Here is a 56,219-nt window from a genome sequence, read left to right as displayed (position 1 = left end):
AACGAGGTGCCGTTGACGACCACTTCTCCACTGTCAGGACGTTCGAGCCCCGCCATTACCATCAGCAAGGTCGACTTGCCCGAGCCCGACGGGCCGATCAGGCCGATGGCCTCACCCGCTGCCACACGAAGGCTGATATCTTTGAGGATATGGACCCGTGCCGCGCCGGTGCCGAGCGAGAGATTGACGTTCCTGACGGCAATGGTGTCCGGCTCGACGTCGGTCAGTGAAGAGGATTCGATGAGACTGTCCATGGTTCGGTCATATGGCACTTCCGCGTCTGCGGTCGAGGGCCGGTTGAGAATCTTCGTGCACATACTCGTGTTGCTTATGGGCTTGATGACGGCGGCCAGCGCGCAGACGCCAAGGCTGGAGAATGGCCCGGAGAAGGGCCCGGCGAAGCCGATCAAGATGGTGGTTCTGGGCGATTCCCTGAGCGCCGGGTACGGCCTCCCAGGCCCGGCGGCATTCCCGATCCGGCTGCAAAAGGCGTTGGAAGCCAAGGGGATAAAGGTCGAGATGAGCAATGCCGGGGTGTCCGGCGACACCGCCTCGGGCGGCCGCGAGCGACTCGACTGGTCGGTGCCTGATGGAACCGATGCCGTGATTGTCGAGCTTGGCGCCAACGATGCCTTGCGCGGCATCGATCCCGCCGTCACGCGTGCCGCGCTCTCCGACATCATCACAAAGTTGCAGGCGCGCAAGATCGCCGTGCTCTTGTGCGGCATGCTCGCGCCACCGAACTATGGCAGTGAGTATGCAGCGAAGTTCAACGCGATCTATCCGGATCTCTCGAAGACCCTTGGCGTGCCGCTCTATCCGTTCTTCCTCGATGGGGTTGCCGCCGACGCGAAACTCAACCAGGCCGACGGCATGCATCCGACGGCAGCAGGTGTGGACATCGTTGTGAAAAATATCCTGCCCACAGTGGAGGCATTTCTCGGCGCAATATCAGGGCAACGCAGTTGAAGCGCAGGCAGTGAGCCGTGCCGTGTCCGTAGGTTTACGAGCTGTTAACGGGTCATGCTTCGCAGAGTCACATATCTCGGGTACAAATAGGCATCGGTGATTCGTCGCCGGGCCGTTACAGGGTGCGGGCTCCCAAAACCCGCGCCAAGCATCGAGGATTATTGCGATGCCGCGTCTGTTCACTGGACTGGAAATTCCGGCCGATATCGGCCAAACCCTCTCCAGCTTGCGTGGCGGCCTTCCCGGCGCACGCTGGATCGATCCCGAAAATTATCATGTCACTCTGCGCTTCATCGGCGATATCGATGGCATGTGGGCCAACGAGATCGCGACGATGTTGTTTCGGGTAAACCGCAAGCCGTTCGAGGTCAAATTGCAGGGCCTGTCGAGCTTCGGCGGACGCAAGCCGCGCGCGGTGGTTGCCGCCGTCGAGCCGAGCCGGCCGCTGATCGAACTGCAGGCCGAGCTCGAGCGGATGATGCAGCGGATGGGGCTCGATCCCGAGGGCAGGAAATTCACGCCACATGTCACGCTCGCTCGTCTGCATGACGCTTCGAGCCAGGACGTCGCGGATTATCTGTCCGTGCGCGGCTACTTCCCGAGCCGCAGCTTCCTGGCGGACCGCTTCGTGCTGTTCTCGTCGCGCGCGTCGACAGGCGGCGGCCCCTATGTGGTCGAGGATTCCTACGCGCTCTGCGCGTGAGCCTCTTCACCTCGCCCCGCTTGCGGGGAAAGGTCGGATCGCATCGAAGATGCGATCCGGGTGAGGGGGTACGGGTCCGTCGATAGAGCGCGTCGGGTGGTGAGAGCCCCTCACCCCAGCCCTCTCCCCGCAAGAGCGGGGCGAGGGAGAGGAAAGTGCATACCCCACTGGCACAATTCACGGCTTGCAATTTGCCGCACACTAGGGCCGTAAGGTGGGCTCATGCTGTCCACCTCGCCCAGTTCCTTTCTCGAGCTCTACAAATCCCTGGTCGCCTCCGGCGCGATCGAGGCCGATCCCGCCCAGGCCCGCGCCGCCGAGGCATTCGGCGCGCTGGATGAGCGGCTCGCGAGCTACAAGCCGCAGCGCAAGCAAGGCCTGTTCGGGCGGCTGTTCGGCGGCGACAAGGACGACAAGCCGCCGCGCGGGCTCTACGTCCACGGCGAGGTCGGTCGCGGCAAGACCATGCTGATGGATCTGTTCTTCCAGCAGAGCCCGGTCGAACACAAGCGCCGCGCGCACTTCCACGAATTCATGGCCGAGGCGCATGAGCGCATCTACGGCTACCGTCAGCAGATCGCGCGCGGCGAGATCGCGGACGGCGACGTGATCGCGCTCACAGCGCAGGCGATCTTCGACGAAGCCTGGCTGCTCTGCTTCGACGAATTTCACGTCACCGACATCGCCGATGCGATGATCCTCGGCCGGCTGTTCGCCAAGCTGTTCGATCTCGGCACCGTGGTGGTCGCGACCTCGAACGTTGCGCCTGACGATCTCTACAAGGGCGGGCTCAATCGCGCGCTGTTCCTGCCGTTCATCGCGCAGATCTCCGACCACATGGACGTGCTGCGGCTCGATGCGCGCACCGACTTCCGGCTGGAGAAACTCGTCGGCGTCAAGATGTGGCTGGTGCCCGCGGATGACGCGGCCGATGCCGCGCTCAACGCGGCCTGGCGGAAGATGACCGGCAATGCCCCGTGCAAGGCACGCCTCATTCCGATCAAGGGACGCATCCTGAACGTGCCCTGCTCGGCGCACGGCGTCGCGCGCTTCAGCTTCATGGACATCTGCGAGAAGCCGCTTGCCGCGTCCGATTATCTCAGGCTCGCGCACGACTACCACACGATCCTGATCGACCACATTCCGGTGATGGATTACGCCGAGCGCAATGCCGCCAAGCGCTTCATTTCGCTGATCGACACGCTCTATGACAATGCCGTGAAGCTGATGGCCTCGGCCGAGGCCGATCCGGTGTCGCTGTACCTCGCGACCGACGGTGTCGAGGCGATGGAGTTCAAGCGCACGTCCTCGCGCCTGATCGAAATGAGCTCGGAATCCTACCTGGCGCTGCCGCACGGCCGGAAGGACTCCTCGGCGAGCGGCGCGTCGACTGGCCTTGTCGAGACCTGAATTCAGTCTCGATATTTCGTCTTGCGCGCGGTCCGGTTCGGCGCAACTTTTCGTGTCTCCGGGGCGGATGTTGCTGGCATGCCTGTTCGAATTCCAGGCAGGGCCCGCAATCGGGCAGGCCGCGACTTGAATGGATCATTCGAAAGGGATAACCACCCTTGCAACCGACTTCCCTCCCTCCCGTACACAGTTCAAAGGACTGATTTCCCATGGCACGCGACAAGATTGCTCTGATTGGCTCCGGACAGATCGGCGGAACGCTGGCGCACCTCGTCGGCCTCAAGGAACTCGGAGACGTCGTGCTGTTCGATATTGCCGAGGGCGTGCCGCAGGGCAAAGCGCTCGACATTGCGCAGTCGTCGCCGGTCGACGGTTTCGATTCCAATCTGGTCGGCGCCAATTCCTATGAAGCGCTCGACGGCGCCAAGGTCTGCATCGTCACCGCCGGCGTGCCGCGCAAGCCCGGGATGAGCCGCGACGATCTCCTCTCCATCAACCTCAAGGTCATGGAGCAGGTCGGCGCCGGCATCAAGAAGTACGCGCCCGACGCCTTCGTCATCTGCATCACCAACCCGCTCGACGCCATGGTGTGGGCGCTGCAGAAGGCCTCGGGCCTGCCGCACAAGAAGGTGGTCGGCATGGCCGGCGTGCTCGACTCCGCGCGTTTCCGCTATTTCCTGGCCGACGAATTCCACGTCTCGGTCGAGGACGTCACCGCCTTCGTGCTCGGCGGCCACGGCGACACCATGGTGCCGCTGACCCGCTACTCGACTGTCGCCGGCATTCCGCTGCCCGACCTCGTCAAGATGGGCTGGACCTCGCAGGCGCGCATCGATGAGATCGTCGATCGCACACGCAACGGCGGCGCCGAGATCGTCAACCTGCTCAAGACTGGCTCCGCCTTCTACGCGCCGGCTGCGTCCGCGATCGCGATGGCCGAGAGCTACCTGAAGGACAAGAAGCGCGTGCTGCCCTGCGCCGCCTATCTCAACGGCGAGTACGGCGTGAAGGACATGTATGTCGGCGTGCCGGTCGTGGTCGGCGCCAAGGGTGTCGAGCGCATCGTCGAGATCGAACTGGCGGGCAAGGACCGCGAGGCTTTCGACAAGTCGGTCGGTGCGGTGCAGGGCCTGGTCGACGCCTGCAAGAAGATCGCGCCCGATCTGCTCGGCAAGTAATCTCGATTGGCAATGGCCCGATAGGCGGTTTCAATCGCCTGTCGGGTGCAAGGCGATGAAATTCCGGCGGATTTTTTAGTTGCGCGAGCTTTGGTATATGGTATGCCAGTCTCAAGGCTGACGTAAAAGGTCGCCGCACGAGGGTTTGGGAGCGTCTTTCCATGAATATCCATGAATACCAGGCCAAGGCTTTGCTGCATGAATTCGGCGTGCCGATCTCGCGCGGCGTGCCGGTGCTGAAGCCGGAAGAGGCCGACGCGGCGGCCAAGCAGCTGCCCGGCCCGATCTGGGTGGTGAAGAGCCAGATCCATGCCGGCGGCCGCGGCAAGGGCAAGTTCAAGGAAGCATCGGCCGGCGACAAGGGCGGCGTCCGCATCGCCAAATCGGCCGCCGAGGTCGCCGAATTCGCCAAGCAGATGCTCGGCGCGACGCTGGTCACGGTGCAGACCGGTCCGCACGGCAAGCAGGTCAATCGCCTCTACATCGAGGAAGGCTCCGACATCGACAAGGAGTTCTACCTCTCGATCCTGGTCAATCGCGAGACCTCCGAAATTTCCTTTGTGGTGTCGACCGAAGGCGGCGTGAATATCGAAGAGGTCGCGCATTCGACCCCGGAAAAGATCGTCTCGTTCTCGGTCGATCCCGCGACCGGCATCATGCCGCATCACGGCCGCACGGTTGCCAAGGCGCTGAAGCTGACCGGCGATCTCGCCAAGCAGGCCGAGAAGCTGACCGGCCAGCTCTATGCCGCCTTCGCCGCCAAGGACATGGCGATGCTCGAGATCAATCCGCTCGTCGTCACCAAGCAGGGCCAGCTTCGCGTGCTCGACGCCAAGGTGTCGTTCGACAGCAACGCACTCTATCGTCATCCGGACGTGGTCGCGCTGCGCGACGAGACCGAGGAAGACGCCAAGGAGATCGAGGCGTCGAAATACGACCTCAACTACGTCGCGCTCGATGGCACGATCGGCTGCATGGTCAACGGCGCCGGCCTTGCCATGGCGACCATGGACATCATCAAGCTGTACGGCATGGAGCCGGCGAACTTCCTCGACGTCGGCGGCGGCGCCAGCGTGGAGAAGGTCGCGGCCGCGTTCAAGATCATCACCGCCGATCCGAACGTGAAGGGCATCCTGGTCAACATTTTCGGCGGCATCATGAAGTGCGACGTGATCGCCGAGGGCGTGGTCGCCGCGGTGAAGCAGGTCGGCCTCAAGGTTCCGCTGGTGGTGCGCCTCGAAGGCACCAATGTCGAGCAGGGCAAGAAGATCATCCGCGAGAGCGGCCTCAACGTCCTGCCCGCCGACAACCTCGATGACGCTGCACAGAAGATCGTGAAAGCCGTCAAGGGAGGCTAACGATGGCCGATCATCTCGACGCTCCGACACCGCTGGACGAACACCGCAAGCTCGCGGCGTTTGCGGGCGAGTGGAGCGGCGAAGAGATGGTCTATCCGTCGCGCTGGACCGCGGGCGGTCCGGCCACCTCGCAGGTCGTTGCGCGCATCGCGCTCAACGGCTTCTACCTGATCCAGGACAGCGTGCAGACCCGCGACGGCAAGGAGAGCTTCGCCACCCACGGCGTGTTCACCTACGACCGCGACGATCGGGCCTACAAATTGTTCTGGCACGACTCGCTCGGCTACTACCCGCCGTCACCGGCGTCCGGTAGATGGGCGGGCAAGTCGCTGATCCTGGTGCGCGGCTCGCTGCGCGGCAATGCCCGTCACGTCTACGAGGTCGTCGACGACAACACCTACAACATGAAAATCCAGTTCTCGCCTGACGCGGAAGGGTGGGCCGACGTGCTCACCGGCGTGTACCGGCGTATTCACTGAGCATGATCCTGAAAAGTGGTCTCCGGTTTTCCGACAAGATCATGCTCAAACCATAGAGTCCCATCACCGATCGTCTCGCGAAAGCATCTCGAACCATGTCCATTCTGATCGACAAGAACACCAAGGTCATCTGCCAGGGCTTCACCGGCAAGAACGGCACGTTCCATTCGGAAGCGGCGATCGCTTACGGCACTAAGATGGTCGGCGGCGTGGCGCCGGGCAAAGGCGGCTCGACCCATCTCAACCTGCCGGTGTTCGACACCGTCGCCGAAGCGCGCGAGAAGACCGGCGCCGACGCCAGCGTGGTCTATGTCCCGCCGCCGGGCGCAGCCGACGCGATCTGCGAGGCGATCGACGCGGAAATCCCGCTGATCGTCTGCATCACCGAGGGCATCCCGGTGCTCGACATGGTGCGTGTGAAGCGCTCGCTGTCGGGCTCGAAGTCGCGGCTGATCGGGCCGAACTGCCCCGGCGTGATGACCGCCGGCGAATGCAAGATCGGCATCATGCCGGCCAACATCTTCAAGCCCGGCTCGGTCGGCATCGTCTCCCGCTCCGGCACCCTGACCTATGAGGCGGTGTTCCAGACCACCCAGGAGGGTCTCGGCCAGACCACCGCGGTCGGCATCGGCGGCGACCCTGTCAAGGGCACCGAGTTCATCGACATGCTGGAGATGTTCCTGGCCGACGAGAAGACCAAGTCGATCGTGATGATCGGCGAAATCGGCGGCTCCGCCGAGGAAGACGCCGCCCAGTTCCTCAAGGATGAGGCCAAGCGCGGCCGCAAGAAGCCGATGGTCGGCTTCATTGCCGGTGTCACCGCACCTCCCGGCCGCCGCATGGGCCATGCCGGCGCGATCATCTCGGGCGGCAAGGGCGACGCCGGTTCCAAGACCGCGGCGATGGAAGCCGCCGGCATCAGGGTCTCGCCGTCGCCGGCGCGCCTCGGGCATACGCTCGCGGAAATGCTGAAGTAACCGCCGTCCGGCGAGTTCCCTTCGAGGTTTGGCGTGATTTGGGGCGGGTTCTCCTTGGGGAACCCGCTCTTTTATTGCGTTTTGGTGCCGGAATGCCGATCAATAAAAAATGAAAATAAATTCATTTCTTAGTTCTTTTAGGCAGGAATATCTGTCCTAGATAGGGTAAAGGGTATCAATCCAGCCGGCGCACTTCCAGACCGGCATCAGCGCCGTCTCCTACGCGCGAACCGAAAAAATCACCAGGACTGCCCATGTCTCGCCAAGACGCGAACGCCGCTTTTGCACTCTCATCATTCCTGCAGGGGACCAACGCCGCCTACATCGACGACCTCTACGCCCGCTACGAGCAGGACCCGTCGTCGGTCGACGCCGAGTGGCAGGATTTCTTCAAAAGCCTGAAGGACGCCCCGGCCGATGTCCAGAAGAACGCCGAGGGCGCCTCGTGGGGCCGCGACAACTGGCCGGTGACGCCGCGCGACGAGCTGACCTCGGCGCTCGACGGCAACTGGGCCCAGGTCGAGAAGGCGGTCGGCACCAAGCTCGCGGCCAAGGCGCAGGCCAAGGGCGCCGAACTGTCCGATGCCGACGTCCATCAGGCCACCCGCGATTCGGTTCGCGCACTGATGCTGATCCGCGCCTACCGCATGCGCGGCCATTTCCACGCCAAGCTCGATCCGCTCGGCATCGAGGCGCCGCGCGACCGCGAGGAGCTCGATCCGCGCTCCTACGGCTTCACCGAGGCGGACTTCGATCGCAAGATCTTCCTCGACCACGTGCTCGGCCTCGAATACGGCACGCTGCGCGAGATCGTGCAGATCTGCGAACGCACCTACTGCCAGACGCTCGGCGTCGAATTCATGCACATCTCGAACGCCGCGCAGAAGGCGTGGATCCAGGAGCGCATCGAGGGGCCGGACAAGGAGATCTCGTTCACGCCCGAGGGGCGCCGCGCGATCCTCAACAAGCTGATCGAGGCGGACGGCTTCGAGAAGTTCTGCGACACCAAGTTCACCGGCACCAAGCGCTTCGGCCTCGATGGCGGTGAATCGCTGATCCCGGCGCTCGAGCAGATCATTAAGCGCGGCGGCAATCTCGGCGTGAAGGAGATCGTGGTCGGCATGCCGCATCGCGGCCGCCTCAACGTGCTGACCCAGGTGATGGGCAAGCCGCACCGCGCGCTGTTCCATGAGTTCAAGGGTGGTTCGGCCAACCCCGACTCGGTCGAAGGCTCGGGCGACGTCAAGTATCACCTCGGCGCCTCCTCGGACCGCGAGTTCGACGGCAACAACATCCATCTGTCGCTGACCGCAAACCCGTCGCATCTCGAGATCGTCGATCCGGTCGTGATGGGCAAGGTGCGCGCCAAGCAGGACCAGCACGGCGATCCGCCGGATATGCGTATCTCCGTGCTGCCGCTGCTGATGCACGGCGACGCGGCATTCGCAGGCCAGGGCGTGGTGGCTGAATGCTTCAGCCTGTCCGACCTGAAGGGCTATCGCACCGGTGGCTCGCTGCATTTCATCGTCAACAACCAGATCGGCTTCACCACCTACCCGCGCTACTCGCGCTCGTCGCCCTATCCGTCCGACGTAGCGAAGATGATCGATGCGCCGATCTTCCACGTGAATGGCGACGATCCGGAGGCCGTGGTGTTCGCGGCCAAGGTCGCGATCGAGTTCCGGCAGAAATTCCACAAGCCGGTCGTCATCGACATGTTCTGCTACCGGCGCCACGGCCACAACGAGGGCGACGAGCCGGCCTTCACCCAGCCGGTGATGTACAAGAAGATCGCTTCTCACCCGTCAACGCTCGAGATCTACGCCAAGCGGCTGGTCGCTGACGGCGTGTTGACCGAGGGCGAGGTCGAGAAGGCCAAGGCCGACTGGCGCGCGCGGCTCGACGCCGAGCTTGAAGCCGGCGCCGGCTACAAGCCGAACAAGGCCGACTGGCTCGACGGCAAGTGGGCAGGCTTCAAGATCGCCGACCAGGAAGAGGACGCCCGCCGCGGAGTCACCGGCGTCGATGTCGCCGTTCTCAAGGATATCGGCCGCAAGATCACCAAGGTGCCGGACGGCTTCCGCGTCCACCGCACCATCCAGCGTTTCCTCGACAATCGCGCCAAGGCGATCGATAGCGGTGTCGGGATCGACTGGGCCACCGGCGAGGCCCTGGCATTCTGCACGCTGCTGCAGGAAGGTCATCATGTGCGACTGTCCGGCCAGGATTCCGAGCGCGGGACCTTCTCGCAGCGCCATTCAGTGCTGATCGACCAGGAGGACGAGAGCCGCTACACGCCGTTCAACCATCTCGGCGGCGAAGACACCGGCCACTACGAGGTCATCAACTCGCTGCTGTCGGAAGAGGCGGTGCTCGGCTTCGAATACGGCTACTCGCTGGCCGAGCCGAATGCGCTGGCGCTCTGGGAAGCGCAGTTCGGCGACTTCGCCAACGGCGCGCAGGTGGTGTTCGACCAGTTCATCTCCTCGGGCGAACGCAAGTGGCTGCGCATGTCGGGCCTCGTCTGCCTGCTGCCGCACGGCTACGAAGGGCAGGGACCGGAGCATTCCTCCGCGCGCCTCGAGCGTTACCTGCAGATGTGCGCCGAAGACAACATGCAGGTGGTCAATCCGACCACGCCGGCGAACTACTTCCACGTGCTGCGGCGCCAGCTGCATCGCGAGATCCGCAAGCCGCTGATCCTGATGACGCCGAAGTCGCTGCTGCGCCACAAGCGCGCGGTGTCGCAGCTCGAGGAGCTCGGCAAGAACGCCACGTTCCACCGCATTCTGTACGATGACGCGCAGATGCTGCCGGACGAGAAGATCAAGCTGGTGCCGGACGACAAGATTCGCCGCGTCGTGCTGTGCTCCGGCAAGGTCTACTACGATCTCTACGAGGAGCGTGAGAAGCGCGACATCGATGACATCTATCTGATGCGCGTCGAGCAGCTCTATCCGGTGCCGCTGAAGGCGCTGGTGCAGGAGCTCGGCCGCTTCAAGAACGCCGAAGTGGTCTGGTGCCAGGAAGAGCCGCGCAATATGGGCTCCTGGCACTTCATCGAGCCCTATCTGGAATGGGTGCTCAACCAGATCCACGCACCCAACAGGCGTCCGCGCTATGCCGGCCGTCCGGCATCGGCGGCAACCGCGACCGGCTTGATGTCGAAACATCTGGCGCAGCTCAAGGCGCTGCTCGACGACGCACTGAACTAACGACTTTCATTGAAGCCATGCCCCGCGAATGCGGGGCATCCGGTATCCCGCGTCATCCAGCAGAAGTGCTGTCGTCACGGAGTACCGGATCGCTCGCTTTGCGGGCGGTGGCGGACAAGTTTCACGACCGCAAATTTTGCGACCGCAGGGTTATCGAGGAAAAGACCATGACTGAAATTCGCGTTCCAACGCTCGGCGAATCCGTGACCGAGGCCACGATCGGCCGCTGGTTCAAGAAGGCCGGTGAAGCTGTCGCGGTGGACGAGCCGTTGGTGGAGCTGGAGACCGACAAGGTCACCATCGAGGTGCCCGCGCCGGTGGCCGGTACGCTCGGCGAGATCATCGCCAAGGACGGCGAGACGGTCGCCGTCGGCGCGCTGCTCGGACAGATCAATGACGGCGCCGCTCCGGCCGCCAAGCCGGCTGCTGCGGCTCCCGCCAAGGCCGCCGCACCGGCTGCCGCTGCTGCGCCGGCTGCTGCCGCTGCGCCGAAGGCGCCGCCGGCGGATGCGCCGCTGGCACCCTCGGTCCGCAAGCTGTCCGCTGAAAGCGGCATCGATGCGTCCACCGTTCCCGGCTCGGGCAAGGACGGCCGCGTGACCAAGGGCGACATGCTGGCCGCGATCGAGAAGGCCGCCTCGGCGCCGACCCCGGTCAACCAGCCGGCCGCCGCCGTGCAGGTTCGTGCGCCGTCGCCGGCGGACGACGCCGCGCGCGAGGAGCGCGTGAAGATGACCCGGCTGCGCCAGACCATCGCGCGCCGCCTCAAGGACGTGCAGAACACCGCCGCGATGCTGACGACCTTCAACGAGGTCGACATGACCGAGGTGATGAAGCTGCGGGCCCTCTACAAGGACACGTTCGAGAAGAAACACGGCTCGAAGCTCGGCTTCATGGGCTTCTTCACCAAGGCGGTCGTGCAGGGGCTAAAGGACATTCCGGCGGTCAACGCCGAAATCGACGGCTCTGACCTGATCTACAAGAACTACTATCACATCGGCGTTGCGGTCGGCACCGACCGCGGCCTCGTGGTGCCTGTGGTGCGCGACTGCGACCACAAGTCGATCGCCGACATCGAGAAGTCGATCGCCGACTACGGCCGCCGCGCCCGCGACGGCCAACTCAAGATCGACGAGATGCAGGGCGGCACCTTCACCATCACCAATGGCGGCATCTACGGTTCGCTGATGTCGACGCCGATCCTGAATGCGCCGCAGTCCGGCATCCTCGGCATGCACAAGATCCAGGAGCGGCCGATGGTGGTCGGCGGCAAGATCGAGGTGCGCCCGATGATGTATCTGGCGCTGTCCTATGATCACCGCGTCATCGACGGCAAGGAAGCGGTTACCTTCCTGGTGCGCGTCAAGGAGAGCCTGGAGGATCCGGCCCGCCTGGTGCTGGACCTCTAAGGTCGTATCGCGCGCGGCGTCCGATCGGCTCGGGCGCCGCGATCTGTTGGTTGCTCACATTTGGGGATCAAAGTGACGGATAAGGTCGTTGTCATCACCGGCGGCAGCCGCGGCATCGGCCGCGCCGCCGCGCTCGCTGCCGCCGCGCGCGGCTATCGCATCGTGGTCGGCTATGCATCCAACAAGACCGCGGCGGACGAGGTCGTCGCCGCGATCGAAGCCAGCAACGGCAAGGCGATCGCGGTGAAATGCGATGTCGGCAGCGAGCAGGACATCCTGGCGCTGTTCAAGGCGGCCGACGGCTTCGGCACGCTCGGCGCGCTCGTCAACAATGCCGGCATCGTCGGCAAGAGCGGCGTGCGTGTCGACGAGATGTCGGCCGAGCGTATCCAGCAGATGATGGCAGTGAATGTCACCGGCAGCATCCTGTGTGCGCGCGAGGCGGTGAAGCGCATGTCGACCAAGCACGGCGGCAAGGGCGGCGTCATCGTCAACCTGTCCTCGGTGGCGGCGAAGCTCGGTGCGCCCAACACCTATGTCGACTATGCCGCTTCCAAGGGCGCGATCGATTCCTTCACGATTGGCCTCGGCTACGAAGTCGCGAATGAGGGCATCCGCGTCGCCGGCATCCGGCCCGGACTGATCGACACCGACATCCACGCCGCGGGGGGCGAGCCCGATCGCGCGCACCGGCTTGCCCATATGGTGCCGATGAAGCGTGTCGGCACCGCCGATGAAATCGCCAACGCCATCGTCTGGCTGATCTCGGACGAGGCTTCCTATGTCACCAGCGCGATCCTCGACGTGTCGGGCGGTCGCTAGCACACGATCAAGAGCGGGCGGCGGTCTGCCGTCACGATCGCGCCCCGCGCAATTGTCACAGAGCTTAGCTACAGGACCTTCCATCATGGCTTCTTACGATCTCGTCGTCATCGGCACCGGCCCGGGCGGATATGTCTGCGCGATCCGCGCGGCGCAACTCGGCATGAAGGTCGCCGTCGTCGAGAAGGACGCGACGCTGGGCGGCACTTGCCTCAACGTCGGCTGCATGCCGTCGAAAGCGCTGTTGCACGCCTCCGAGATGTTCGAGGAAGCCGGGCACTCCTTCGCCAAGATGGGCGTCAGCGTCCCGGCGCCGAAGCTCGATCTGCCTGCGATGATGAACTTCAAGCAGCAGGGCATCGACGGCAACGTCAAGGGCGTCGAGTTCTTGATGAAGAAGAACAAGATCGACGTGCTCAAGGGGACCGGCAAGATCCTCGGTGCCGGCAAGGTCGAGGTCTCCGGCGACGGCAAGTCCGAGACCGTCGAGACCAGGAACATCGTGATCGCCACCGGCTCCGATATCGCCCGCCTGAAGGGTATCGACATCGACGAGAAGCGCATCGTGTCCTCGACTGGCGCGCTGTCGCTGGAGAAGGTGCCGGAGAAATTGCTGATCATCGGCGCGGGGGTGATCGGGCTCGAGCTTGGCTCGGTCTGGCGGCGTCTCGGTGCGGACGTCATGGTCGTGGAATTCCTCGACCGCATCCTGCCCGGCATGGACGGCGAGGTGGCAAAGCAATTTCAGCGCATGCTCGAGAAGCAGGGCTTCGTCTTCAAGCTCGGCGCCAAGGTCACCGCGGTCGATAGCTCCGGCAAGACGCTGCAGGCCAAGGTCGAGCCCGCCGCGGGTGGCGCTGCGGAAACCATCGAAGCCGACGTCGTGCTCGTCTGCATCGGCCGGGTGCCCTACACCGAGGGCCTCGGGCTGAAGGAAGCCGGCGTCGCGCTCGACAATCGCGGCCGCGTCGAGATCGACGCGCACTTCTCGACCAACGTGAAGGGTATTTATGCGATCGGCGACGTCGTGGCCGGGCCGATGCTCGCGCACAAGGCGGAAGACGAAGGCGTTGCCTGTGCGGAGATCATCGCGGGCCAGGCCGGCCACGTGAACTACGACGTCATTCCAGGTGTTGTGTATACCACGCCGGAAGTGTCGTCGGTCGGCAAGACCGAGGAAGAACTCAAGCAGGCCGGCGTCGCCTACACCGTCGGCAAATTCCCGTTCACGGCAAACGGCCGGTCCAAGGTCAATCAGACCACCGACGGCTTCGTGAAAATTCTCGCAGATGCGAAGACGGATCGGGTGCTTGGCGTCCACATTGTCGGCCGCGAAGCCGGCGAAATGATCCATGAAGCCTGCGTTCTGATGGAATTCGGCGGATCGGCCGAAGATCTGGCTCGCACCTGCCACGCGCACCCGACCCGTTCGGAGGCGATCAAGGAAGCCGCGCTTGCGGTGGGCAAGCGCGCCATCCATATGTGATGATCGAAAGTCCGGCGTCAGCCGGGTTGAGATCATAGCGATGCTGCGCCGCCTGCTTCAGCCGTTCTGGGTCCTGCTTGCGATCATCTTCCTGGTCGAGGCTTGGCTATGGGACCATCTCGAGCCGATCGTGGCGCGGGCGGTGGCGTGGATTCCGCTCCGCGCGCTCAAGCAATGGCTTGCCGACCGGGTCGATTCGCTGTCGCCGGCGATGACGCTGATCGTCTTCGTCGTGCCGGTCATCCCGCTGTTTCCGCTCAAGCTGATCGGGCTCTGGCTACTGGCGAACCAATATTGGTTCAGTGCGGTCTCGCTGATCCTGTTCGCCAAGTTCGTCGGCGTCGGCGTGACGGCCTTCCTGTTCGACGTGACGCGGCCGAAGCTGCTGGAGATGCCCTGGTTCGAGGCACTCTATAATTTCGTGATGGCGCTGCGGGCCAAGGCCACCGCGCTGGTCGACCCGATCAAGCGGCGCATTCGCGAGATGATCAGTGGCGACGGCGAGGGCTGGGCGGCGCGCACGCTGCGTGTGATCGCGCGCTTCCGCAAAAGCGTGCATCAGACCAGCAAGCCTCTCTAAGCAGGACTCTTCGGTCCGTCATCCTGAGGAGCCGCGCTCTGCGTGTCGTCTCGAAGGATCCCTATTCTCGTCATTGCGAGCGAAGCGAAGCAATCCATAAGTCGGCAGAACGGAAGGATGGATTGCTTCGTCGCTATCGCTCCTCGCAATGACGGCCATGAAAGCCTCACAGCCTCTCAGGATGACGGTTCGAAAGCGGCGCGCTGCGCTCAATGCAGATGCAGCAAGTGCGGCTGGAACAGGCCGAGCGCCGTCATCACGATGCCGGCAAGCGTCACCAGGCCGGAGACCCAGGCCAACGCGATGATGCCCGTGATGATGGTCGCCGATGCCAGCACGATGGCGATCTGGAAGGCGGCGGAGGCAAGCTCGAAATGATGATATTTCGCGGTGGCCTCGTCGCGCTCATGCTCGGCGTGCTTGGCGCGTTCGGAGAGCTGCTCCGAACCCTCGCCGGTTTCCGGCTCCGAGCGATAGCGCGCCGCGGTCTTCTGCCAATCGTCGATCTGCTTCTGCAGCGCGGCCCTGGCCGCCTCGTCGGTGGTGGTCGCGAGGTTCAGCTTGCCCTGTTCGGCCGCGGTCTGCACCGCGGTCCGGCGGATGCTCTTGGCCTGGAAGAAGGCCCACAGGTTGGAGGCCTCGACATTCTTGCTGATCGATTCGGTCTGGGCGCCCTTGCCGAGCGTTTCCGACAGCGCCAGGCACAGGGCGATCACGGCGATCAGGAGCGCGATCTTCTTGTTCTCGCCCGAGGCATGCTCGGCATGCTCCGCGTGCTCCATACTTTCATGTGCGCTCATGATTCCCCTCCGGATGAGACCGCGCCACGATTGCCGAATGCGGCGCACAAGGCAAGGGCCGAACGGTTTTGGGTAGCCGTATCAAGATGAACGGCGCATGACGGCGGGCCAAAGCCCGCGCTTTATTTTTTCAGAACCGAACGTTCAACCTCGGGGATGCGCGGAGCGATAGACTTCGAGCAGGCGGTCGCTGTCGATGCCGGTGTAGATTTGCGTGGTCGACAGCGATGCGTGGCCGAGCAATTCCTGGATCGCGCGCAGATCGCCGCCGCGGCTCAGCAGATGCGTGGCGAAGGAATGCCGCAGCGCATGCGGCGTTGCGCTGTCGGGGAGGCCGAGCGCGCCGCGCAGCCGCTCCATGGTGAGCTGGATGATGCGCGGGCTCAAGGGACCGCCGCGCGCGCCGACGAACATCGGCCCGGTCGGGCTGAGCTGATGCGGGCAGATCGCCGCATAGTCCGCGATCAATTGCAGCACGTTCTGCAGCACCGGCACCATGCGGGTCTTGTTGCCCTTGCCGGTCACCACGAGCACGTCGCCTTCGCCAGGTTTCGGCACGTCGCGGCGCTTCAGCCCCAGCGCCTCGGAGATGCGCAGGCCCGAACCATAGAGCAGCGCCATGACGGCGGCGTCACGCACCAGGATCCAGGTCTCGCGGGTTTCGTCCGCGCGCTCGTCGGCGTCGGCGAAGCGTTTCGCCGCTTCCATGTGAATCGGCTTCGGCAGGCTCTTCGCCACCTTGGGCGCGCGGATCGCCGAGAGCGCGCCGACCTTGCCCTTGCCCTCGCGTTCCAGGAATCGTCCGAACGAGCGCAGGCCCGCCAGCGCCCGCATCAGCGATCGCCCACCGATCTCCTCGGTTCGGCGCATCGCCATGAAGGCGCGCACGTCGCTCGCCTCGAGCGCGGCAAATGCCTTAAGCGTCACCCGCGCGCCCCAGTGCCCGGCCAGGAAGGCGAGGCATTGGCGCACGTCCCGGGCATAGGCCTCGAGCGTCTTCGGCGACAGCCGCCGCTCCGCACGCAGATGCGACAGCCAGCGCGTCATCTCCTGCGTGACCGATGCGTCGGCGCAATCGAGCTCGAGCGGCTGGATAGGCTGATCGGTCCGGGCCATGTCTGGGTTTTAAGTCCGTGTCTTAAGGGCTATTGGCGCTGCTCATCTCCTGATTATATCGCACTGCCTTCGTTTACCGTTCGCTAAGGCGCGAAGCGGTGGTAGAGCGTTTTCGAGCGAAGTGGACGCCTGTTCGCGTGAAGAAAACGCGTCAAAACAAGAAGCTGGAGATTTGGTTCTGATTCAATCAGAAACCAAATCTCTAGCCCGCTCGGGTTCAAGGTTTCTGATTCAATGGACCATACCACGCGCCCCGGCCCAGCCTCTGCATCGACGATACGTGTCGTCGACGTGCTGGTGCCTGTCGCGCTGAACCAGACCTATTCCTACCGCGTTCCGCGCGGCATGGAGCTTGCGCCGGGCGACGTGATCGGCGTTCCGCTCGGGCCGCGCGAGGTGGTTGCGGTGGTGTGGGCGGAAAATGCCAATCCGGATCCGCGGCTGCACAACCGGCTCAAGGACGTCAGCGAGAAGCTCGATGTTCCGCCGCTGAAGCCGGAGCTGCGCCAGCTGGTCGACTGGGTCTCCAATTACACTTTGTCGGCACGCGGCACAGTGCTGCGGATGACGCTGCGGATGGGCGAAAATCTCGGGCCGGAGCGGATGCGGCTCGGCGTGCGGCTGGTCGGCGAGCCGCCGCGGCGCCTGACGCCGGCGCGCCGGCGGGTGATCGAGGTGCTGTCGGACCGCTTGCTGCACGGCAAGTCGGAGGCGGCGCGGGAGGCCGGCGTCAGTTCCGGCGTGATCGACGGCCTGGTCGACGAAGGCACCCTGACGGTTGAGGCGATGCCGCCGCCGGCACCGCCGCCCGTTCCGGATCCCTCCTACGCGCAGCCGGATTTTTCGCGCGAGCAGCGCAGCGCCGTCGACGTGATGCGGACGCTGGCCGCGAGCGGCAGCTTTCACGTCGCGCTGCTCGACGGCGTCACCGGTTCCGGCAAGACCGAAGTCTATTTCGAGGCGATCGCCGAGAATATCCGCCGCGGCAAGCAGACGCTGATCCTGATGCCGGAGATCGCGCTGACCGGCCAGTTCCTCGACCGTTTCGCGCAGCGCTTCGGCGTGCGGCCGCTGGAGTGGCATTCGGAGCTGACGCCGCGCACGCGCGCGCGCAACTGGGCCGCGATCTCCGAGGGCAAGGCGCCGGTCGTGGTCGGCGCCCGCTCCGCGCTGTTCCTGCCCTATGCCGATCTCGGTCTCATCATCGTCGATGAGGAGCACGACCAGGCCTACAAACAGGACGACGGCGCGCATTATCACGCGCGCGACATGGCGGTGGTCCGCGCCCATATCGCAAAGATTCCGATCGTGCTGGCGTCGGCGACCCCGTCGGTCGAGAGCGAGGTCAATGCGCGCAAGGGGCGCTACCAGCGCGTGGCGCTGCCGTCGCGGTTCGGCGGCCAGCACATGCCGCATATCGAGGCGATCGACATGCGCCGCGCGCCGCCGCCGCGCGGCCGCTTCATTTCGCCGGTGCTGGCCGAGCAGATCGGCCATGCCATCGAGCGCCGCGAGCAGGCGCTGCTGTTCCTCAACCGCCGCGGCTATGCACCGCTGACGCTGTGCCGGGCCTGCGGCCACCGCTTCGCCTGCACCATCTGCGATGCATGGCTGGTCGATCACCGGTTCCGACAGCGGCTGGTCTGTCATCATTGCGGCTTCTCGATGCCGCGCCCGAATATCTGCCCGCATTGCGCGGCCGAGGAATCGCTGGTCGCGGTCGGGCCCGGCGTCGAGCGCCTGCAGGAGGAGGCCGCCCACATCTTCCCCGAGGCACGGACGATGGTGCTGTCGAGCGATCTCATCACCTCGATCGAGACCATGCGCAGCGAGCTCAACGAGATCGCCGAGGGCCGCGTCGACATCATCATCGGCACCCAGCTGGTGGCGAAGGGCCACAACTTCCCGCGGCTCAATCTGGTCGGCGTCATCGACGCCGATCTCGGCCTGAGCAATGGCGATCCGCGCGCCGCCGAGCGGACGTTCCAGCTGCTGAACCAGGTGGTCGGCCGCGCCGGCCGCGAGCAGGGCCGCGGCGTCGGCTTTCTGCAGACCCATCAGCCGGAGCATCCGGTGATCAAGGCCCTGATCGCCAATGACCGCGAGGCGTTCTATGCCAGCGAGATCGAGATTCGCGAGCGCACCGGCTACCCGCCGTTCGGTCGGCTGGCGAGCCTGATCGTCTCCGCCGGCGACCGTCCGACCGCGGAAGGCTTCGCCCGCAAGCTCGCCGCGGTGGCGCCGCTCGATGAGCGGATCCAGGTGCTCGGCCCCGCCGAGGCGCCGCTCGCCGTCATCAAGGGCCGCTATCGCTTCCGCCTGCTGGTGAAGTCGCTGCGCAATGTCGACCTGTCGCAATATCTGCGCGAATGGCTGGAATCCGGTCCCAAGACCAAGGGCAATCTGAAGCTCGAGGTCGACGTCGATCCGCAGAGCTTTTTGTAAGCAGCTTCAATCTTGACCGTCATTTGCGAGGAGCGAAAGCGACGAAGCAATCCATGTGTCCGCAAACGCGGTGAAATGGATTGCTTCGCTCCGCTCGCAATGACGGCGGCTGGCAGCACGTCCCGCAAAAGAAAAAGCCTGCCGTCATTTGCGACGGCAGGCCATTTTTTGGCGCGAAGCAGGCCTCGCGGCCGTTACGCAACGCAACGCTTACTGAAGGCGCTTACGAGACGACCTCAGCGGTGATGCGGCCGACGCCGGCACCGGTCAGGCCGATGGCGCGTGCTGCGCCGGTGGAGAGGTCGAGCACGCGGCCGCGGATGAACGGGCCACGATCGTTGATGGTGACGACGACGCTGCGGCCGCCATGGGTGACGCGGAGCCTGGTGCCGAACGGCAGCGAGCGGTGGGCCGCGGTCATGGCGTTCTGGTTGAAGCGCTGGCCGGAAGCGGTGCGGCTGCCCGACTCATTGCCGTAGAAGGAGGCCATCCCCGAGAACGAGTGGCCGCCGGACGGCTGGATCGATGCATTGGCGTCGCGCCAGGACGAGCCTTCGGCGCGGGCGTGGTGATGATGGTGGTGGCGATGATGGTGGTGCCGGGACTTCGCGGACGCCTCGGTCACGCTGCCCCCGACCAGAATAGTTGCGGCTACAAACGCAAGCGCCGTACGCGAGCGGGTTACGTTGCCCGCCGCCTTCTTGATATTCAGCATTGATAAGACCCTCAGACAGTATTGCCGCTAACGCGGCAAGTGGAACCCCCGTCCCTTCGTTGACCAAGGCCGTTTGGTTTCCCAATGAGGCACGAATTGGGCAGTAAATCCGGATTATCTCGTGCTGAAATATCTTGTTACCGCCTTGGGGTAGTCAATCGAGGTCCCGTAATCTTGCTGTTTAACCAATTTTTAACGATCAATATACTTGCCAATACTGATTATCGAGGCGACGGTAAGTTTTCGGTAAGTAATCGCTAAATGAAACCGCAGCCGGCCCGGAGTTCCCTGCGCGCTCGGCCATAGGCCTATGCAAATTTCGATGGAACAAAATCGCGGCGGCGCGAATCGGAGCCGACGCGCCGAATTTCCGCGCGCCAAATTTTCCGGCTCGGCCACCGGCTGCGGTCGGCAAAAAGCGCATGCGACAAGGCGGCACTCACGATGCCGTCATGTTGCACCTGCGCGATTGCTATGTTAGCAAAGCCGCGATTTTAACGGTCCCGGCACGTCCTGTGCCGGTCGAAAATCGAAGTCCCGCTTGAATTCCAAGGGCTTGGATCGCTAGGCGCTGCTTTGGTGGCGACGGTTTTTCCCTTGCGAATTTGACAGCAAAAAAGAGCGAGCTCGTGGCTGCTGAAGATCCGTCCGTTTCGGGAGTGTCCGGTCGTTACGCAACGGCCCTGTTCGAGTTGGCGCGCGACGAGCAATCCGTCGATCAAGTCCGGGCCGACCTCGACAAGTTCGAGGCCCTGCTCAACGAGAGCGCCGATCTCAAGCGCCTCGTCCGCAGTCCGGTGTTCGCGGCGGACGCCCAGCTGAAGGCGCTGACCGCGGTGCTCGACAAGGCCGGCATCGCCGGCACGTCGGCCAAGTTCCTCAAGGTGCTCACCGCCAATCGCCGGCTGTTCGCCGTTGCCGATGTGATCCGCGCCTATCGCGCGCTGGTGGCGAAGTTCAAGGGCGAGGCGACTGCGGAAGTCACCGTCGCCGAGCAGCTCAGTGACAAGAATCTCGACGCGCTGAAGGCCGCACTGAAATCAGTGACGGGCAAGGACGTCGCGCTCAACGTGAAGGTCGATCCCTCCATTATTGGTGGCCTGGTGGTCAAGCTCGGCAGCCGCATGGTGGATAGTTCGCTTCGCACCAAACTCAATTCGATCAAGAACGCGATGAAAGAGGCAGGCTGATGGACATCCGCGCCGCAGAAATTTCTGCGATCCTCAAGGACCAGATCAAGAATTTCGGCCAGGAAGCCGAGGTCACCGAAGTTGGCCAGGTGCTGTCGGTCGGTGACGGTATCGCCCGCGTCTACGGTCTCGACAACGTTCAGGCCGGTGAAATGGTCGAGTTCGAGAACGGCACGCGCGGCATGGCGCTCAACCTCGAAACCGACAACGTCGGTATCGTGATTTTCGGCGCCGACCGCGAGATCAAGGAAGGCCAGACCGTCAAGCGCACCCGCGCGATCGTGGACGCGCCGGTCGGCAAGGGCCTGCTCGGCCGCGTCGTCGACGCGCTCGGCAACCCGATCGACGGCAAGGGCCCGATCCAGGCCACCGAACGCAAGCGCGTCGACGTCAAGGCGCCCGGCATCATTCCGCGCAAGTCGGTGAACGAACCGATGGCCACCGGCCTCAAGGCGATCGATGCGCTGATCCCGATCGGCCGCGGCCAGCGCGAGCTGATCATCGGCGACCGTCAGACCGGCAAGACCGCGATCGCGCTCGACACCATCCTGAACCAGAAGCCGCTCAACGCCCAGCCGGACGAGAACCTCAAGCTGTATTGCGTCTACGTCGCAATCGGCCAGAAGCGCTCCACCGTCGCGCAGTTCGTCAAGGTGCTCGAAGAGCAGGGCGCGCTGGAATACTCGATCATCGTCGCGGCCACCGCGTCCGATCCGGCGCCGATGCAGTACATCGCGCCGTTCACCGCCTGCACCATGGGCGAGTACTTCCGCGACAACGGCATGCACGCCGTGATCATCTATGACGACTTGTCCAAGCAGGCCGTCGCTTATCGCCAGATGTCGCTGCTGCTGCGCCGCCCGCCGGGCCGCGAGGCCTATCCGGGCGACGTCTTCTACCTGCATTCCCGCCTGCTCGAGCGCGCCGCCAAGCTCAACAAGGAGCATGGTTTGGGCTCGCTGACGGCGCTGCCGGTCATCGAAACCCAGGCCAACGACGTGTCGGCCTACATTCCGACCAACGTGATTTCGATCACCGACGGCCAGATCTTCCTGGAAACCGATCTGTTCTTCCAGGGTATCCGTCCCGCCGTGAACGTCGGTCTGTCGGTGTCGCGCGTCGGTTCGTCGGCGCAGACCAAGGCGACCAAGAAGGTCGCCGGCAAGATCAAGGGTGAGCTCGCGCAGTACCGCGAAATGGCGGCGTTCGCGCAGTTCGGTTCGGACCTTGACGCTTCGACCCAGCGCCTGCTCAACCGCGGCTCGCGTCTGACCGAACTTCTGAAGCAGCCGCAATTCTCGCCGCTGAAGATGGAAGAGCAGGTCTGCGTGATCTGGGCCGGCACCAACGGCTATCTCGATCCGCTGCCGCTCAACAAGGTGAAGGCGTTCGAGGACGGTCTGCTGTCGCTGCTACGCGGCAAGAACGCCGACATCCTCGATGCGATCCGCACCAGCCGCGATCTGTCCGACGACACCGCCGCCAAGCTCAAGACGGCCGTCGAGGGCTTCGCCAAGACGTTTGCATAACGAATGGGGCGTCGCCCGGCTCGCCGCCGGGCGTGACGAACGGAGGCTTGCGATCTGACCATTGTGGTCGGATCGCCGGGGTGAACGAAGAATGGCGTCACTAAAAGACATGCGGGTCCGCATCGCCTCGACCAAGGCGACGCAGAAGATCACCAAGGCTATGCAGATGGTCGCAGCCTCGAAGCTGCGCCGCGCGCAGAACGCCGCCGAAGCGGCGCGGCCCTATGCCACCAAGATGGATGCGGTGATTTCCAACATCGCCGCGGCAGCCAACGGCACGCCCGGCGCGCCGGCGCTGCTTGCCGGCACCGGCAACGATCAGGTGCACCTGCTTCTGGTCTGCACCGGCGAACGCGGCCTGTCCGGCGCGTTCAACTCTGCCATCGTGCGCCTGGCGCGCGAGCGGGCGAACGCGCTGCTCGCGCAGGGCAAGGAAGTCAAATTCTTCTGCGTTGGCCGCAAGGGTTACGAGCAGCTGCGCCGGACCTTCGAGAAGCGCATCGTCGAGCACCTCGACCTGCGTTCGGTGCGCCAGATCGGCTTCGCCAATGCCGAGGACATCGCCAACAAGGTGCTGGCTCGGTTCGAGGCCGGCGAGTTCGATGTCTGCACATTGTTCTACTCGCGCTTCCAGTCGGTGATCGCGCAGATCCCGACCGCGCAGCAGATCATCCCGCTGGAGGTGGCTGAGCCCGCGGCCAATGCGGCGCCCTCCACGTCCTACGAATACGAGCCTGAAGAGGACCAGATCCTCGGCAGCCTTCTGCCGCGCAACCTCGCGGTGCAGATCTTCCGCGCGCTGCTCGAGAACAACGCCTCGTTCTATGGCGCGCAGATGAGCGCGATGGACAGCGCGACCCGCAATGCCGGCGAGATGATTCGCAAGCAAACCCTGATTTACAACAGAACCCGTCAGGCCCAGATCACGAAGGAGCTGATCGAGATCATCTCCGGCGCTGAGGCGGTCTAAGGCAGATTTTCGAAGGAGAACAGTCCATGGCTACAGCAGCCAATCAGATCGGTCGCGTTACCCAGGTCACGGGCGCCGTGGTCGACGTGCAGTTCGAAGGCCACCTTCCGGCGATTCTGAACGCACTCGAGACCAAGAACGGCGGCAACCGCCTGGTGCTCGAAGTCGCGCAGCATCTCGGCGAATCGACCGTCCGCACCATCGCGATGGACATCACCGAGGGCCTCGTGCGCGGCCAGGAAGTGACCGACACCGGCGAACCGATCCGGGTGCCGGTCGGCGAAGGCACGCTCGGCCGCATCATCAACGTCATCGGCGAGCCGATCGATGAAGCAGGCCCGATCAAGTCCGACGGCCTGCGCGCCATCCATCAAGAAGCGCCGACCTATACCGACCAGTCGACCGAAGCCGAAATTCTCGTCACCGGCATCAAGGTCGTCGACCTTCTTGCTCCGTATGCGAAGGGCGGCAAGATCGGCCTGTTCGGCGGCGCCGGCGTCGGCAAGACCGTGCTGATTCAGGAGCTCATCAACAACGTCGCGAAGGCGCACGGTGGTTACTCGGTGTTCGCCGGCGTCGGCGAGCGCACCCGCGAAGGCAATGACCTCTATCACGAGTTCATCGAATCGAAGGTCAACGCCGATCCGCACAACCCGGATCCGAGCGTGAAGTCGAAGTGCGCGCTGGTGTTCGGCCAGATGAACGAGCCGCCGGGCGCCCGCGCCCGCGTCGGTCTGACCGGTCTCACCGTTGCCGAGCACTTCCGCGACCAGGGCCAGGACGTGCTGTTCTTCGTCGACAACATCTTCCGCTTCACCCAGGCGGGCTCGGAAGTGTCGGCGCTCCTCGGCCGTATTCCTTCGGCGGTGGGTTATCAGCCGACGCTCGCGACCGACATGGGCGCGCTGCAGGAGCGCATCACCACCACCCAGAAGGGCTCGATCACCTCGGTGCAGGCGATCTACGTGCCGGCCGACGACTTGACCGACCCGGCGCCCGCCACCTCGTTCGCGCACTTGGACGCCACCACGGTGCTGTCGCGCGCGATCTCGGAAAAGGGCATCTATCCGGCGGTGGATCCGCTCGACTCGACCTCGCGCATGCTGTCGGCGCTCGTCGTCGGTGACGAGCACTACAACACCGCGCGCATGGTCCAGCAGATCCTGCAACGCTACAAGTCGCTGCAGGACATCATCGCCATTCTCGGCATGGACGAATTGTCGGAAGAGGACAAGCTGACGGTCGCCCGCGCCCGCAAGGTCGAGCGCTTCCTGTCGCAGCCGTTCCACGTCGCCGAAGTCTTCACCGGCTCGCCGGGCAAGTTCGTCGACCTCGCCGACACCATCAAGGGCTTCCGCGATCTCTGCCAGGGCAAGTACGACCATCTGCCGGAAGCGGCGTTCTACATGGTCGGTACCATCGAAGAAGCCGTCGAGAAGGGCAAGAAGCTGGCGGCCGAAGCCGCCTAAGCTTTGGGATGTCGTCATCGCCGGACCTGATCCGACGATCCATCGCACGTGAAGTATTTTGACTGATGGACCCGCGGGTCGAGCCCGCGGGTGACAGCGCAAAGAACGGAAAGACAATGGCCACCTTCCACTTCGATCTCGTCTCTCCCGAAAAGCTCGCCTTCTCCGGCGAGGTCGATCAGGTTGACGTCCCCGGCGTGGAGGGTGATTTCGGTGTGCTCGCCGGACACGCTCCGGTCATCGCCACGGTTCGTCCGGGCATCCTGACGATCACGACCGCCGGCAAGCGCGAGAAGGTGATCGTGCTCGGCGGCCTCGCCGAGGTCTCGGACAAGGGCCTCACCGTGCTCGCCGACGTCGCGACCGCGCTTGCGGACATCGATCGCGCGAAGTTCGCCGAGACGATCAACGAGATGCAGGAGAAGCTCGCCGAGAAGGAGGGCTCCGAGCTCGACCACGCGATCGAGCGGCTCGACCACTTCAAGAGCATCCAGCAAGAGCTCAACACGACGGCTATGCACTAGGGCGCGGTTGCCGACCGGCGATCGCGCCGCCATGTCGAGTGAGCCGACCCCTTAGTGGAATAGCTCACACTTTTTCGATCATCGCCTGAGAAGGCTTGAATAATTCAACGCTCGCCACGCCGTGGCGAGCGTTCAATGTTTATTGCGCGCGGGATCGTCTGGCGGCATTCTCCTCGGCATATCTGGGTTCGGGGGCCGCTACTCATGAAGCGTAAGGTCGCAGCAATCCTCGCGGCCGATATCGCAGGTCAGGGCCGATTGGTTGCCGACGATGAGGAAGCGACGCTGCGGCGGCTCGCCTCTTCTCGACAAGTCGCTTCTTCGCGGTCGGCCCGACCGAACGACCTGCAAATATGTGAAGCAGGTTACAGCAGGGATCGCGCACAAATGACAAGCTGCAGCGCGATGACGATACGGCCCGACCGCATCGCGATTTCATTCCTGACATAACGGACAAGCTGCCGTGCTGACCTTCACCACCGATGCTCTCCGCCCGCAGGACCGTTTCGAGCACTGGTGCGAGGTGCGCGGCAAGAGCCTGTTCGGGGTCACGATCGAGCTCGAGCGCGACAAGAGAGCCGATTTCCGCGGACACTTCTCGGCGACGACGGTGGGCAGTGCCGTGCTGGCGCAAATGTCGGCTTCCTCCTACCGCGTCAGCCGGACCGCATCCGACATCGCGCGCGTTCCGAGCAACAGCCTGCATCTCGCCTGGCAGGTGCGCGGCCCCGGCCACATGAATATCGGTCGCGATCGTGTCCAGTTCGTGCGCAACGGCGACCTGGTGTTCGGCCACTCCAATCTTCCGTTTGCCTCGACACCCGAACGGACCGACGGCTTTGACTTCTTCAGCCTCAAGATCCCGGTCACCGACGAGCTCGTGCTCGGCGCGCGGATCGAGGATGCGCCGCCGGTCGCGCTGGCGCGTGATGCGAGCCTGACCCGGCTTGTCGGCGCCATGTTCCGCTCGATGACGCGAGATCTCGCGCAAGCCGGGCAGTTCGCCGACGACGTTGCGCATATGGTGCGCCTGGCGCTGCTCGCGCGCGGACGCGTGCGGCCACGCCAGGACGAAATCCGTGCTGCGCTGCATGCGGGCTACCTTCATGCCGCCCGCGAAATTCTGTTCCGCGACCTGCATCGCGCCTCGCTCACGCCGGCCGTGGTTGCCGCCGAGCTCGGCATCTCACTGCGGCAATTGCATGCGCTGTTCGAGCCAACCGGCCTGTCATTTGCGCGGACGCTGACGGCGGCAAGGTTGAAGGCGGCGAGGCGCGCGCTCTACGCCATACGGGAGCGCAGCATCGACGAGATCGCGTTCTCGTGCGGCTTCGACAGCATCGCGACCTTCTATCGCGTCTTCCGTTCGACCTACGGCATGACACCGGGCGACGCGCGGCGCATACCGCCGCAGGATCAGCCGGCGAATTCCGCGAACCGGGTCGCGACCGCGCGATAGACGTTGCGGCGGAACGGCACCACGAGATCGGCAACGTGGTCGAGGCGCTCCCAGCGCCATTGATCGAATTCGGCGGGCTGGCCGTTGCGCGGCGTCAATGGATCGATCTCCTCGTCGCGTCCGGTGAAGCGCAGCGCAAACCATTTCTGCCGCTGGCCGCGGAACTTGGCGAGCCGGTGCGATGCCGGCCCGTCATAGGCGGGGAATTCGTAGGTCATCCAGTCGGTCTCGCCGAGATAGTCGGCGTTGACCGCCCCGGTCTCTTCCCACAATTCGCGCATCACGGCCTGGCCCGGATCCTCGCCGGCGTCGATGCCGCCCTGCGGCATCTGCCATTCGAGGCCGGGCAGCACGATCTCCGGACCGTCGTCCTTGATCCGGTGGCCGATCAGCACGCGTCCGTCGGCGTTGAACAGCGCGATGCCCACATTGGGGCGATAGGGCTTATCTGATGACATCTCGGTGGGTACGTCGCGCGTTGACCCGGTCGGCTACTTGGCCGCCAGACCGGCGAATTCCTTCACGACGCGCTCATAGACCGGACGCTTGAACGGCACAATCAGCTCCGGCAGATTCTTCATCGGCTCCCAGCGCCAGGTGATGAACTCGGCCTTGTGGCCGCCGCCCGGATTGGCGACGTTGATCTCGTTCTCATCGCCGGTGAAGCGTAACGCGAACCACTTTTGTCGCTGTCCGCGATAGCGGCCCTTCCAGGCGCGGCCGGCGACGGTGCGTGGGATATCATAGATCAGCCAGTCCGAGACCTCGCCGAGCTTCTCCACGGACTTGATGCTGGTCTCCTCATAGAGCTCGCGTCGCGCCGCCTGAAACGTATCCTCGCCGGGATCGACGCCGCCTTGCGGCATCTGCCAGACATGCGCGTCGTCGACATGCTCGATGCCGCCCGCGCGGCGTCCGATGAAGACCAGCCCCGCTGTATTCAGCAGCATGATGCCGACGCAGGTTCGATAGGGCAGGTCTTCATAACGTGCCATGCTGCCGCTACCTCGCACATTTTCTGGAGCCGCCCGACCCGGCCCCCCGGCAAGGTATCGAGCTGCACCAACGGATTGAATCTTTAGCCCGATTTTGATTTCAGCATCGCCGTTGTCAATGGCACAAGCATAATGCCCTTGGAGTCCAGTGTCTTGAGCCAGGCGCCGAGCCGCTCGATCGAGACCGGCAACGCCGAGGCGACGCCCACCGCCGTGCCGCGTTCCTTGGCGATGGTTTCCAGCTTGACCAGCGCGCGGTCGATTTCCGCCGACGTCGGCACCGCGTCGATGGCGAAATCGGCCTTGGCGAACGGCAATGACTGGCCCGCTGAGAGGGTCTGCGCGACGCTACGTGGGGTGGAACCGTCGTCGAAATAGCTCAGGCCGCGCTTGGCCGCTTCGCGGACGATGGGGTGCATCACGGGATCGGCCGCAACGAACCGGCCTCCCATGAAATTGGCTATCCCGGCATAGCCTTGCAGGCGGCTGAGGTGCCAATAGAAGCGGTCGAGGTTCTGCTCGCTGCTCAGCGTGGTCAGCAGGGTTTGCGGCCCGGGATCGTTGTCGGGATAGTCGAACGGCTCCATCGGGATCTGCAGCAGGATCTCGTGACGCTGGGTCCGGGCACGTTCCGCAAGCTTGCCCGGATCGGAGCCATAGGGCGTGAAGGCCAGCGTCACCGCCGGCGGCAGCTTCATGATGGCGTCGGTGGTCTTGGCGGCGCCGACGCCGAGGCCGGCGACCACAATGGCGACCACGGGCATCCGGGCGGCCTTGGCGCGGTCAGCCTCGGCCGCGTAGACCGTGAACGGCTTCAGGCCGTCGGTGACCACCGGGATCATGCCGTAGCGTGACTTTTCCAGCAGGCGCGGATCGATGCCAGTCATCGCAAGTGGCGGCGTATCGCCGTCGGCCTTGTCGGCCGGATCGCCGGCGCCGATCACCACGTCCTGGCGCTTGCCGTTGGAGCCGTCGATGATGGTGACGGTTCTCGCGTCACTGGCTGCGGCCGGGGCCTTGGCGGCGGATTTGGCCGCCGGTTCGGCCGCCGCCTGGGCGGCTGGAGCGTGCTTGTCGTCGTCGGCGGCGGGCGGGGGATTGCGCAGCGTGACACGGGCGATCGGCTCGCCCCCGAGCGGGTTGTCGTTGAACAGCGCGATGCCGACAAAGCCGACCAGCACGAGCCCGAGCAGCACGGCGAGCGCCTGCATCGCCGTGAATGGCAGGCGAAACCAGCGCGTCCTGCCCACGGTCGTCTGCCCAAGCGGCGTGCTCAGTTCGTCGGCCGCTTCTGCCATGACCCTCCCCGAATCAACAGCGCGAACGATAGCACGATGCGGTGCAATCCCGCGCGCCGGCCTGCCCGGCAAAGCACGGTTACGGGCGGACACCGAAAGCAGAAAGGGCGGCCCGCGGGCCGCCCTGTTCGCCGAATCGATCGGATTAAATCAGTTCGCGGCCTTGTTGCCCGGCTTGTCGACCGCGGCCTTGTCGCGCGCGGCCTCCGGCGCCGCTGGCGCGCTCGAGGTCGACTTGATGCCGTGCAGCAGGTCGTCGGCCATCTTCAGCGCCTTGTCGTCCTTGGCGTCCGGCGGGACGTAGGACTGCGAGCCGGTCTTCTCGTCGCCGTCGTTCTTGAGATGGCCGCGCAGCGAGGCTTCGCCCTTGGTGTCGGTGCGCGCCTTCAGCTCTTCCGGCACGTCCTGCAGCACCTCGATGTCGGGCACGATGCCCTTGGCCTGGATCGACTTGCCCGACGGCGTGTAGTAGCGCGCGGTGGTCAGGCGCAGCGCGCCATTGCCCGAGCCGAGCGGGATGATGGTCTGCACCGAGCCCTTGCCGAACGAACGGGTGCCGACCAGCGTCGCCCGCTTGTGGTCCTGCAGCGCGCCGGCGACGATTTCGGAGGCCGATGCCGAGCCGCCGTTGATCAGCACGATCACCGGCTTGCCCTTGGTCAGGTCGCCCGGATGGGCGGCGCGGCGCTGGGTTTCCTCGGCGTTGCGGCCGCGGGTCGAGACGATCTCGCCACGCTCCAGGAAGGAGTCGGACACCGTGACCGCTTCTTCGAGCAGGCCGCCGGGGTTGTTGCGGAGATCGATGACGTAGCCCTTCAGCTTGTCGCCGATCTGGCCCTGCAGATTGGTGATCTCCTTCTTCAGGCCTTCGGTGGTCTGCTCGTTGAAGGTGGTGATGCGGATATAGGCGATGTCATCGGCCTCGACGCGCGCACGCACCGAGCGGACGCGGATGTTGTCGCGCACCAGCGTGACGTCGATCGGATTGTCCTGGCCCTTGCGGATGATCTTGAGCTTGATCTTGGTGTTGACCGGACCGCGCATCTTCTCGACGGCCTGGTTCAGCGTCAGACCCTGCACCGCCTCGTCGTCGAGGGTCGTGATGATGTCGTTGGCCATGATGCCGGCCTTCGAGGCCGGGGTGTCGTCGATCGGCGAGACGACCTTGATCAGGCCGTCTTCCATCGTGACCTCGATGCCGAGGCCGCCGAACTCGCCGCGGGTCTGCACCTGCATGTCGCGGAAGCTCTTGGCGTCCATGTAGCTCGAGTGCGGGTCGAGGCCGGTCAGCATGCCGGAGATCGCGGATTCGACCAGCTTGCTGTCATCGGGCTTCTCGACATAGTCGCTGCGCACCCGCTCGAACACGTCGCCGAACAGATTGAGCTGGCGATAGGTGTCCGACGTCGCGGCGCGCGCGCTCGATCCCATCAGCACAGCGCGGGGCTGCGTAACGAAAAGCGTCAGGGCCGCGCCGGTGGCGGCGCTAAGGAGAATTACCGAAGTCTTGCGCATCATCCGCGAACCTTTTCGCCTTCATTTGCGGCCCACCATGGACCTGGATCGATTGGAGTGCCGTCTTTCCGGAACTCAACATAGAGCACTGGCTGGCTCGCATTTGTCGCGAGAATGGATGCAACTTGGGACGTCGACCCCATGGTCGCAACCGGCTCCCCCGTAAGTACAAACTGGCCGATGTTTACCGAAATACGCTCCATCCCGGCGATCAGGACATGATACCCGCCCCCGGCATTGAGGATCAAGAGTTGTCCATAGCTACGGAAAGGACCAGCGTAAACAACCCAGCCGTCACACGGGGTTGTGACCTGCGCGCCCGGCTTGGCTGCCAAAGAAATGCCTTTTTGTACGCCCCCCGCGCCGTCGGAACCGCCAAATTCGCGAATCTTGGTGCCATTCACGGGATAGGAGAACAGGCCCTTGGCCGAGGCGAAAGCGACCGCCGGGCTCATGCGGGCCGGGTCCTTGAGCGCCCCCAGATTCGGCTTGCCGTTAACCGTCGCCGGCGCTCCCTGGAGGCTGGCGGTGGCGGCGGCCTTGGCCGCGCTCTTGAGATCCTGCTCCATCTTGGCGATCAGGGTCTGCAGATTGTCGGCCTGCTTCGACAGCGCGATGGCACGGGCGCCTTCGGCCTCCATGTCCTTTTCGGCCGCGCTCTGCTGCCGTTGCCGTTCGTCGACCAGCGCCGCCAGCCGGGTCTGGTCTTCCTTCAGCTTGTCGCGGTCGGCCGCCAGCGCGTCGCGCTCGGTCGAGATGGTCTTGCGCAGCGCCACCAGCTCGCCGAGATCGGCCGCAAGCTTCTCGGCGCGGACGCGCAACTCCGGCACCACGGCGCCGAGCAGCATTGCGGTGCGCAGCGATTGCAGCGCGTCCTCGGGCCGCACCAGCAGCGCCGGCGGCGTGCGTCGCCCGGCGCGCTGCAGCGCGGCCAGCACCTCGATCACCTCGGAGCGGCGTGAATCGAGCGAGGCGCGGATTTCGCGCTCACGGCCGTCGAGCGGCTGCAGGCGTGCCTCGGCGTCAGCGATCCGCGTCTCGACGCCGCGGACCTGGCCGGCAATATCGATCAGCTGCTGATTGAGCTTGCTGCGGTCCTGGCCGATCGCGGCGATGTCGGCCTTCAGCTTCTCCTGCAGCTCGGTCGCCTTGCGCTGCTGCTCGCGCGCGGCCTCGAGTTCCTGTTCGCGCTGCTTGATCTCATCGGGCGACGGCTCCGCGGTTGCGGCCTGCTGCGCCGGCGGCGCAGATTGCTGCGCTGGTGGTGTCGCTTGCGCGTGCGCCGCGGCCAGCGGATAGGCGGCGAACATCGCGATCGACAGCGGCAGCGATGCCGGCAGCCGGCGGCGGCGCGCGGTGCCGGCATGCGAAGCCGAATACGAAGCTGTGTCCCGCTTGTGCTGCATTCGCGTGAGTTCAGTGGTTTCGACTGTCCGTCACCACGCCTTACGCGCGATGATAGGGGTGGCCGGCCAAAATGGTTGCGGCGCGATAAATCTGTTCCAGAAGCATGACGCGGACCATTTGATGCGGCCAGGTCGCGGAGCCGAATGCAATTCGCAACAAAGCCTTGCGCTGCAATTCAGGCGAAAGTCCGTCTGCGCCGCCGATCACGAAGACAGTATGTGCTGTTCCCTCGTCGCGCCAGCGGCCGAGCTGCCGGGCAAAGGTCGCACTGTCGATGCTCTTGCCGCGTTCGTCGAGGGCGACCAGCGCGTGCTTCTCAGGCAGCAATGCGGAGATCGCCGCAGCCTCCTCGGCAATGCGCGCGGCGGTGTCGCGCGCGCGGCTTTCCGCGATCTCGTGGATGTCGAGGCCGCGAAACCCGAGCTTGCGGCCGATATCCTCGAAGCGCTCGCGGTAACGCTCGGCGAGCTCCCGTTCAGGGCCCTGTTTCAGACGGCCGATGCAGATCACGACAAGGCGCATCAACGCAGACTAGCTGCGCTGCAGCCGATTCGCATCGGCTTCGAACCCCCTTAGACCGCCGCGACCGCCGGGTTCTGAGTCCACAACCGCTCGAGGTTGTAGAACTCGCGCACCTCAGGCCTGAACACGTGCACGATCACCTCGCCGGAATCGATCAGCACCCAGTCGCAATTGGGCAAGCCCTCGACATGGATGTTCTTGACCCCGTTCTCCTTGAGGCTCTTCGTCACATTTTCCGCGATCGCGCCAACGTGCCGGTTAACCCGGCCGGTGGTGACGATCATGTAGTCGGAATATGCGGATTTGCCCCGAAGGTCGATGGTGACCGTCTCTTCCGCCTTCATGTCCTCGAGGCGGGAGAGGATCAGGCTCAGCGTCTTGTTGGCATCCGGTTTGTCGGCGTCCGGTTGCGCCTGCAAGGCCGCGGTTTTCGTCGATGTTTTACGCGCAGTCTTTGGAACCTTGGGTAAAACAGACTTTGACAATACAGATGTGGCCAGGGACCATTCCTTTCACTGTATCGCGGGTGCCGAATCCTCGGCCCCACGCGCCATACTACGCATGTGGGGTTAATGGTTTCAATATTCCAGTAACCCTTTTGCGCTTCATGCCGTTCTCCAGCTCCCGTCCGGGTTCCGAAGTCCGGTCGAAGACAAATTGGATTTCATTCCTGTCAGGAACACCCAGGCCGGCGCCTGCTGGTCGGCCAGCCGTGTCGCCTGATTTTCGGGCATGCGATAGCGCGCGAGCGCCTGCGCCGCCGGTGCGGCAAGGGCGCGGAAGCTTTGGGGCGGACGGTCGATCACGGCAATCGGCACATCGGACGCGATGCGCCGCCAATCTTTCCAGCGATGAAATTGCGCGAGATTGTCAGCGCCCATGATCCAGACGAAGTGCACGCCGGAGACACGGCGGCGCAAGTGGATGATCGTGTCCACAGTGTAGCTGACGCCAATGACAGCTTCGAGACAGCTGATGTCGATGCGCGGATCATCGGCAACGCGGCGCGCGGCCTCGGCGCGCTCGGCAAGCGCATGCAGGCCGTCATGGTTCTTCAGCGGGTTGCCCGGCGTCAGCAGCCACCACACGCGGTCGAGCTGCAGGCGCTTGAGCGCAAACAGGCTGATGGCGCGATGCGCGGCGTGCGGCGGATTGAACGAGCCGCCAAGCAGCCCGATGCGCATGCCGTTGGTATAGAACGGAAGCGCCTGGGCTGCGGATAACGACACGCTCGATGCTTGCTGCAATGGCTTACCGTGCGCGTGCGACAATGATCACGGCCGCGTCTGCCCGGTGCCGTGGACGCGGTACTTGAAGCTCGTCAGCTGCTCGGCGCCAACAGGCCCGCGGGCGTGGAATTTGCCGGTAGCAATTCCGATCTCAGCGCCGAAGCCGAACTCGCCGCCGTCGGCGAACTGGGTCGAGGCGTTGTGCAGCACGATCGCCGAATCGACTTCGTTGAGAAACCTTTGCGCGGCAGCGGCATCCTCCGTCACGATCGCATCGGTGTGATGCGAGCCGTGATTTTGAATATGCGTAATCGCTTCATCGAGACCGTCGACGATCCTCGCCGAGATGATCGCGTCCTCGTATTCGGTGTCCCAGTCCTCGTCGGATGCGGGCTTCACCCTGGCATCGACGCCCTGCACGGCGTCGTCGCCGCGCACCTCGCAACCGGCATCGATCAACAGCTCGACCAGCGGTTTCAGCTGCGTCGCGGCAGCGGTGCGATCGACCAGCAGGGTCTCGACGGCGCCGCAGACGCCGGGACGGCGCATCTTGGCGTTCAGCACGACCGCCTTGGCCATATCGAGCCTGGCGCTGGCGTCGACGTAAATGTGGTTGACGCCCTCGAGATGCGCGAACACCGGAACGCGCGCCTCCGCCTCGACACGTGCGACCAGGCTCTTGCCGCCGCGCGGCACGATCACATCGATGCCGCCGTTCAATCCCGTCAGCATCAGGCCGACTGCCGCGCGGTCACGGGTCGGCACCAGGGTAATCGCGGCCTCGGGCAGGCCGGCCTCACGCAGGCCCTGCACCAGGCAGGCATGGATCGCGCGGCAGGAGCGGAAACTGTCCGAGCCGCCGCGCAGGATCACGGCGTTGCCGGACTTCAGGCACAGCACACCGGCGTCGGCGGCGACATTGGGCCGGCTCTCGAAGATCACGCCGATGACGCCGAGCGGCACGCGGACGCGTTCGATGGTCATGCCGTTCGGCCGCTGCCAGCTTTCGGTGACGGCGCCGACCGGATCGATGATCTCACGCACGGTCGCAACGCCATCGGCCATGCCGGCAACGCGCGCCTGGGTCAGCGTCAGGCGGTCGACGAAGGCGGAGGTCATGCCGCTCGCGCGCGCCTCGGCGACATCCTCGGCATTGGCGGAGAGGATGGCCGGCGCGTCGGCGCGGATCGCGCGCTCGATCGCGGCGAGCGCCCGGTCCTTCTGCTCCGGCGGCGCCAGCGCCAGCACGCGCGCCGCGGCGCGCGCCTTGGCGGCGAGGTCGGTCATCAGGGCAGTAAGATCGGCGTTGCCGTCGATCGCCTTCAGGGGGGCGCTCATGAAACTACCAGCTTTGGACTAAGGCCATGTTCTAGCATGGCAATTGAAGGGTGGCGAGGCGCGGAACCGGCATGGCAGGTGGGCGGCAGGCCGCCCCGCTCGGCCAATGGCCTATCCAGTGGCTTATTTGGGCGGGATCGCCCCGGCCGGGCCGATCACGAGGTCGTCGCGATGGATCATCTCGGACCGGCCGCTGATGCCCAGAATGGTCATCACGTCGGGCGAGGAGCGGCCCATGATCTTCTCGGCGTTCTCGGCGTCGTATGCGACCAGGCCGCGGCCGATCTCGTGGGTGTCGGGGCCGCGCACCACCACGGCATCGCCGCGGGCGAACTGGCCGTCGACCCGGATCACGCCAGCCGGCAACAGGCTCTTGCCGGCGCGCAGCGCCGCGACCGCGCCGGCATCGATGGTCAAGGTGCCCTTTGGCTCGAGTGAGCCCGCGATCCAGCGTTTGCGCGCGGTGACGGGATTGGCGGGGGTCAGGAACCAGGTGCAGCGGCCGCCGTCGGCGATCGCAGCGAGCGGATGCTCGATCTTGCCGGAGGCGATCAGCATGTGGGTGCCGGCCGTGGTCGCGATCTTCGCGGCCTCGATCTTGGTGGTCATGCCGCCGCGCGACAATTCGGACCCGGCCGAGCCGGCCATCCCCTCGATCTCCGAGGTGATGCTTTCGACCACCGGGATCAGCTTGGCGTCGGGATCGAGCGCGGGCGGCGCGGTGTAGAGGCCGTCGATATCGGACAGCAGGATCAGAAGATCCGCGCTCGCCATGGTGGCGACGCGGGCGGCGAGGCGATCATTGTCGCCATAGCGGATCTCGGTGGTCGCGACCGTGTCATTCTCGTTGATCACGGGCACCGCGCCCCATTCCAGCAGCTTTGCGATCGTCGAGCGCGCGTTGAGATAGCGGCGGCGCTCTTCGGTGTCCTGCAGCGTCACCAGAATCTGCCCGGCGCCGATGCCGTGATGGCCGAGCACCTCCGACCAGATTCGCGCCAGCGCGATCTGGCCGACCGCTGCGGCAGCCTGGCTCTCTTCGAGCTTCAGCGGGCCGCGCGGCAGCTTCAGGCGGCTGCGGCCGAGCGCGATCGAGCCCGACGACACCACCATGACCTCGCAGCCTCGTTTGTGCAGCTTTGCGATGTCCTCGACCAGCGCGGCGAGCCAGGACGCGCGCACTTCGCCGGCCTGCGAGTCGACCAGCAGCGATGAGCCGACCTTGACGACGATGCGGCGAAAGTTCTTGAGCGCGGGGCGTTTCATGGATTCGGTCTGGCAGGAAGGTGGAAGCAATAGACGCCACAATGTGGCTTGGGAAGTCCAGGCGTTGCGCGGCTTGTGCCGTTCAACCCTGCGGCACCGGCGTCGCCCACGGCTCCGCCTGGCCACCCTTGGCCTTGTTGGACACCGGCGCCTCGCCGATCACCTCGACCAGCGCGCGCAGCGCATCCTGCACGCCTTCGCCGGTCGCGCCTGACAGCAACAGCGGCGTCTTCTTCGCCGCCCGCTTGAGGCGGTCCTTCTGCTTCTTCAGTTCGTCGGGCGCGACGGCGTCGATCTTGTTGAGCGCGACGATCTCGATCTTGTCGGCGAGATGGCCCTCATAGGCTTCGAGCTCGGTGCGCACCGTCTTGTAGGCCTTGCCGGCATGCTCGCAGGTCGCGTCGACCAGATGCAGCAGCACGCGGCAGCGCTCGACGTGACCGAGGAAGCGGTCGCCGAGCCCGGCGCCTTCATGCGCGCCCTCGATCAGGCCGGGGATGTCGGCGAGCACGAATTCGCGGCCGCCGAAATTCACCACGCCAAGCTGCGGATGCAGCGTGGTGAAGGGATAGTCGGCGATCTTCGGCCGTGCCGCGCTGACCACCGACAAGAAGGTCGATTTGCCGGCGTTGGGCAGGCCGACCAGCCCGGCATCGGCGATCAGCTTCAGCCGCAGCCAGATCCAGCGCTCTTCGCCGGGCGCGCCGGGATTGGCGTTGCGCGGCGCGCGGTTGGTGGAGGATTTGAAATGCGCGTTGCCGAAGCCGCCATTGCCGCCTTCAGCCAGCACGAATTTCTCGCCGAGTTCGGTGAAGTCGTGCAGCAGGGTCTCGCGGTCCTCGTCGAACACCTGGGTGCCGACCGGCACTTTCAGCACGATCGGCTTGCCGTTGGCGCCATGGCGGTCCTTGCCCATGCCATTGGTGCCCTTCTGTGCCTTGAAGTGCTGCTGGTAGCGGTAATCGATCAGCGTGTTCAGTCCGTCGACGGACTCGATGATGACGTCACCGCCGCGACCGCCATTGCCGCCGGAGGGACCGCCGAACTCGATGAACTTCTCGCGCCGGAACGCGACGCAGCCGTTGCCGCCGTCGCCCGAGCGAATATAGACCTTGGCTTCATCGAGGAATTTCATGATTTTCACTAGTTAGGGCAGGGTGGCCGCGGCGGCAACCCGGAAAGGCCCTGACTTCAGCGAAAAGCCTTAATTTTCGGGCCTTTTTACGGCCCTTGCGGCTAACTCGGCCGCCGCCGGACCAGGAATTTCTGCATCCCCTCCAGCACCAGCTCGCGGCGCTGGTTGTGCACGGTCGAGCGCAGCGTCACGACGCCGGTGGTCTTGCCCGGCGACAGCTCGATCACCTCCAGCGCGGGGTAGATGGTATCGCCGGCATAGACCGGTTTCAGGAACTTGCTCGATTGCTCGAGGAAGCCGATCAGCGACTCCTCCACGACATAGGGGAACAATCCCGCGCCGGGCGCGGTGTGCACCAGGGTCTGGAAGCCGTGCGCGAGCAAATCAGGCATGCCGCGCGCGCGGCAATATTCGACGTCGTAATGGATCGGATGGGTGTCGCCGCTGGCGGTCTGGAACGCCGCGAACACCGCCGAGGTCTGGGTCCGGCTCGGAATCACGAAGCGCTCGCCGAGCACGAAATCCTCGAACCAGCGCTGCGCGGGGACCATGCGATGCTGGGTGGGGTCGAAGTCGCTCATGCGGCGTTTCCTGCTCATTTTGTTGCCGGGATCAGCTACCGGTATCGCAGCGGCGCAGGTGCGGCAATCCGTTCAATTCGTCATGCCCGGGCTTGTCCCGGGCATCCACGTCTTTAAAACCGGACGACTCGGGAACAAAAGCGCAAGTCTGCTCATGAGCCTGTTCGCAAAGCTGTCCTCCTACGACGACCGATCGGCGCGGCTCGCCGGCATCGGGTTGATGCTGCTGTCGATCTTCATGTTCTCGTTCGGCGATGCGATGGGCAAATTCATCGTCGCCACCTATTCGGTCGGGCAATTGCTGTGGCTGCGCGCCTGTGCGGCGCTGCTCGTGCTGCTGCCGATCGTGTGGCAGCGGCGCGCGGATTTTCTGCATCTGGAACGCCCGTGGCTGCAATTGCTGCGCGTCACGCTGTCGACGGTGGAGGTTGCGGCGTTCTTCCTGGCGACCGTCTATCTGCCGCTCGCCGACGTCATCACCTACTATCTGGCCGGACCGATCTTCGTCACCGCGATGTCGGGCCTCGTGCTCGGCGAGCATATCGGCTGGCGGCGCTGGACCGCGATCCTGGTCGGCTTCTGCGGGGTGTTGATCGCGCTTCGGCCGTCGGCGCAGACCATCAGCTGGCCGGCGATGATCGCGCTTGGCGGCAGCCTGTCGTTTGCAGTGCTGATGCTGATCACGCGCTCGCTGCGCGCGACCCCCGATATCGTGCTGGCGACGTCGCAATTCGGCGGCACCTTCATCCTGGGCCTCGTGCTCTCGCCGTTCGGCTGGGTGACGCCGTCAGCCGGCAGCCTCGTGCTGTTCTTCACCGCCGGCATCATCTCGGTCGCGGCGCTGCTTTGCGTCAATCGTTCGCTGAAGCTCGCGCCGGCGAGCGTGGTGGTGCCGTACCAGTATTCGATGATCGTCTGGGCGGTGATCTTCGGCTTCGTGGTGTTCGGCGACGTGCCGTCCTGGGCCACGATCATCGGCGCCGCTATTATCATCGCGGCCGGCCTCTACATCTTCGTGCGCGAGCAACAGCTTGGACGCCCGGACTCCGCGGTGAATCCGCCGGCGTGATGTTTACCCTCCCCTGGAGGGGGAGGGTCGACGCGAATGCAATGAGCGGCGGGGTGGGGTGAAGGTCTCTCCTCATCCAACGGTGCCCGAGTGGAGAGATCACCCCACCCCGTTGCGCCTTCCGCTGCGCTTCAGCAACGACCCTCCCCCTCCAGGGGAGGGTGAAGCCAAAAGTCTCAGCTCTCCCGCCGGGTCGAGTTGTTCCAGCGCTTCAGCGACGTCCAGACACCGCGTGACAGGCGGAAGCAGTCGACCGGGCTCGAGGAGCCCAGCGCCTCGAAGCGGTGCAGCTCGACGCCGCCCCACTGGAAGCCGCACTTCTCGAGGATATTGCGCGACGACGGATTGACGACGCGGGCGCCCGAGATCAGCTGGTCGAGATCGAACTCCTCGAAGAAGTAATCGATCACCGCGCGCGCAGCCTCGGTGCCGAAGCCCTGGCCCCAATAGTCGACGCCGAGCCAGTAGCCGAGTTCGGCCGATGTCTCCTCGCGCCAGTCGATGCCGACCATGCCGATCGGCGTGTGATTGTTCTCGATCAGGAAAACGGTTTCGCGCCCGCCGGCGCCGAGCGCGCGCACGAAGTCGATGGCGTCGTCCTGGGTATAGGGATGCGGCAGGCGGCGGGTGTTCTCCGCGATGCGGCGGTCATTGGCGAGGCGTGCGATTGCTTTTACGTCCGCGAGCGTCGGCTTGCGCAATGTCAGCCGTTCTGTCTCGAGGACGCAAGCTCTTGCCTCGCGCAAGGTCGGCGTCGGGATGTCCTGCAACATGTCGAGCTCCTGTGATGCGAAAAATCGGTACGCAACGCTTGGAACGTCACGCGCGGTCGAAGTGGAACGCGCGCAACAAAAAGGGGAGGCCGGTCATCCCGCCTCCCCTTGGAGCCCTTTGCGACTCCGCCGGTTCAACAGGACCCGGCGGACTCATGTGTGTCCACCGTCTACTCGGCCGCCTCTGCCATCGGAATAACCGATACGAATGTGCGGCCGTTGGCTTTGGCACGGAACTCGACATGACCCTCGACCTTGGCGAAGAGAGTATGATCGGTGCCCATGCCGACATTAAGGCCAGGATGCCAGGTGGTGCCGCGCTGACGCGCGATGATGTTTCCGGGGATCACGCGCTCGCCACCGAACGCCTTGATGCCAAGGCGCTTGCCCTTGGAATCACGCCCGTTGCGCGATGAACCGCCTGCTTTTTTGTGAGCCATGGCTCGTCTCCGACTTCGCTTTGATCTCTAGATCAATTCCTTGACGGAATCATTTCACGTTTTGTCACGCTTCACATCTGAAAGCGCGACGATCACTTCTTCTTAAGCCTTGGCCGCGGCCTTCTTGGCCGGAGCCTTCTTGGCGGCCGGCGCCTTTGCGGGCGCCTTCTTCTTGGCCGCCTTTGGCGCTGCATCCTCGCCATCGGCGGGCGCTGCGACCTTTTCCTTCTTCGGCCGCGGGCCGACGGTCGGCTTGGCGTTATCGGCGAGGATCTCGGTGATGCGAAGCACCGTGAGCTCGTCGCGATAGCCGCGCTTGCGGCGTGAATTCTTGCGGCGACGCTTCTTGAACGCGATCACCTTGGCGCCGCGCTTGTGCTGCAGCACTTCGGCTGCAACGGACGCGCCTGCGACGGTGGGCGTTCCCAGCACCGGCGTGTCACCGCCGAGCACCAGAACTTCGCCAAGCTGCACGATCGTGCCGACATCGCCGGCGATCTTGCCTATCTCGAGTACATCATTCGGAACGACACGGTATTGCCGGCCGCCGGTTTTGATGACTGCGAACATCGTTTGATTCCTTCGTGTTCGATCCCGGCCTCGGACGATTCGCCCGGGTCGGCTTTTTGTTCAGTCGCTATGGGTTGCGTGTCTCGTGCGAAGGGAATGAATTCCCAAATGGTCCGCACAAAAACGATCGGCGCGAGAAATCCCCGCGCCGGACGGGGGGACTTATAGCCGCAAACGACCGAGAGTCAAGGTAAAGCAGGGCAAAAACCGGCCAAAAATGAAGGGTTTGGCATGGTTTTGGCCGAGATTGGCGGCTCAAGCCTGCGCCTGGGCCGCGATCCTCGCGTGGCGTCGGATGGTCTGGGGCGGCTGGCCCAGCACCCGCAAGAACGCCCGCCGCATCCGTTCGCGGTCGGCAAAGCCGGTCTCTACGGCAATTTCGTCCATCGAATGGCGGCCGTCACCGATCAATTCGCGCGCCGCCTCGACCCTAAGATGCTCGATCGCCTTGGCCGGTGACTGGCCGGTCTCTGAACGGAAGGCGCGGCTGAACTGGCGCGGGCTGAGCCGTGCGACGGCGGCCAACTCCTCGACCGAGAGCTCGTTGCGCAGATGCGCCTTGGCGTAATTGAGCGCGTTCTGGATACGATCGGATTTCGGGTCGAGCTCGAGCAGCGCCGAAAACTGCGACTGTCCGCCGGTGCGGCGGTGATAGACGACGAGCTTGCGCGCCACCGAACGGGCGACCTCGACGCCGAGGTCATGCTCGACCATCGCCAGCGCCAGATCGATCGTCGCGGTCATGCCGGCCGAGGTCCAGATCGGCCCGTCGACGATGTAGATGCGGTCCTGCTCGACTTTCAGCTTGGGAAAGCGCGCCTGCAGCTCGGCGGCGTATTGCCAATGCGTGGAGACGCGCCGGCCGTCGAGCAGGCCGGCTTCGGCGAGCGAGAAGGCGCCGACGCAGGGCGCGGCGATGCGCTGTGACGCCGTCAGGGCGCGGCGAACATAGTCGGTCAGCTTCGGTGACGCTGGATGCAGCTCGGTGCCCGCGCCGACGAACAGCGTGTCGAAGCTGCGCGCGCTGAACGCTTCGGTCTCGACATTGAAGCCCGCGGATGACCGCACCGGGCCGCCATTCTCGGACAGCAGTGTGACCCGGTAGAAATTTTCACCCGCCACCAGATTGGCGATCTCGAAGGCGGTGATGGCGGTGAAGCCCATCACCTGGAATCCCGGGAAGACGACGAAGCCGATCTCCTGCATGGAACCCTCCAGCCACGATACGTGTCCTAAAAAGGTGTATATATGACATTTGAGACATGCAAGGGGGCCTGTAGAACCTGAACAGCGGCCAAAACCGGCCGTTCGGGTCAAACAGGAGACCAACATGACCAAGTCAGCCAAAGGAACGGCGCTCGTTACCGGTGCGTCGTCCGGAATCGGTGCCATCTACGCGGACCGGCTCGCACGGCGTGGCTACGATCTGATCCTCGTCGCACGCAACCGCGAGCGCCTCGATGGGCTTGCCAGGCGTCTGTCGGCGGAGACGGGCCGATCGATCGAGATCGTTGCCGCCGACCTCGGCAAGCGCGGCGACGTGTCACGGATCGAATCCATTCTGCGCAGCAATACCGGCATCAGCGTGCTGGTGAACAATGCGGGCGTCGGTGCGACCGCGCCGCTGCTCGCGTCCGATGTCGACAAGATGAGCGACTTGATCGCGCTCAATGTCGACGCGCTGATGCGCCTGACCTATGCGGCGGTGCCGGGATTCGTCGCGCGCGGCGGCGGCACCATCGTCAACATCGCCTCGGTGGTCGGCGTCGCGCCGGAGATGCTCAACGGCGTCTACGGCGGCAGCAAGGCTTTCGTCCTCGCCTTGACGCAATCGTTGCAGCACGAGCTCAAGGACAAGAACATCCGGGTCCAGGCGGTGTTGCCGGGCGCCACCGCGACCGAATTCTGGGGCGTGGCCGGTACGCCGGTCGAGCATCTGCCCGGCGAGATCGTGATGAAGGCCGAGGACATGGTCGACGCCGCGCTCGCCGGTCTCGACCAGGGCGAAGTCATCACCGTGCCGTCGCTGCCGGAGGCTGCCGATTGGCAGGCCTATGAGGCGGCCCGCCAGAAGCTGATGCCGAACCTGTCGCGCAGCACGCCTGCGGCGCGCTACGGGCTGAAGGCCGCCTGACGCCCCTGCGAAAATTGCGTCCCGCGCCTGGCCAGACGGCGCAGCGCGGGACGCAACCATTTGAGTTCCCGGCCGTTACAGCATGATCCGGAAAAGTGTGAAGCGGTTTTCCGAAAAGATCATGCTCAAGAAATAGTTCTGGGACCCTCAAGCGGGCAGGCACGGGCAAATGGCCGAAGACGCTGGATTGACCACGGGCATCGCGCACCACGGTGCCGCGCGGTTGCCGTCTGTCGACATCGACAGCTTCAACATCGAGCTGAAGGACGACGAGGGCTTTCTCGGCGATCGCGCCTCGAAGGGCGCGTTCCGCAAGATCCTCGACCGCTGGCGCAAGCCGCTGCGCAAATCGGACGAGGATCCGTTCGGCGACGAGCCGTCGGACAAGATCAGCAAGAAGAAGCTCGATGAGCTGTTGGTCGGCGACGACACCGAGGCCTCGGCGGTCGTGCACAGCGCCATCGAGGAGTTTGCGCAGGAGCTCGCCCATGTGACGCGGCGCTTCCTCAACACCAAGGCCTGGGCCAAGACCGAGCGCATCGTGGTCGGCGGCGGCTTCCGCGACTCCAGGCTCGGCGAACTCGCCATCGCACGCACCGAGATCATCCTGAAGTCGGAGGATTTCAAGGTCGATTTGCTGCCGATCCGCTTTCACCCCGACGATGCCGGCCTGATCGGCACGCTGCATCTGGCGCCATCGTGGATTTTCGAGGCCCATGACGGCGTCCTCGCCGTTGACATCGGCGGCACCAATATCCGCTGCGGCGTGGTCGAGTCGCGCTGGAAGAAGGCGCCCGATCTCTCCAAGGCGGCGGTCTGGAAATCGGAGCTGTGGCGCCACGCCGATGACGAGCCGACGCGCGAGGGCGCGGTGAAGCGGCTGGTGAAGATGCTGAAGGAGTTGATTGCCGCCGCCGAGAAGGAGAATCTCAAGCTCGCGCCGTTCATCGGCATCGCCTGTCCCGGCGTCATCAATGAGGACGGATCGATCGAAAAGGGCGCGCAGAACCTGCCCGGCAATTGGGAGAGCAGCAAATTCAACTTGCCGGCGAGCCTGGTCGAGGCGATCCCGCAGATCGGCGATCATGACACCGCGGTCGTGATGCACAATGACGGCGTGGTGCAGGGGCTGGCCGAGGTCCCGTTCATGCAGGATGTCGCGCGCTGGGGCGTGCTGACGATCGGAACCGGGCTTGGCAATGCCCGCTACACCAATCGCAAGCGGGAGAACGGCAAGGACGACAAGAAGGCCGAGAAGAAAGACAAGGATGACGAGAGCGAAAAGAGCGAGAAAAAGGCCAAAAAAGCCAGGAAAGCCGACGCCTGAGCCGTGCGGGCTGCAGCGATCGTGCGCGCTCCATCCGGGCTACGGTCTGCCTTCTCCTTCCCCCTGAAAGGGGGAAGGTCGGGATGGGGGTCGGCCGCAGGCGATGCTGTTTGCGGAGAGAGCAGATCTCCACCCGCTTTGCTCTGGCGAGCAAAGCGACCTCCCCTTTTCAAGGGGAGGTAAGCATGCGTAGCCCGGATGCAGCCAACGGGTCGCGCGAATGCGCGCCCGATGACAGGCTCCGCGAAATCCGGGGCACCTCCATCCGCAGATCCAGCGGCCGCGGATTACGCACGGTAAGGTTGATCGGTTAGGTTAAGATCGGGTTCGCGTTGCCGTTTCGACGTCGGTCGCTACCGTGGACCGTGTCGCTCCCGCCGACCGGCGAAGCCGCACTTCCCGGCCAGCAATATTAAGAAGCGGCACGGGACCGCCAGTTTTTGTCGCGTCCTGGCGGTCCCACCACTTCTACTTCCAATTGATCCGCCCGAAGAAGCCGGCGATCTCGGCGGCCGCGCGGTCGGGGTCCTCGCGATGCGGGAAATGCCCGACATCGGGAAACATCCCAAGGTCCAGATTGGAGAAGGTCTCGCCTAATCGGTCGGTCCAGGCATAGGGAAACAGCGGATCGTGCTCGGCCCAGCGAATGCAGGTCGGAACAGTGATCGGCGGCAGCGCCGGGGCTTCGCCCTGCATCATCTTCACGCGCGCCGCATGCGACGCGCGATAATGCGCAAAGCCGCCGGCGAGATTGCCGGGCTTGAAGAAGTTGTCGGCGAAGTCCTCGATCACGTCGTCGAACGCAGCCTTGCGGTGCGACCAGTTGTGCAGGAAATGGCCGATATAGGTGCGGCAGCTGTCTCTGTTGGCGCCGACCAGCGCCGGCGCCATCTCCATCTGGTGGAACGACTGGTACCAGATGTGGTTCAGCCGGTCGGGCGCGGCCATCCGCGGCCCGATGCCGGGATAGACGAAATCGAAGAAAAACAATCCGGCGATGCGCTCGGGCGCCTTGCGGGCGAGGGGCTGCATCACGGCGCCACCGACGTCGTGGCCAACCACGCCGGCCTTGTCGATCCCGAGCGCGTCCAGCAGCGCCAGCATGTCGTCGGTATGCTGATCGGGGCCATAGGGGCCTTCGGCCTTGTCGCTGTCGCCGAAGCCGCGCAGGTCGGGGGCGATCAGGGTGTAGCGGCCGGCGAGGCGCGCCATGACAGGCTTCCAGGTCAGCCAGAACTCCGGCCAGCCGTGCAACAGCAGCAGCGGCTTGCCCGTCCCGGTCCGCGCGACGTGGAACGCCGCGCCATTGGCTCGAATCGTCACATGCTCCATGGCCCGCTCCTGCTCCGGCTGGTTCGCTCGCGCGCCGATCGAGCCAGAACCGTTCTGCTAGCGCTTTGTTTCCGCGCGCTTTCTCCGGCCGTCCTGGTGCTTTGGTGGCGCGAGGCACGGGTGACGGAAATATTATTGCAGCGCCTTGTCTGGCCCGCCATCCTCGCCTAGAACACGCCCCGACCGCGGGTGGCGCAAATCACCCGGGCCATCGGAGAGGTGGCAGAGTGGTTGAATGCACCGCACTCGAAATGCGGCATAGGTGCAAGCCTATCGGGGGTTCGAATCCCTCCCTCTCCGCCACCCTTCGCCTTGTCCAGCCCGGAGACATGGGTAACAGGTCGTACCTAAGACATGGGTGACAGCCTCGTGCCGAACGGGTTGTCGAGGGGTTGCAGGGTTTTCTGCTCCAGGTCGAAGTATCCCAAATCATAGTGCATGAAGCTGACGAGCCAAATGCCGTCGTCGACCTCCTTGATGCCGAGTTTTTTGTCCAGCCAGCACGGTGGAGAGGTTGATGCGCTTGCGATGCAGGCAGAGCCGTCCGCAGGCGATTGACGAGTTCCCCGCCGATCAGGCGTTCCTGGCTTCGCTCCGATCGGCCGGAATGGGCGGCTCGATCGATGTGCGCGCGGCGTGGGGGATGTTTTGCCACGACCTAGCGTGCTGGCGCTTGTTCGGTCATGGCGCGTTGATGATTGAGGTCACGGCTTCGAAGCAGTGCGTCGGCCAGGTCGGCATCAACCATGGGCCGCTGTTTCCGGAGCAGGAGCTTGGCTGGCTGCTCTATGACGGACAGGGCTACGCCACCGAGGCGGCGCTTGCCTTGCGCAACCGGACCTTTGCGGCAGCCGCGATCCGCTACAGCCTCGACCTCCCGGTATTTCGAACAGCCTTAGCGGGAAAACTAGCGATCCGAATCAGCCAACTGCGCCGTTTGGCGCCCGCCGTTCAACTCTCTCAACTGATTTACGTATTCCTCAGGCTTCAACAAATGGAATGGCGCCTTCAGGCCCATGAAGTTGGCGATGCGACCAATAAAGGCCGTGCAATTGGTCGTTTCCGCATTCCAAACAGGCGAGGTCGCCTGGAGGTGCTTGATGTACGCAAAGACCTTCTTCGCGTCGGCCTCGCTCAAGTACACGCGATAGCTGGCCGTCAGATACTGCTCGTCAAGGTCGCCGTAGCTCGCTCCGGTCTCGGAGGGCACCCAAGTAAGATGTCCGAGCACATAAGGCAGGACATCGCCCGCCGGGTGCAGCCCGGCGACTTCGACCTGCTTCTCGCTTGTCTTGCCGTACCAAACAAACGCATGCCCATAAGAAGCCGCCGTGCGGGCACGAAAGTCGACGTAGTACGGCCCTTTGGCCGAGGACCTTCGAACCGGCTTCGCGGCTGCTCCGGAAGCGGGACCGCTTGAACCCGCGACGGCCGTTGCCACAACCGACCTCGTCGACGGCTTACGCGGCTTGTCCTGCCGCAGCGGCGCTTGATCCGTTTGCGCAGCCAATTGCTGCGCATGACCGATGCCGGCTCCCAAAGTCACGGAAGCCACAATGACACCAATTCCGGCAAGCAGCCACAAGCCGCCCCGTGTCCGATTGGATTCTGGCACGTTCAAGCCCTCACAAGGGTAGTCGGCCCCAAGCAGCGCCTTCAGCAAAACTAAAGCGTGCGCTGACTGAGCGATCCTCGAGCTAACCCTTCGTCACGATCGGAGCAGGAGCTTTTCCAACCGGGTACTTGCCGACGGGGTACTTGCCAACCGGATACTTGCCGATCGGCATCTTGCCAACCGGAGCCGTAGCAGTAACCGGCTGCGGATGAGGAAGATCTGCCGCGCTGGCGGCAGCCACAAAACCAAACGTCGCAACTCCAGCAACCAGGAACTTCAACATCGTGATCTCCGAGATGGGTAGCGTGAACATGAACAGCCTACCCTCTAAAGGCCATGGCGTAATTAACGCTGTAGCAAAGCTGGCGCTTGCGCGGTCATTTCCTTGCCGAGTGTGACAAAAACGGCACGGCATTATTGCTTTGTGTGAGTATCCGGACGTGAGTTCGGCGAGAGGAGTCTCTTGTGGCCGGCTCGGAACAGCCTCGGTAAAAGGCGTCCGGTCCGGGCCATATATTCGCGATACTCGTCGCCGAAGGCTTCCAGCATCATCTGCTCTTCTCGGGCAACTCGCCCGAAAAACAAGGTTCCAAATCCGATCAGGCCTGCGAAACCGGCCACCCAGTTCGGAAGGAGCAATGCCTGAGCAGCAGCCCAAAGCCAGAATGCGGTATACATAGGATGGCGAACTGTCCGATAAATACCGTCTGTGATCAGGCGATGATTTTCCCGCACGTCGAGGCTTAAGGACCAATTCCGACCAAGAGCTCGGTGGGTCAGCCGGAACATGACCAGCGCCGCAACCGCGACGAAAACACCCAGCCAGGCTTGAGCTGGCCGGAAAGCGTATGATGCGAAATGAGGCATGGCCGTTGCGATGTAGACGAGCGGCACAATGCCAAGACCCGTGAGCGATATCAGCAGCAGGGTGTTTTCGCGCGAGCCTCGGGCGCTTCTCGCGACCTTTTCACGGCGAGCACGACGCGCGTGTCTGTAGCGGATGAGATACCAACCGACCGCCATCATCACGAACACGAACTTGGCAATACCGGGCGTCATCATGGACCACGCGCTTGTTTCGCTGGCGCGCCATCTTCGCCGATCATCGAAAGGGTAGCATCCTTGGCGAGCGTCTGAGATCTGACAGAAGCACGTCCACAGACCGGCATGAACCAATCATACAGGGCTTGCGGGTCGTTTCCACCGATTAGTTGGCAGTCCGACAGGTGGATCCTGGGTGGATGCGTCGCCCGGTTCGCTCTATCGAACCGGATAGCACAATGCCGGCATGGCAAGGCTTTTTCTATCTCGCGCGCGGCGGAGGCACGGTGGCTCTCCGGTCTATCTCCAACACTCGCGGGAGCAATTGCGACGCTATGAAAGCATGCCCGGCAGCCGTGAGGTGAATAAGATCGAAAGCGTAATACTGCGGAGGAATCTCTTCGTCGTACAAAATGACTTTGATGGCGCGATCACGGAGCCGTCGCTCCATCGCCGCGATGTTGGCCGCCCGCTGCTCCTTCGTGACAAGGAAGCGCCTATCGTTGCCTCCAGGCTGCAAGATGACGATGTCGGTTCCCTTTGGCACGTCGCTATCAATGCGCTTCAACATGCCGGCGGTGGTGTCAAAGGGAACTCCGGCATTGGCGACGGTCGCATTGACGCCCTTCTCTCTCAGCAGGGCTTCTAGCTTGGCCGGGTAAGCGCCTTGCCTCCCAACGTACCAGCCTTGGGTGTTGCTTGCGCCGACTGCCACGATATGAATCGGCTTTGTGAAGGCTGCACACACGGCCGCCACGCAACAAATGGCGATGGCGGCTGAGCGTTTTCTAAATGGCGTCACTGACTGTCTCCCGGCCTAAAGTGCTAAGCAAAAACAACACCGACACCGGGCTCCTGCAGGGACCTAATCTAAAGCCTCACATCTTGCGTCAACGCCAACTTCAAACTGTCCTTTTGGACGGTATGCTAAGAGTTGGTCGAAGCTCGGGCTGCAGATGAAACCGGGTTCGAAGGACTCTGATTTCTTCGTGGGCGCGCGACAGCCGATCCGATTGCCCTGATCTTTCGTAGAACCATGCTATGCAACGCCGTGTCTTTATCGATGTTGAAGTGAGTGACGTTTGCATTACGAACATAGAAATTCGTCAGCTCGCCGCGGAAGCCGGGTCCGCGACCTATTCTAACGCCTTCATTTTTGTACAGATTTAGAACGCGCCCTACGTTGGCCGATGCCATATGCGACGATGTTCCGTCGAATGGGACGACCAAAGCAACCGGCACGCCCATTTGGCCAAGGTGCTCTGCCATCGACATCACGGCATCTGCACCAAGAGAGTGCCCCACCAGTATGATAGGCCCGCGCTGGCCTGCCCTATATCTTACGATGATTTCGTCGGCGACGCTTCTCCATTGAGTGTGATTTGCGACAGCCGCGACAACGCCAGCCGCTTGCAACTGAGCGGCAAGGTCGTCCATGCCCAAAGAAAAGACGTTCAACAATCCGCGGAATAAATAAACGTGCGCCGCAGAAGAGTGCAGTCGAGCGGGCGAATTTGTCGATCTAAGCGCCACCGCCGTTCCGGGCTTCGCCTGAGCCCCATTGTTCAAAAGCAGACTGCTTGCCAAAAGAATCGTCAAGCCGGCGCAAATCAGCGCCGTGCTGCAACGCAATCTCTCCATTGTCAGAATCCCCGCCACCTCAGGTCGAGACGCATTAAATCAGACTTACGAATCGTGACAATCCTGAACGGCTTCGAAAAACGCGTTGAGGCGCGCAATTGGCTCGCTGTCGCGGATTTGCCACACGAAGAAAGCGATCGTGCCGCGACCGTCAGGACCCTCTACTGTCAGTGACTCCGGCGCCCTGCGCTTTTTTGCTCAAAGCCAAACTCAACGAGTGCCACCCCGCGGACGAAGTGGTAATTTTACAAGCCGAGATCCGCATCATCCATGTCAGGTTCGCCAAGGGCTGCGGTCAACGAGGAGTAGCGCCAAAGTGTCCATGCATTTCCGTCTTACAGAATGAGCGCCGATCAATATCTTTACAGAATTCGAGCTGCTGGATGATTCGACGACGGCACGTCTTTCACATTGGTGGTTACGATCCAATCACCCCCGAAGAGCAGGTCGAGCGCTTGCGGCGCTCGCTCTCGAGCTTCCAAAAGATTTGGGGCGCTTCTTCACGGCTGTCGGAGATATCGAACACGTCTGCAATTAGTGCTTCATGCAGCCTGGAAGCATGGGGGCCAAACTGGAAAACTCACGTCACCTTCGAAATACTCCGCTGGGATGATCTCATTCGGTGCGATTCGAAAGCCGGCTTCGTGTCTCGTCTCGTTCAATCCTTGAAAGCGCTATTCGACTTCATCGTGACGGGAACAATATTTAGATATGCGATCGCGAGCTGGAAGTACGCTGTCTTTTTCATCTTTCCATATTGCTGCTTGCTATTGATCGCATTTTGCAGCCTCGGGCTGTCATATCTGGTGATCAGGCTCATACACGCTACATTTTGGATCGAATTACTGCTTGGACTTTCTTTGTCGCTTGCCATCTTCGTCGGCGCGATGCTCTGGATCGGACCAAAGCGTAGGATAAATCACATTCTCGATGATGCCATTTTCTCCCACCAATTTCTTTACGGGCAGAAGAACAAACTTGACGAGCGGCTCGGCGCTTTTGCGAACCTGATATCAAGAACGGTTCGGGCCGCAGAAGTTGATGAAGTTCTGATTGTTGGCCACTCCCTCGGCGCAGCGCTCACAATTGCGGCGGTGGCGCGCGCGCTGACATCGGATCCTCCGCTCGAAACGTGTGGACCCAAACTATGCGTTCTCACGGTGGGCGCTACCATTCCTAAATTCGCGCTGCATCCGATGGGCGGCCAAATACGGAAAGCGGCGCAACTTGTGGCCGGAACGTCTGCGATAGGCTGGGTCGAATACCAGGCTCGAGATGACGCAATCAGCTTCTATCGCTTCGACCCCGTCACTCTGAAACGTGTCAGTCGAGACCATTCAGGTGGCCACCCAAGGATTCGGCGCGTCCAAATACATTCAATGATAAGTCCAATCCGCTTCAGACGTCATCGATTCGATTTTATGCAGATTCACTATCAGTTTCTAATGGGAAACGATCAACGTTCGGCTTACGACTATTGCATGATTACTTGCGGTCCGCTCGATTTCGACGTTTCGACTTCACCGTGCGGAGCGGTTGGCCTGTTCGACGCGGACGGTTCGGTGATGACGACCAAAGTTGATGATCGGCTGGATCCGTCATGCCGAGAATAGACGCGAGCCAGCGCAGCCAGGCGTCGTGCACGACATCCTCCGCGTCCGCGACCGAGCCCAGCATCCGATAGGCTAGCCGGATCAGGCGCGGACGCAGCTCGGCGAAGATTTCGGCCGCCGACGCTTCGGCTGCATCGTTCATGACGCTGCCCGAACGGTCGCCGTGGCCGCGTCACGGCCGCGCACGAACTAAAGCGCGGTTTTCGCGACCCGCTTTCCCAGGTGACCGGCGGTTGCGAGATCGGATCCCGGCGGCGCGGTGTCCGCACCCTCGCGGTGTTCGATTGCGCGCCGGCTCCCAGCCAAAATCCCAGCCTGTTCGGATCGGCTTCCGATCCCGATGCGGAGTTGTTCCCTGGGGGCAGATCGAGATTGACCCAATGCATCCCATGCTGCGCGGCGAACAATGCAAGCTGGATCAATGTGGACAGCTTGTCGCCGGCGTGTGCCCCCGAATTGGTGAAGCCTGCCGCGAGCTTGTCTTTCCAGCGATAGCCTTTGGACATCACCGCGCGTGAAGTTGCTTCCTGAAAGGCTTTGAAGGCCGCGGAGGCGGCGCCCATGTAAGTGGGCGTGCCGAAGATCAGCGCTTCCGCATCCATCAGCCGATCCCAGTTCTGTTCCACGTTCTCGACGGGCACCAGAAGCGCCTCTGCGCCATCGATATCCTGGACGCCGGACCTGACGGCCTCCGCCTGCCGCCGGGTATGACCGTAGGCGCTATGATAGACGATTGCGATCAGGGTGCGACCACCGCCGGTTCCGAGTGTGTGCATGCTGTCCTCTGCTGCTGCCCTTGCAGAAGCCAAGACAAGACAGCGCGTCGAAACGTGACATGCCCTGCGAATTTTCGTCCGGAGGATGTTGCTCCAATTGACCGCCACGCAGGCCGGGAGCGGCGGCCGCCGGCTCCTTTGCATGGGGTTGTTTTCGATATTTTGGTGGGAGCCGCGGTCGCGTCGGGGGCGATCGACCCTCGCCGAAGGTTGACCCCGACAATCCCATCCATCATCACCGGGTGTCGGCAGCGAGGTCGAACCTCGCGCGGTCGCGCCGGTAACCTTAATTTTTCCTTTCGATTGTCGATAAAGTTTTATCGATTATCCTCGTGACAGTTGAGCGGTGTGACGAACCGCACGATGAGCGGCAACAGCCGAGTGGCTGGACAACCGCTCTGAAATCGAAGGGTGGGCAGAGCGCAGTGCCAGCCACCTTTCGGGCTGTCCGGCGGCGGCCGGCGGGGCAAATCAATTTTGAAGTGCTTTTGATTGCCAGGTTGCGGCGCATATCGCTCCGCATGAAGCCTTTCAATTGGGATGTTCCAAGATGACGCTCGCGCATGTCTTGATCGCGGCCGGTGGCGGCTTTTTGTTGCTCGCTGGCTTCGTCGCATTTGCCCTTTGGAGAAACGCGCTTCATTCGACGGCGCGGATTTAGCAACAGACCAGATTCAGCTCCGACGGCCTCGCGCTTGGGGACAAGCGAGGCTGGCGGGATGGCCGCACCGCCGCGCGGCCTGACAGCCGAGCACCGCGCCTTACGACCTACCCCAAGGCGACGCGTGCTCGGCTGTTCACTTTCCTGATCAATCTTCGCCGTTCGAACATTGATTGCGCAATGGCAATTGCTCCGCTCTCCGCGTCACCTCCACGACGCGAGATCCAGTCTGCGCGTGATCGCGATGGCCTCGAGGAAGGCCTCATCGTGGCTGACGACCAGCAGCGCGCCGTCATAGGCGCGCAAGCCGGCCTCGACCGCTTCCATGGATTCGATATCCAGGTGATTGGTCGGCTCGTCGAGGATCAGGAAAGGCGGCGGCCTCACGCCGCCCAGCACACAGGCAAGACCGGCGCGAAGCAACTGGCCGCCGGAGAGGCTCGCAACGGGCTGCAGCGCGGCATCGGCGCGGAACATGAATCGCGCCAGCGCCGCGCGACAGGCGTTCTCGCCGGCATCCGGATTGATGCGCCGGAAATTGTCCAGGATGGAGGCCGACGCATCGAGCAGGCTGACCGCCTGATCGAACATGGCGAACCGGGTCATCACCTCGACGGTGCCGCGCGCCGCGGTCAGGTCGCCACTGACGAGCTTGAGCAGCGTCGTCTTGCCGGCACCGTTGGGGCCAGTGATCGCGACGCGCTCCGGACCCGACATGGAGAAGGTGACGTCACGCAGGGTCGGCGCGTCCGCGCTGTAGCCGACATCGGCCGCGTCGATCCGCAACACCATCCTGCTCGCCGGCAGATGCGTCGAGGGCAGCTGCACCGCGAACGGTTGCAGCACCTCGATGCGCTGCCGCGCCGCGGTGGCAAGTTCGAGCGCTTGCGTCCGCCGTCGTTCGGCGAGGCGGGCGTTCTCGCCGCCGCTGTCCTCGCTGCGGTCCTTGCGCAGCCCGGCGGCGATGCGCGGCAGATCGCCCTTGGCGCGCTTCCTTGCACCCGCGCCGTCCTTGCGCGCCTTCCGTTCGTTGGCTTCTCTTGTGTTACGGTCGATCTCGGCGACGCGCTTCTCGGCATCGGCCAGATCGTGTCGTGCTGCCGACAGCTCGATGGCCTTGCGTGCGCGATACTGGCTCCAATTGCCGCCGTACCGCCTGGCTTCCAGCGATGTCAGTTCGACGATCGCATCCATCGTCTCCAGCAGTTCGCGGTCGTGGCTGACGATGATGGCGCCTTGCCGCCAGTCGGCGAGCAGGTCGATCACCGCCTCGCGTCCCGCGCGGTCGAGATTGTTGGTCGGCTCATCCAGCAGCAGAAAATCAGGTTGCGCGAAGGTCAGGGCGGCGAGGCGCGCCCGGGTGGCCTGGCCGCCGGACAGCGCTGCCAGCGGCGCGTCGAGTGCATCGCTCAGTCCGACGCGCTCGAGCGCGGCCGCGATGCGCGTATCGAGCGTCCAGTCGACGTCGGCAATCTCCTCGGAGCTCGCAAGGCCCTGTTCGGCACGACGTAGCGCGGCCAATGCGCGGCGCGCGTCGAACAGGTCGACGACGCGTTCATCCGGCTTTAGCTGAACCGTCTGATGCAGCATCCCGACGCGTCCCTGAACCGAGACCGTGCCGGATTGCGGCGTGCGCACCCTCGCGATGAGGCCGAGCAGCGTCGTCTTGCCGACGCCGTTCCTGCCGACAAGGCCGGTGCGTTCAGGTCCGAAATTCAGATCGACATTGGAAAGGAGAACCCGGCCGTCAGGCGCGGACAGGGTCAGGTGAGAAAGCGCGATCGATGCAGGCATGAATATCCCCGAGGGCAAGGCTGATGGGCGTTGCTGTCAGGGTGAAATCCATGGTCGCCGGCATCCTCGTGGATTGATGATTGACGTGATGTAGTTGTCTATTGAGCCGGGATCAAGGCGCGAAGCCAGCCGTCACGCGGCCTCGGCGAAGGTCCAGCGGTCTGGATCGGGCGTGTGGCCGATCAAAGCGAGGCCGTAGGCGATCGATTCGAATTGATCCGCCGAAGTCAGCCGTGCCGCGCCGAAGCGCTCGGCGAACAGCCGCTGCACGGCCGGCACGAACGAGGTGCCGCCGGTCAGGAACACCTTCTCGACGTCGCGCGCGGTGATGCCCGCCTTGGCCAGCGCCTCGTCCACCGTCGCGCCGAGCCGCTCGATGTCGTCGGCGATCCAGGATTCGAAATCGTCGCGCGTCACTGTGGCGCCGATATCGATGCCGTCGCGGGCGAAGCGGAACTCGACACGGTCGCGGCTCGACAGCGCGACCTTGGTGTCGGACACGGCGCGATAAAGCGCGAAGCCGAGATCGTGGTCGACGATGGTGATGAAGTCTTGCAGCGGCGCCGGATCGAGCGCGGTGCGCGCGAGCTGCTGCAACTCGCGCAAATCGCCATTGCCCCGCATCATCGCGAGCTGATGCCAGCGGGCGAGGCTCGAATAATAGTGATTGGGGATCGGCAGCACCTTGTCGAACGAGCGGTAGCTAGTGCCCTTGCCGAGTCGCGGCGAGACGATGTGGTCGACGATGCGGTAATCGAAGGTGTCGCCGGCGATGCCGATGCCGGCATGGCCCAGCGGTTCGGCGCGCAGCACGCCGCCCTTGCGCGAGAACCGCATCACGGAGAAGTCGCTGGTGCCGCCGCCGAAATCGGCGACCAGCACGGTGGCATCGTGGTCGAGTGTGCGCGCGAAGGAGAACGCCGCGCCGACCGGCTCGTAGACATAGCGCGCATGGCCGGCGCCGAGCCGCTCGAATGCAGCGCGGTAGCGCTGCATCGCGAGCTCGTCATTGGGATTGCCGCCGGCAAATTTCACCGGACGGCCGACCATGATGGTCGGCGCGCCGAGATCGAATCCTTCGCCGGCATGGCGCGTCAGCGTGCGCAGGAACGCCGCGAGCAGGTCCTCGAACTTGTAGCGTTGCCGGAAGATCTGGGTGGTGTTGAAGGCCGAGCTTGCCGCGAACGTCTTGAACGACTGGATGAAGCGATGGATCGTGCGTCCCTCGAGGAACTGCTCGATCGCCCACGGGCCGCCCTCGGCGCGCGGATGCAGGCCCGCGCCCGGCCGCTCCTCCCAGAAGCACAGCGCGGACACATAGACGCTATGCGTGCGGCCGCCGTG

The 56,219-nt window shown here is 63.9% G+C and carries 52 protein-coding genes, 1 tRNA gene and 4 pseudogenes (2 of these 57 running past the window's edge); 26 read left to right on the top strand and 31 right to left on the bottom strand.

Translation table 11 applies throughout. The annotated features are described in order from the left end of the window. Positions 1 to 254, bottom strand: partial view of an ABC transporter ATP-binding protein gene (locus tag ACVMB1_RS32770; RefSeq protein ID WP_028336302.1) — the start only. It extends 466 nt beyond the left edge of the window; only the first 254 of its 720 coding nucleotides appear in the window; the start codon lies at positions 252 to 254; its stop codon lies off the left edge, out of view. A gap of 55 nt (positions 255 to 309) precedes the next feature. On the opposite strand from ACVMB1_RS32770, the gene ACVMB1_RS32765 reads away from it, so the two are divergent. The 12 genes from ACVMB1_RS32765 (at position 310) to ACVMB1_RS32710 (ending at position 14,586) form a co-directional block, all read left to right on the top strand. Beyond that, positions 310 to 969 (top strand): arylesterase, encoded by a 660-nt coding sequence (locus ACVMB1_RS32765; RefSeq protein WP_076834707.1) that lies wholly within the window; start codon positions 310 to 312, stop codon positions 967 to 969. A 166-nt stretch (positions 970 to 1,135) separates the two neighbouring features. Then, a complete protein-coding gene (gene thpR, locus ACVMB1_RS32760) occupies positions 1,136 to 1,672 on the top strand; it encodes an RNA 2',3'-cyclic phosphodiesterase (RefSeq protein WP_057020928.1) in 537 nt (178 codons plus the stop codon). 222 nt (positions 1,673 to 1,894) lie between these two features. Continuing rightward, a complete protein-coding gene (zapE, locus tag ACVMB1_RS32755) occupies positions 1,895 to 3,082 on the top strand; it encodes a cell division protein ZapE (RefSeq protein ID WP_057020927.1) in 1,188 nt (395 codons plus the stop codon). A 209-nt stretch (positions 3,083 to 3,291) separates the two neighbouring features. Further along, positions 3,292 to 4,260 carry a malate dehydrogenase gene (gene mdh / locus ACVMB1_RS32750; RefSeq protein WP_028336306.1) on the top strand — a complete coding sequence of 323 codons (969 nt, stop codon included), beginning with the start codon at positions 3,292 to 3,294 and terminating at the stop codon, positions 4,258 to 4,260. A gap of 161 nt (positions 4,261 to 4,421) precedes the next feature. Beyond that, entirely contained in the window at positions 4,422 to 5,618 is a 1,197-nt protein-coding gene (sucC, locus tag ACVMB1_RS32745) for an ADP-forming succinate--CoA ligase subunit beta (protein WP_057020926.1), read from the top strand. 2 nt (positions 5,619 to 5,620) lie between these two features. Beyond that, the gene (locus ACVMB1_RS32740) at positions 5,621 to 6,097 is read left to right on the top strand and encodes a DUF1579 family protein (protein ID WP_076834630.1); all 477 of its coding nucleotides are present in this window, start codon (positions 5,621 to 5,623) and stop codon (positions 6,095 to 6,097) included. A gap of 95 nt (positions 6,098 to 6,192) precedes the next feature. Next, complete coding sequence (gene sucD / locus ACVMB1_RS32735) at positions 6,193 to 7,074, top strand: succinate--CoA ligase subunit alpha (RefSeq protein ID WP_028340814.1); 882 nt, start codon at positions 6,193 to 6,195, stop codon at positions 7,072 to 7,074. Positions 7,075 to 7,328: 254 nt separating this feature from the next. After that, positions 7,329 to 10,289, top strand: coding sequence for a 2-oxoglutarate dehydrogenase E1 component (locus ACVMB1_RS32730; protein WP_076834628.1), 2,961 nt, complete (start codon positions 7,329 to 7,331; stop codon positions 10,287 to 10,289). Between the two features lie 167 nt (positions 10,290 to 10,456). Then, positions 10,457 to 11,698, top strand: coding sequence for a 2-oxoglutarate dehydrogenase complex dihydrolipoyllysine-residue succinyltransferase (gene odhB / locus ACVMB1_RS32725; RefSeq protein WP_076834705.1), 1,242 nt, complete (start codon positions 10,457 to 10,459; stop codon positions 11,696 to 11,698). A 72-nt stretch (positions 11,699 to 11,770) separates the two neighbouring features. Next, positions 11,771 to 12,520 carry an SDR family oxidoreductase gene (locus tag ACVMB1_RS32720; RefSeq protein ID WP_076834703.1) on the top strand — a complete coding sequence of 250 codons (750 nt, stop codon included), beginning with the start codon at positions 11,771 to 11,773 and terminating at the stop codon, positions 12,518 to 12,520. Between the two features lie 85 nt (positions 12,521 to 12,605). Further along, entirely contained in the window at positions 12,606 to 14,006 is a 1,401-nt protein-coding gene (gene lpdA, locus ACVMB1_RS32715; protein WP_057020923.1) for a dihydrolipoyl dehydrogenase, read from the top strand. A gap of 40 nt (positions 14,007 to 14,046) precedes the next feature. Further along, positions 14,047 to 14,586 carry a hypothetical protein gene (locus tag ACVMB1_RS32710; RefSeq protein WP_076834626.1) on the top strand — a complete coding sequence of 180 codons (540 nt, stop codon included), beginning with the start codon at positions 14,047 to 14,049 and terminating at the stop codon, positions 14,584 to 14,586. Positions 14,587 to 14,795: 209 nt separating this feature from the next. Here ACVMB1_RS32710 and ACVMB1_RS32705 read toward each other — a convergent pair whose 3' ends face one another. Together ACVMB1_RS32705 and ACVMB1_RS32700 are read right to left on the bottom strand one after the other, a co-directional pair. Continuing rightward, complete coding sequence (locus tag ACVMB1_RS32705; protein WP_028336314.1) at positions 14,796 to 15,386, bottom strand: DUF4337 domain-containing protein; 591 nt, start codon at positions 15,384 to 15,386, stop codon at positions 14,796 to 14,798. Between the two features lie 144 nt (positions 15,387 to 15,530). Further along, positions 15,531 to 16,502: a tyrosine recombinase XerC gene (locus ACVMB1_RS32700; RefSeq protein ID WP_076834624.1), complete on the bottom strand. Its 972-nt coding sequence runs from the start codon at positions 16,500 to 16,502 to the stop codon at positions 15,531 to 15,533. 234 nt (positions 16,503 to 16,736) lie between these two features. On the opposite strand from ACVMB1_RS32700, the gene ACVMB1_RS32695 reads away from it, so the two are divergent. After that, a complete protein-coding gene (locus ACVMB1_RS32695; protein WP_076834622.1) occupies positions 16,737 to 18,947 on the top strand; it encodes a primosomal protein N' in 2,211 nt (736 codons plus the stop codon). A gap of 223 nt (positions 18,948 to 19,170) precedes the next feature. Here the strand turns inward: ACVMB1_RS32695 and ACVMB1_RS32690 are convergent, their stop codons facing one another. After that, positions 19,171 to 19,662 (bottom strand): septal ring lytic transglycosylase RlpA family protein, encoded by a 492-nt coding sequence (locus ACVMB1_RS32690; RefSeq protein WP_057020918.1) that lies wholly within the window; start codon positions 19,660 to 19,662, stop codon positions 19,171 to 19,173. A 629-nt stretch (positions 19,663 to 20,291) separates the two neighbouring features. Between ACVMB1_RS32690 and ACVMB1_RS32685 the strand changes: the two genes are divergently transcribed. From ACVMB1_RS32685 to ACVMB1_RS32655, 7 genes are all read left to right on the top strand, one after another. Beyond that, a complete protein-coding gene (locus ACVMB1_RS32685; RefSeq protein ID WP_028340805.1) occupies positions 20,292 to 20,852 on the top strand; it encodes a F0F1 ATP synthase subunit delta in 561 nt (186 codons plus the stop codon). Continuing rightward, positions 20,852 to 22,381: a F0F1 ATP synthase subunit alpha gene (atpA, locus tag ACVMB1_RS32680; RefSeq protein WP_028340804.1), complete on the top strand. Its 1,530-nt coding sequence runs from the start codon at positions 20,852 to 20,854 to the stop codon at positions 22,379 to 22,381. The genes ACVMB1_RS32685 and atpA overlap by 1 nt, the downstream gene beginning before the upstream one ends. A 91-nt stretch (positions 22,382 to 22,472) precedes the next feature. Then, a complete protein-coding gene (locus ACVMB1_RS32675; protein WP_076834620.1) occupies positions 22,473 to 23,351 on the top strand; it encodes a F0F1 ATP synthase subunit gamma in 879 nt (292 codons plus the stop codon). 26 nt (positions 23,352 to 23,377) lie between these two features. Next, positions 23,378 to 24,820: a F0F1 ATP synthase subunit beta gene (gene atpD, locus ACVMB1_RS32670; RefSeq protein ID WP_016843821.1), complete on the top strand. Its 1,443-nt coding sequence runs from the start codon at positions 23,378 to 23,380 to the stop codon at positions 24,818 to 24,820. Positions 24,821 to 24,936: 116 nt separating this feature from the next. Continuing rightward, on the top strand, positions 24,937 to 25,344 hold the full coding sequence (locus ACVMB1_RS32665) for a F0F1 ATP synthase subunit epsilon (RefSeq protein ID WP_028336321.1): 408 nt from the start codon (positions 24,937 to 24,939) through the stop codon (positions 25,342 to 25,344). 204 nt (positions 25,345 to 25,548) lie between these two features. Then, positions 25,549 to 25,794 (top strand): hypothetical protein, encoded by a 246-nt coding sequence (locus ACVMB1_RS32660; protein WP_141342851.1) that lies wholly within the window; start codon positions 25,549 to 25,551, stop codon positions 25,792 to 25,794. A 13-nt stretch (positions 25,795 to 25,807) separates the two neighbouring features. Beyond that, positions 25,808 to 26,803, top strand: coding sequence for a helix-turn-helix domain-containing protein (locus ACVMB1_RS32655; RefSeq protein WP_076834617.1), 996 nt, complete (start codon positions 25,808 to 25,810; stop codon positions 26,801 to 26,803). On the opposite strand, the gene ACVMB1_RS32650 is transcribed toward ACVMB1_RS32655, so the two are convergent. The 12 genes from ACVMB1_RS32650 to ACVMB1_RS32595 form a co-directional block, all read right to left on the bottom strand. After that, complete coding sequence (locus ACVMB1_RS32650) at positions 26,761 to 27,261, bottom strand: RNA pyrophosphohydrolase (protein WP_076834615.1); 501 nt, start codon at positions 27,259 to 27,261, stop codon at positions 26,761 to 26,763. The genes ACVMB1_RS32655 and ACVMB1_RS32650 overlap by 43 nt on opposite strands. A 33-nt stretch (positions 27,262 to 27,294) precedes the next feature. Further along, the gene (locus tag ACVMB1_RS32645; protein ID WP_016843816.1) at positions 27,295 to 27,798 is read right to left on the bottom strand and encodes an RNA pyrophosphohydrolase; all 504 of its coding nucleotides are present in this window, start codon (positions 27,796 to 27,798) and stop codon (positions 27,295 to 27,297) included. A gap of 83 nt (positions 27,799 to 27,881) precedes the next feature. Further along, positions 27,882 to 29,096: a divergent polysaccharide deacetylase family protein gene (locus ACVMB1_RS32640; RefSeq protein WP_057020913.1), complete on the bottom strand. Its 1,215-nt coding sequence runs from the start codon at positions 29,094 to 29,096 to the stop codon at positions 27,882 to 27,884. A 150-nt stretch (positions 29,097 to 29,246) separates the two neighbouring features. Further along, positions 29,247 to 30,614, bottom strand: coding sequence for a S41 family peptidase (locus ACVMB1_RS32635; RefSeq protein ID WP_057020912.1), 1,368 nt, complete (start codon positions 30,612 to 30,614; stop codon positions 29,247 to 29,249). Further along, positions 30,611 to 32,017: a murein hydrolase activator EnvC family protein gene (locus ACVMB1_RS32630; protein WP_083715231.1), complete on the bottom strand. Its 1,407-nt coding sequence runs from the start codon at positions 32,015 to 32,017 to the stop codon at positions 30,611 to 30,613. Before ACVMB1_RS32630 ends, ACVMB1_RS32635 begins: the two co-directional genes overlap by 4 nt. Positions 32,018 to 32,057: 40 nt before the next feature. Continuing rightward, entirely contained in the window at positions 32,058 to 32,540 is a 483-nt protein-coding gene (gene rlmH / locus ACVMB1_RS32625; RefSeq protein WP_076834612.1) for a 23S rRNA (pseudouridine(1915)-N(3))-methyltransferase RlmH, read from the bottom strand. A gap of 50 nt (positions 32,541 to 32,590) precedes the next feature. Then, complete coding sequence (gene rsfS / locus ACVMB1_RS32620; protein ID WP_016847840.1) at positions 32,591 to 32,959, bottom strand: ribosome silencing factor; 369 nt, start codon at positions 32,957 to 32,959, stop codon at positions 32,591 to 32,593. A 186-nt stretch (positions 32,960 to 33,145) separates the two neighbouring features. Next, positions 33,146 to 33,769: a nicotinate-nucleotide adenylyltransferase gene (locus tag ACVMB1_RS32615; protein ID WP_080583350.1), complete on the bottom strand. Its 624-nt coding sequence runs from the start codon at positions 33,767 to 33,769 to the stop codon at positions 33,146 to 33,148. 45 nt (positions 33,770 to 33,814) lie between these two features. Beyond that, the gene (locus ACVMB1_RS32610; protein ID WP_456849672.1) at positions 33,815 to 35,107 is read right to left on the bottom strand and encodes a glutamate-5-semialdehyde dehydrogenase; all 1,293 of its coding nucleotides are present in this window, start codon (positions 35,105 to 35,107) and stop codon (positions 33,815 to 33,817) included. A 123-nt stretch (positions 35,108 to 35,230) separates the two neighbouring features. Further along, positions 35,231 to 36,373, bottom strand: coding sequence for a glutamate 5-kinase (proB, locus tag ACVMB1_RS32605; protein ID WP_076834609.1), 1,143 nt, complete (start codon positions 36,371 to 36,373; stop codon positions 35,231 to 35,233). A gap of 82 nt (positions 36,374 to 36,455) precedes the next feature. Continuing rightward, the gene (gene obgE / locus ACVMB1_RS32600; protein ID WP_016847844.1) at positions 36,456 to 37,508 is read right to left on the bottom strand and encodes a GTPase ObgE; all 1,053 of its coding nucleotides are present in this window, start codon (positions 37,506 to 37,508) and stop codon (positions 36,456 to 36,458) included. 101 nt (positions 37,509 to 37,609) lie between these two features. Continuing rightward, positions 37,610 to 38,089, bottom strand: a complete 480-nt coding sequence (locus tag ACVMB1_RS32595) for a MaoC family dehydratase (RefSeq protein ID WP_076834607.1) — start codon at positions 38,087 to 38,089, stop codon at positions 37,610 to 37,612. 154 nt (positions 38,090 to 38,243) lie between these two features. Between ACVMB1_RS32595 and ACVMB1_RS32590 the strand changes: the two genes are divergently transcribed. Then, positions 38,244 to 39,158: a DMT family transporter gene (locus ACVMB1_RS32590; protein ID WP_016847846.1), complete on the top strand. Its 915-nt coding sequence runs from the start codon at positions 38,244 to 38,246 to the stop codon at positions 39,156 to 39,158. A 176-nt stretch (positions 39,159 to 39,334) separates the two neighbouring features. On the opposite strand, the gene ACVMB1_RS32585 is transcribed toward ACVMB1_RS32590, so the two are convergent. The 4 genes from ACVMB1_RS32585 to ACVMB1_RS32570 form a co-directional block, all read right to left on the bottom strand. Beyond that, on the bottom strand, positions 39,335 to 39,931 hold the full coding sequence (locus tag ACVMB1_RS32585; RefSeq protein WP_028336336.1) for a GNAT family N-acetyltransferase: 597 nt from the start codon (positions 39,929 to 39,931) through the stop codon (positions 39,335 to 39,337). 170 nt (positions 39,932 to 40,101) lie between these two features. After that, a complete protein-coding gene (rpmA, locus tag ACVMB1_RS32580; RefSeq protein ID WP_016847848.1) occupies positions 40,102 to 40,371 on the bottom strand; it encodes a 50S ribosomal protein L27 in 270 nt (89 codons plus the stop codon). 102 nt (positions 40,372 to 40,473) lie between these two features. After that, a complete protein-coding gene (gene rplU / locus ACVMB1_RS32575) occupies positions 40,474 to 40,941 on the bottom strand; it encodes a 50S ribosomal protein L21 (protein WP_016847849.1) in 468 nt (155 codons plus the stop codon). A 255-nt stretch (positions 40,942 to 41,196) separates the two neighbouring features. Continuing rightward, entirely contained in the window at positions 41,197 to 42,147 is a 951-nt protein-coding gene (locus tag ACVMB1_RS32570) for a GlxA family transcriptional regulator (protein WP_057020904.1), read from the bottom strand. A gap of 124 nt (positions 42,148 to 42,271) precedes the next feature. Here ACVMB1_RS32570 and ACVMB1_RS32565 point away from each other — a divergent pair, with 124 nt between their 5' ends. Next, complete coding sequence (locus ACVMB1_RS32565; protein ID WP_076834605.1) at positions 42,272 to 43,075, top strand: SDR family NAD(P)-dependent oxidoreductase; 804 nt, start codon at positions 42,272 to 42,274, stop codon at positions 43,073 to 43,075. Between the two features lie 169 nt (positions 43,076 to 43,244). Next, on the top strand, positions 43,245 to 44,402 hold the full coding sequence (locus ACVMB1_RS32560; RefSeq protein ID WP_076834604.1) for an ROK family protein: 1,158 nt from the start codon (positions 43,245 to 43,247) through the stop codon (positions 44,400 to 44,402). A gap of 468 nt (positions 44,403 to 44,870) precedes the next feature. Here ACVMB1_RS32560 and ACVMB1_RS32555 read toward each other — a convergent pair whose 3' ends face one another. After that, the gene (locus ACVMB1_RS32555; protein ID WP_456849670.1) at positions 44,871 to 45,734 is read right to left on the bottom strand and encodes an alpha/beta fold hydrolase; all 864 of its coding nucleotides are present in this window, start codon (positions 45,732 to 45,734) and stop codon (positions 44,871 to 44,873) included. Positions 45,735 to 45,947: 213 nt separating this feature from the next. Between ACVMB1_RS32555 and ACVMB1_RS32550 the strand changes: the two genes are divergently transcribed. After that, a tRNA-Ser gene (locus ACVMB1_RS32550) sits at positions 45,948 to 46,037 on the top strand. 44 nt (positions 46,038 to 46,081) lie between these two features. On the opposite strand, the pseudogene ACVMB1_RS32545 reads toward ACVMB1_RS32550, so the two are convergent. After that, positions 46,082 to 46,286: pseudogene (locus ACVMB1_RS32545) on the bottom strand (IS481 family transposase); the annotation flags it as partial. Here ACVMB1_RS32545 and ACVMB1_RS32540 point away from each other — a divergent pair. Further along, positions 46,252 to 46,707 (top strand): annotated as a pseudogene (locus tag ACVMB1_RS32540) (GNAT family N-acetyltransferase); the annotation flags it as partial. The pseudogenes ACVMB1_RS32545 and ACVMB1_RS32540 sit on opposite strands and share 35 nt — an antisense overlap. On the opposite strand, the gene ACVMB1_RS32535 reads toward ACVMB1_RS32540, so the two are convergent. The 5 genes from ACVMB1_RS32535 to ACVMB1_RS32515 all read right to left on the bottom strand — a co-directional run bounded on the left by ACVMB1_RS32535 (position 46,642) and on the right by ACVMB1_RS32515 (position 50,031). Beyond that, positions 46,642 to 47,319 (bottom strand): hypothetical protein, encoded by a 678-nt coding sequence (locus ACVMB1_RS32535; protein ID WP_229191612.1) that lies wholly within the window; start codon positions 47,317 to 47,319, stop codon positions 46,642 to 46,644. The pseudogene ACVMB1_RS32540 and the gene ACVMB1_RS32535 sit on opposite strands and share 66 nt — an antisense overlap. A 112-nt stretch (positions 47,320 to 47,431) precedes the next feature. Then, complete coding sequence (locus tag ACVMB1_RS32530) at positions 47,432 to 47,632, bottom strand: hypothetical protein (RefSeq protein ID WP_057020971.1); 201 nt, start codon at positions 47,630 to 47,632, stop codon at positions 47,432 to 47,434. Positions 47,633 to 47,763: 131 nt separating this feature from the next. Next, positions 47,764 to 48,408 (bottom strand): protein-S-isoprenylcysteine O-methyltransferase, encoded by a 645-nt coding sequence (locus ACVMB1_RS32525; RefSeq protein WP_083715233.1) that lies wholly within the window; start codon positions 48,406 to 48,408, stop codon positions 47,764 to 47,766. Positions 48,409 to 48,652: 244 nt separating this feature from the next. Further along, positions 48,653 to 49,192, bottom strand: coding sequence for an SGNH/GDSL hydrolase family protein (locus ACVMB1_RS32520; protein ID WP_244559011.1), 540 nt, complete (start codon positions 49,190 to 49,192; stop codon positions 48,653 to 48,655). A 125-nt stretch (positions 49,193 to 49,317) separates the two neighbouring features. Next, complete coding sequence (locus tag ACVMB1_RS32515) at positions 49,318 to 50,031, bottom strand: thioesterase domain-containing protein (RefSeq protein WP_141342041.1); 714 nt, start codon at positions 50,029 to 50,031, stop codon at positions 49,318 to 49,320. 383 nt (positions 50,032 to 50,414) lie between these two features. Between ACVMB1_RS32515 and ACVMB1_RS32510 the strand changes: the two genes are divergently transcribed. Then, complete coding sequence (locus tag ACVMB1_RS32510) at positions 50,415 to 51,644, top strand: hypothetical protein (RefSeq protein WP_057020899.1); 1,230 nt, start codon at positions 50,415 to 50,417, stop codon at positions 51,642 to 51,644. Here ACVMB1_RS32510 and ACVMB1_RS32505 read toward each other — a convergent pair. The 4 genes and pseudogenes from ACVMB1_RS32505 to ACVMB1_RS32490 form a co-directional block, all read right to left on the bottom strand. Further along, positions 51,645 to 51,786: pseudogene (locus tag ACVMB1_RS32505) on the bottom strand (sigma factor); the annotation flags it as partial. Between the two features lie 47 nt (positions 51,787 to 51,833). Further along, positions 51,834 to 52,420, bottom strand: a pseudogene (locus tag ACVMB1_RS32500) (flavodoxin family protein). Positions 52,421 to 53,285: 865 nt separating this feature from the next. Then, positions 53,286 to 54,875, bottom strand: coding sequence for an ABC-F family ATP-binding cassette domain-containing protein (locus ACVMB1_RS32495; RefSeq protein ID WP_076834598.1), 1,590 nt, complete (start codon positions 54,873 to 54,875; stop codon positions 53,286 to 53,288). A gap of 132 nt (positions 54,876 to 55,007) precedes the next feature. Continuing rightward, positions 55,008 to 56,219 carry the 3' portion of an Hsp70 family protein gene (locus tag ACVMB1_RS32490; RefSeq protein WP_076834596.1) on the bottom strand. 108 nt of this gene lie beyond the right edge of the window, so the window shows 1,212 of its 1,320 coding nt (coding positions 109–1,320); its start codon lies beyond the right edge, outside the window; it ends in the stop codon at positions 55,008 to 55,010.

It is taken from the genome of Bradyrhizobium sp. USDA 4504, assembly GCF_054063995.1.
This window is presented reverse-complemented; position numbering and strand designations above follow the sequence as displayed.

Coding starts and splice junctions, on each gene's coding strand:
- thpR (WP_057020928.1), top strand. CDS start 1,136: ATGCCGCGTCTGTTCACTGGACTGGAAATTCCGGCCGATATCGGCCAA.
- zapE (WP_057020927.1), top strand. CDS start 1,895: ATGCTGTCCACCTCGCCCAGTTCCTTTCTCGAGCTCTACAAATCCCTG.
- mdh (WP_028336306.1), top strand. CDS start 3,292: ATGGCACGCGACAAGATTGCTCTGATTGGCTCCGGACAGATCGGCGGA.
- sucC (WP_057020926.1), top strand. CDS start 4,422: ATGAATATCCATGAATACCAGGCCAAGGCTTTGCTGCATGAATTCGGC.
- ACVMB1_RS32740 (WP_076834630.1), top strand. CDS start 5,621: ATGGCCGATCATCTCGACGCTCCGACACCGCTGGACGAACACCGCAAG.
- sucD (WP_028340814.1), top strand. CDS start 6,193: ATGTCCATTCTGATCGACAAGAACACCAAGGTCATCTGCCAGGGCTTC.
- ACVMB1_RS32730 (WP_076834628.1), top strand. CDS start 7,329: ATGTCTCGCCAAGACGCGAACGCCGCTTTTGCACTCTCATCATTCCTG.
- odhB (WP_076834705.1), top strand. CDS start 10,457: ATGACTGAAATTCGCGTTCCAACGCTCGGCGAATCCGTGACCGAGGCC.
- lpdA (WP_057020923.1), top strand. CDS start 12,606: ATGGCTTCTTACGATCTCGTCGTCATCGGCACCGGCCCGGGCGGATAT.
- ACVMB1_RS32710 (WP_076834626.1), top strand. CDS start 14,047: ATGCTGCGCCGCCTGCTTCAGCCGTTCTGGGTCCTGCTTGCGATCATC.
- ACVMB1_RS32705 (WP_028336314.1), bottom strand. CDS start 15,386: ATGAGCGCACATGAAAGTATGGAGCACGCGGAGCATGCCGAGCATGCC.
- ACVMB1_RS32700 (WP_076834624.1), bottom strand. CDS start 16,502: ATGGCCCGGACCGATCAGCCTATCCAGCCGCTCGAGCTCGATTGCGCC.
- ACVMB1_RS32695 (WP_076834622.1), top strand. CDS start 16,737: ATGGACCATACCACGCGCCCCGGCCCAGCCTCTGCATCGACGATACGT.
- ACVMB1_RS32690 (WP_057020918.1), bottom strand. CDS start 19,662: ATGCTGAATATCAAGAAGGCGGCGGGCAACGTAACCCGCTCGCGTACG.
- atpA (WP_028340804.1), top strand. CDS start 20,852: ATGGACATCCGCGCCGCAGAAATTTCTGCGATCCTCAAGGACCAGATC.
- ACVMB1_RS32675 (WP_076834620.1), top strand. CDS start 22,473: ATGGCGTCACTAAAAGACATGCGGGTCCGCATCGCCTCGACCAAGGCG.
- atpD (WP_016843821.1), top strand. CDS start 23,378: ATGGCTACAGCAGCCAATCAGATCGGTCGCGTTACCCAGGTCACGGGC.
- ACVMB1_RS32665 (WP_028336321.1), top strand. CDS start 24,937: ATGGCCACCTTCCACTTCGATCTCGTCTCTCCCGAAAAGCTCGCCTTC.
- ACVMB1_RS32660 (WP_141342851.1), top strand. CDS start 25,549: ATGAAGCGTAAGGTCGCAGCAATCCTCGCGGCCGATATCGCAGGTCAG.
- ACVMB1_RS32650 (WP_076834615.1), bottom strand. CDS start 27,261: ATGTCATCAGATAAGCCCTATCGCCCCAATGTGGGCATCGCGCTGTTC.
- ACVMB1_RS32645 (WP_016843816.1), bottom strand. CDS start 27,798: ATGGCACGTTATGAAGACCTGCCCTATCGAACCTGCGTCGGCATCATG.
- ACVMB1_RS32640 (WP_057020913.1), bottom strand. CDS start 29,096: ATGGCAGAAGCGGCCGACGAACTGAGCACGCCGCTTGGGCAGACGACC.
- ACVMB1_RS32635 (WP_057020912.1), bottom strand. CDS start 30,614: ATGATGCGCAAGACTTCGGTAATTCTCCTTAGCGCCGCCACCGGCGCG.
- ACVMB1_RS32630 (WP_083715231.1), bottom strand. CDS start 32,017: ATGCAGCACAAGCGGGACACAGCTTCGTATTCGGCTTCGCATGCCGGC.
- rlmH (WP_076834612.1), bottom strand. CDS start 32,540: ATGCGCCTTGTCGTGATCTGCATCGGCCGTCTGAAACAGGGCCCTGAA.
- ACVMB1_RS32610 (WP_456849672.1), bottom strand. CDS start 35,107: ATGAGCGCCCCCCTGAAGGCGATCGACGGCAACGCCGATCTTACTGCC.
- proB (WP_076834609.1), bottom strand. CDS start 36,373: ATGAAACGCCCCGCGCTCAAGAACTTTCGCCGCATCGTCGTCAAGGTC.
- obgE (WP_016847844.1), bottom strand. CDS start 37,508: ATGAAATTCCTCGATGAAGCCAAGGTCTATATTCGCTCGGGCGACGGC.
- ACVMB1_RS32595 (WP_076834607.1), bottom strand. CDS start 38,089: ATGAGCGACTTCGACCCCACCCAGCATCGCATGGTCCCCGCGCAGCGC.
- ACVMB1_RS32590 (WP_016847846.1), top strand. CDS start 38,244: ATGAGCCTGTTCGCAAAGCTGTCCTCCTACGACGACCGATCGGCGCGG.
- ACVMB1_RS32585 (WP_028336336.1), bottom strand. CDS start 39,931: ATGTTGCAGGACATCCCGACGCCGACCTTGCGCGAGGCAAGAGCTTGC.
- rpmA (WP_016847848.1), bottom strand. CDS start 40,371: ATGGCTCACAAAAAAGCAGGCGGTTCATCGCGCAACGGGCGTGATTCC.
- rplU (WP_016847849.1), bottom strand. CDS start 40,941: ATGTTCGCAGTCATCAAAACCGGCGGCCGGCAATACCGTGTCGTTCCG.
- ACVMB1_RS32570 (WP_057020904.1), bottom strand. CDS start 42,147: ATGCAGGAGATCGGCTTCGTCGTCTTCCCGGGATTCCAGGTGATGGGC.
- ACVMB1_RS32565 (WP_076834605.1), top strand. CDS start 42,272: ATGACCAAGTCAGCCAAAGGAACGGCGCTCGTTACCGGTGCGTCGTCC.
- ACVMB1_RS32560 (WP_076834604.1), top strand. CDS start 43,245: ATGGCCGAAGACGCTGGATTGACCACGGGCATCGCGCACCACGGTGCC.
- ACVMB1_RS32555 (WP_456849670.1), bottom strand. CDS start 45,734: ATGGAGCATGTGACGATTCGAGCCAATGGCGCGGCGTTCCACGTCGCG.
- ACVMB1_RS32530 (WP_057020971.1), bottom strand. CDS start 47,632: ATGTTGAAGTTCCTGGTTGCTGGAGTTGCGACGTTTGGTTTTGTGGCT.
- ACVMB1_RS32525 (WP_083715233.1), bottom strand. CDS start 48,408: ATGACGCCCGGTATTGCCAAGTTCGTGTTCGTGATGATGGCGGTCGGT.
- ACVMB1_RS32515 (WP_141342041.1), bottom strand. CDS start 50,031: ATGGAGAGATTGCGTTGCAGCACGGCGCTGATTTGCGCCGGCTTGACG.
- ACVMB1_RS32510 (WP_057020899.1), top strand. CDS start 50,415: ATGATTCGACGACGGCACGTCTTTCACATTGGTGGTTACGATCCAATC.
- ACVMB1_RS32495 (WP_076834598.1), bottom strand. CDS start 54,875: ATGCCTGCATCGATCGCGCTTTCTCACCTGACCCTGTCCGCGCCTGAC.